The sequence below is a fragment of the Streptomyces sp. NPDC008092 genome (assembly GCF_042957285.1).
GTDB lineage: Bacteria > Actinomycetota > Actinomycetes > Streptomycetales > Streptomycetaceae > Streptomyces.
The window spans coordinates 56,400-113,173 of record NZ_JBIBHY010000011.1 but is presented as its reverse complement, the minus strand read 5'-3'; the positions used below and the strand labels follow the sequence as shown (position 1 = coordinate 113,173).

At 69.4% G+C, this 56,774-nt stretch carries 53 protein-coding genes, 1 tRNA gene and 3 pseudogenes (2 of these 57 cut by a window edge); 41 read left to right on the top strand and 16 right to left on the bottom strand.

Going from position 1 to position 56,774, the window contains the following annotated elements; genetic code table 11:
* On the top strand, positions 1–1,284 hold the 3' portion of the coding sequence (locus tag ACFZB3_RS32510; RefSeq protein ID WP_391381691.1) for an MFS transporter. Its footprint begins 210 nt before the window's first position; only the last 1,284 of its 1,494 coding nucleotides appear in the window; its start codon lies beyond the left edge, outside the window; the stop codon is at positions 1,282–1,284.
* Between the two features lie 27 nt (positions 1,285–1,311).
* On the opposite strand, the gene ACFZB3_RS32505 is transcribed toward ACFZB3_RS32510, so the two are convergent.
* Positions 1,312–1,551, bottom strand: coding sequence for a hypothetical protein (locus ACFZB3_RS32505; protein WP_391381689.1), 240 nt, complete (start codon positions 1,549–1,551; stop codon positions 1,312–1,314).
* A gap of 177 nt (positions 1,552–1,728) precedes the next feature.
* Here ACFZB3_RS32505 and ACFZB3_RS32500 point away from each other — a divergent pair, with 177 nt between their 5' ends.
* Entirely contained in the window at positions 1,729–2,274 is a 546-nt protein-coding gene (locus tag ACFZB3_RS32500) for a hypothetical protein (RefSeq protein ID WP_391381687.1), read from the top strand.
* Positions 2,275–2,381: 107 nt separating this feature from the next.
* Here the strand turns inward: ACFZB3_RS32500 and ACFZB3_RS32495 are convergent.
* A pseudogene (locus tag ACFZB3_RS32495) lies at positions 2,382–2,915 on the bottom strand (carbohydrate binding domain-containing protein); the annotation flags it as partial.
* A 596-nt stretch (positions 2,916–3,511) separates the two neighbouring features.
* Between ACFZB3_RS32495 and ACFZB3_RS32490 the strand changes: the two are divergent.
* Both ACFZB3_RS32490 and ACFZB3_RS32485 read left to right on the top strand, forming a co-directional pair.
* The gene (locus ACFZB3_RS32490) at positions 3,512–4,540 is read left to right on the top strand and encodes an NAD-dependent epimerase/dehydratase family protein (RefSeq protein ID WP_391381685.1); all 1,029 of its coding nucleotides are present in this window, start codon (positions 3,512–3,514) and stop codon (positions 4,538–4,540) included.
* Positions 4,541–4,550: 10 nt separating this feature from the next.
* Positions 4,551–5,366, top strand: coding sequence for a helix-turn-helix domain-containing protein (locus ACFZB3_RS32485; RefSeq protein ID WP_391381683.1), 816 nt, complete (start codon positions 4,551–4,553; stop codon positions 5,364–5,366).
* Between the two features lie 117 nt (positions 5,367–5,483).
* Here ACFZB3_RS32485 and ACFZB3_RS32480 read toward each other — a convergent pair whose 3' ends face one another.
* Both ACFZB3_RS32480 and ACFZB3_RS32475 read right to left on the bottom strand, forming a co-directional pair.
* Entirely contained in the window at positions 5,484–6,071 is a 588-nt protein-coding gene (locus ACFZB3_RS32480) for a hypothetical protein (protein ID WP_391381681.1), read from the bottom strand.
* Between the two features lie 3 nt (positions 6,072–6,074).
* Positions 6,075–6,302, bottom strand: a complete 228-nt coding sequence (locus ACFZB3_RS32475; protein WP_391382155.1) for a DUF6308 family protein — start codon at positions 6,300–6,302, stop codon at positions 6,075–6,077.
* 498 nt (positions 6,303–6,800) lie between these two features.
* Here ACFZB3_RS32475 and ACFZB3_RS32470 point away from each other — a divergent pair, with 498 nt between their 5' ends.
* Positions 6,801–7,544: a transposase family protein gene (locus tag ACFZB3_RS32470; RefSeq protein ID WP_391381679.1), complete on the top strand. Its 744-nt coding sequence runs from the start codon at positions 6,801–6,803 to the stop codon at positions 7,542–7,544.
* A 67-nt stretch (positions 7,545–7,611) separates the two neighbouring features.
* Here the strand turns inward: ACFZB3_RS32470 and ACFZB3_RS32465 are convergent, their stop codons facing one another.
* A complete protein-coding gene (locus tag ACFZB3_RS32465) occupies positions 7,612–8,748 on the bottom strand; it encodes a pentapeptide repeat-containing protein (RefSeq protein ID WP_391381677.1) in 1,137 nt (378 codons plus the stop codon).
* 441 nt (positions 8,749–9,189) lie between these two features.
* Entirely contained in the window at positions 9,190–9,702 is a 513-nt protein-coding gene (locus tag ACFZB3_RS32460) for a hypothetical protein (protein WP_391381675.1), read from the bottom strand.
* Between the two features lie 387 nt (positions 9,703–10,089).
* Between ACFZB3_RS32460 and ACFZB3_RS32455 the strand changes: the two genes are divergently transcribed.
* Entirely contained in the window at positions 10,090–10,404 is a 315-nt protein-coding gene (locus tag ACFZB3_RS32455; protein WP_391381673.1) for a hypothetical protein, read from the top strand.
* Between the two features lie 492 nt (positions 10,405–10,896).
* On the opposite strand, the gene ACFZB3_RS32450 is transcribed toward ACFZB3_RS32455, so the two are convergent.
* Positions 10,897–11,844: an IS481 family transposase gene (locus tag ACFZB3_RS32450; RefSeq protein WP_391381671.1), complete on the bottom strand. Its 948-nt coding sequence runs from the start codon at positions 11,842–11,844 to the stop codon at positions 10,897–10,899.
* A 58-nt stretch (positions 11,845–11,902) separates the two neighbouring features.
* Here ACFZB3_RS32450 and ACFZB3_RS32445 point away from each other — a divergent pair.
* From ACFZB3_RS32445 to ACFZB3_RS32435, 3 genes and pseudogenes are all read left to right on the top strand, one after another.
* Positions 11,903–12,937: pseudogene (locus ACFZB3_RS32445) on the top strand (replication initiator); the annotation flags it as partial.
* Positions 12,927–13,139 carry a helix-turn-helix domain-containing protein gene (locus tag ACFZB3_RS32440; protein WP_391381669.1) on the top strand — a complete coding sequence of 71 codons (213 nt, stop codon included), beginning with the start codon at positions 12,927–12,929 and terminating at the stop codon, positions 13,137–13,139. The pseudogene ACFZB3_RS32445 and the gene ACFZB3_RS32440, both read left to right, overlap by 11 nt.
* Entirely contained in the window at positions 13,136–14,515 is a 1,380-nt protein-coding gene (locus ACFZB3_RS32435; protein WP_391381667.1) for a tyrosine-type recombinase/integrase, read from the top strand. The genes ACFZB3_RS32440 and ACFZB3_RS32435 overlap by 4 nt, the downstream gene beginning before the upstream one ends.
* A gap of 67 nt (positions 14,516–14,582) precedes the next feature.
* On the opposite strand, the gene ACFZB3_RS32430 is transcribed toward ACFZB3_RS32435, so the two are convergent.
* Positions 14,583–15,050 (bottom strand): hypothetical protein, encoded by a 468-nt coding sequence (locus ACFZB3_RS32430; protein WP_391381665.1) that lies wholly within the window; start codon positions 15,048–15,050, stop codon positions 14,583–14,585.
* A 228-nt stretch (positions 15,051–15,278) separates the two neighbouring features.
* A tRNA-Arg gene (locus ACFZB3_RS32425) sits at positions 15,279–15,350 on the bottom strand.
* Between the two features lie 98 nt (positions 15,351–15,448).
* Here ACFZB3_RS32425 and ACFZB3_RS32420 point away from each other — a divergent pair.
* The 7 genes from ACFZB3_RS32420 to rho all read left to right on the top strand — a co-directional run bounded on the left by ACFZB3_RS32420 (position 15,449) and on the right by rho (position 24,814).
* Positions 15,449–15,964 (top strand): response regulator, encoded by a 516-nt coding sequence (locus tag ACFZB3_RS32420; protein ID WP_391381663.1) that lies wholly within the window; start codon positions 15,449–15,451, stop codon positions 15,962–15,964.
* A gap of 277 nt (positions 15,965–16,241) precedes the next feature.
* Positions 16,242–17,219 (top strand): ArgS-related anticodon-binding protein NrtL, encoded by a 978-nt coding sequence (gene nrtL / locus ACFZB3_RS32415; RefSeq protein WP_391381661.1) that lies wholly within the window; start codon positions 16,242–16,244, stop codon positions 17,217–17,219.
* A 16-nt stretch (positions 17,220–17,235) separates the two neighbouring features.
* Positions 17,236–18,627 carry a diaminopimelate decarboxylase gene (lysA, locus tag ACFZB3_RS32410; RefSeq protein ID WP_391381659.1) on the top strand — a complete coding sequence of 464 codons (1,392 nt, stop codon included), beginning with the start codon at positions 17,236–17,238 and terminating at the stop codon, positions 18,625–18,627.
* A gap of 205 nt (positions 18,628–18,832) precedes the next feature.
* Positions 18,833–20,125 (top strand): homoserine dehydrogenase, encoded by a 1,293-nt coding sequence (locus ACFZB3_RS32405; RefSeq protein WP_391381656.1) that lies wholly within the window; start codon positions 18,833–18,835, stop codon positions 20,123–20,125.
* A gap of 6 nt (positions 20,126–20,131) precedes the next feature.
* A complete protein-coding gene (gene thrC / locus ACFZB3_RS32400) occupies positions 20,132–21,190 on the top strand; it encodes a threonine synthase (RefSeq protein ID WP_391381654.1) in 1,059 nt (352 codons plus the stop codon).
* A gap of 253 nt (positions 21,191–21,443) precedes the next feature.
* Positions 21,444–22,373, top strand: a complete 930-nt coding sequence (gene thrB, locus ACFZB3_RS32395; RefSeq protein WP_391381652.1) for a homoserine kinase — start codon at positions 21,444–21,446, stop codon at positions 22,371–22,373.
* 407 nt (positions 22,374–22,780) lie between these two features.
* A complete protein-coding gene (rho, locus tag ACFZB3_RS32390) occupies positions 22,781–24,814 on the top strand; it encodes a transcription termination factor Rho (RefSeq protein ID WP_391381650.1) in 2,034 nt (677 codons plus the stop codon).
* Between the two features lie 230 nt (positions 24,815–25,044).
* On the opposite strand, the gene ACFZB3_RS32385 is transcribed toward rho, so the two are convergent.
* Entirely contained in the window at positions 25,045–25,683 is a 639-nt protein-coding gene (locus ACFZB3_RS32385; protein ID WP_391381648.1) for a hypothetical protein, read from the bottom strand.
* Positions 25,684–25,999: 316 nt separating this feature from the next.
* On the opposite strand from ACFZB3_RS32385, the gene ACFZB3_RS32380 reads away from it, so the two are divergent.
* The 20 genes from ACFZB3_RS32380 (at position 26,000) to ACFZB3_RS32285 (ending at position 45,671) form a co-directional block, all read left to right on the top strand.
* Complete coding sequence (locus ACFZB3_RS32380; protein WP_391381646.1) at positions 26,000–26,533, top strand: hypothetical protein; 534 nt, start codon at positions 26,000–26,002, stop codon at positions 26,531–26,533.
* Positions 26,534–26,673: 140 nt separating this feature from the next.
* Entirely contained in the window at positions 26,674–28,512 is a 1,839-nt protein-coding gene (locus ACFZB3_RS32375) for a trypsin-like serine protease (protein WP_391381644.1), read from the top strand.
* 229 nt (positions 28,513–28,741) lie between these two features.
* Complete coding sequence (locus ACFZB3_RS32370) at positions 28,742–29,860, top strand: LCP family protein (RefSeq protein WP_391381642.1); 1,119 nt, start codon at positions 28,742–28,744, stop codon at positions 29,858–29,860.
* 334 nt (positions 29,861–30,194) lie between these two features.
* Positions 30,195–30,419 (top strand): 50S ribosomal protein L31, encoded by a 225-nt coding sequence (rpmE, locus tag ACFZB3_RS32365; RefSeq protein WP_030049623.1) that lies wholly within the window; start codon positions 30,195–30,197, stop codon positions 30,417–30,419.
* 113 nt (positions 30,420–30,532) lie between these two features.
* Entirely contained in the window at positions 30,533–31,609 is a 1,077-nt protein-coding gene (prfA, locus tag ACFZB3_RS32360) for a peptide chain release factor 1 (RefSeq protein WP_391381639.1), read from the top strand.
* Between the two features lie 51 nt (positions 31,610–31,660).
* Positions 31,661–32,506 carry a peptide chain release factor N(5)-glutamine methyltransferase gene (prmC, locus tag ACFZB3_RS32355; protein ID WP_093499067.1) on the top strand — a complete coding sequence of 282 codons (846 nt, stop codon included), beginning with the start codon at positions 31,661–31,663 and terminating at the stop codon, positions 32,504–32,506.
* A gap of 76 nt (positions 32,507–32,582) precedes the next feature.
* Complete coding sequence (locus tag ACFZB3_RS32350) at positions 32,583–33,230, top strand: L-threonylcarbamoyladenylate synthase (RefSeq protein WP_189268510.1); 648 nt, start codon at positions 32,583–32,585, stop codon at positions 33,228–33,230.
* Entirely contained in the window at positions 33,227–33,910 is a 684-nt protein-coding gene (locus ACFZB3_RS32345; RefSeq protein ID WP_093499065.1) for a protein-tyrosine-phosphatase, read from the top strand. Before ACFZB3_RS32350 ends, ACFZB3_RS32345 begins: the two co-directional genes overlap by 4 nt.
* Positions 33,911–34,111: 201 nt before the next feature.
* Entirely contained in the window at positions 34,112–35,356 is a 1,245-nt protein-coding gene (gene glyA / locus ACFZB3_RS32340) for a serine hydroxymethyltransferase (protein ID WP_391381635.1), read from the top strand.
* A gap of 150 nt (positions 35,357–35,506) precedes the next feature.
* Complete coding sequence (locus ACFZB3_RS32335) at positions 35,507–36,982, top strand: MraY family glycosyltransferase (RefSeq protein WP_391381632.1); 1,476 nt, start codon at positions 35,507–35,509, stop codon at positions 36,980–36,982.
* Between the two features lie 302 nt (positions 36,983–37,284).
* Positions 37,285–37,716: a TspO/MBR family protein gene (locus ACFZB3_RS32330; protein WP_391381630.1), complete on the top strand. Its 432-nt coding sequence runs from the start codon at positions 37,285–37,287 to the stop codon at positions 37,714–37,716.
* A gap of 210 nt (positions 37,717–37,926) precedes the next feature.
* Positions 37,927–38,763 carry a F0F1 ATP synthase subunit A gene (atpB, locus tag ACFZB3_RS32325; RefSeq protein WP_391381628.1) on the top strand — a complete coding sequence of 279 codons (837 nt, stop codon included), beginning with the start codon at positions 37,927–37,929 and terminating at the stop codon, positions 38,761–38,763.
* A 76-nt stretch (positions 38,764–38,839) separates the two neighbouring features.
* Positions 38,840–39,088, top strand: coding sequence for a F0F1 ATP synthase subunit C (locus ACFZB3_RS32320; protein ID WP_067003022.1), 249 nt, complete (start codon positions 38,840–38,842; stop codon positions 39,086–39,088).
* Between the two features lie 37 nt (positions 39,089–39,125).
* Positions 39,126–39,671 carry a F0F1 ATP synthase subunit B gene (locus ACFZB3_RS32315; RefSeq protein WP_133025280.1) on the top strand — a complete coding sequence of 182 codons (546 nt, stop codon included), beginning with the start codon at positions 39,126–39,128 and terminating at the stop codon, positions 39,669–39,671.
* Positions 39,668–40,483, top strand: coding sequence for a F0F1 ATP synthase subunit delta (locus ACFZB3_RS32310; protein ID WP_391381625.1), 816 nt, complete (start codon positions 39,668–39,670; stop codon positions 40,481–40,483). The genes ACFZB3_RS32315 and ACFZB3_RS32310 overlap by 4 nt, the downstream gene beginning before the upstream one ends.
* Positions 40,484–40,617: 134 nt before the next feature.
* Entirely contained in the window at positions 40,618–42,207 is a 1,590-nt protein-coding gene (gene atpA, locus ACFZB3_RS32305) for a F0F1 ATP synthase subunit alpha (RefSeq protein ID WP_189268502.1), read from the top strand.
* Positions 42,208–42,228: 21 nt separating this feature from the next.
* Positions 42,229–43,149, top strand: coding sequence for a F0F1 ATP synthase subunit gamma (locus tag ACFZB3_RS32300; protein WP_391381622.1), 921 nt, complete (start codon positions 42,229–42,231; stop codon positions 43,147–43,149).
* Complete coding sequence (atpD, locus tag ACFZB3_RS32295) at positions 43,149–44,585, top strand: F0F1 ATP synthase subunit beta (protein ID WP_189268500.1); 1,437 nt, start codon at positions 43,149–43,151, stop codon at positions 44,583–44,585. Before ACFZB3_RS32300 ends, atpD begins: the two co-directional genes overlap by 1 nt.
* 134 nt (positions 44,586–44,719) lie before the next feature.
* Positions 44,720–45,094 carry a F0F1 ATP synthase subunit epsilon gene (locus ACFZB3_RS32290; protein ID WP_181805896.1) on the top strand — a complete coding sequence of 125 codons (375 nt, stop codon included), beginning with the start codon at positions 44,720–44,722 and terminating at the stop codon, positions 45,092–45,094.
* 130 nt (positions 45,095–45,224) lie between these two features.
* Entirely contained in the window at positions 45,225–45,671 is a 447-nt protein-coding gene (locus ACFZB3_RS32285) for a DUF2550 domain-containing protein (protein ID WP_388926919.1), read from the top strand.
* 146 nt (positions 45,672–45,817) lie between these two features.
* Here the strand turns inward: ACFZB3_RS32285 and ACFZB3_RS32280 are convergent, their stop codons facing one another.
* From ACFZB3_RS32280 to ACFZB3_RS32270, 3 genes and pseudogenes are all read right to left on the bottom strand, one after another.
* Complete coding sequence (locus ACFZB3_RS32280; protein ID WP_391381618.1) at positions 45,818–47,644, bottom strand: glycosyl hydrolase family 18 protein; 1,827 nt, start codon at positions 47,642–47,644, stop codon at positions 45,818–45,820.
* A 91-nt stretch (positions 47,645–47,735) separates the two neighbouring features.
* Positions 47,736–47,951: pseudogene (locus ACFZB3_RS32275) on the bottom strand (response regulator transcription factor); the annotation flags it as partial.
* Between the two features lie 82 nt (positions 47,952–48,033).
* The gene (locus ACFZB3_RS32270; protein ID WP_391381615.1) at positions 48,034–48,606 is read right to left on the bottom strand and encodes a cob(I)yrinic acid a,c-diamide adenosyltransferase; all 573 of its coding nucleotides are present in this window, start codon (positions 48,604–48,606) and stop codon (positions 48,034–48,036) included.
* A 209-nt stretch (positions 48,607–48,815) separates the two neighbouring features.
* Here ACFZB3_RS32270 and ACFZB3_RS32265 point away from each other — a divergent pair, with 209 nt between their 5' ends.
* From ACFZB3_RS32265 to ACFZB3_RS32255, 3 genes are all read left to right on the top strand, one after another.
* Positions 48,816–49,664, top strand: a complete 849-nt coding sequence (locus ACFZB3_RS32265; RefSeq protein WP_391381613.1) for a 3-hydroxybutyryl-CoA dehydrogenase — start codon at positions 48,816–48,818, stop codon at positions 49,662–49,664.
* 185 nt (positions 49,665–49,849) lie between these two features.
* A complete protein-coding gene (locus ACFZB3_RS32260) occupies positions 49,850–50,173 on the top strand; it encodes an STAS domain-containing protein (protein ID WP_030672301.1) in 324 nt (107 codons plus the stop codon).
* 462 nt (positions 50,174–50,635) lie between these two features.
* Positions 50,636–53,188 (top strand): ATP-binding protein, encoded by a 2,553-nt coding sequence (locus ACFZB3_RS32255; protein ID WP_391381610.1) that lies wholly within the window; start codon positions 50,636–50,638, stop codon positions 53,186–53,188.
* Between the two features lie 312 nt (positions 53,189–53,500).
* Here ACFZB3_RS32255 and nucS read toward each other — a convergent pair whose 3' ends face one another.
* Positions 53,501–54,172, bottom strand: a complete 672-nt coding sequence (nucS, locus tag ACFZB3_RS32250) for an endonuclease NucS (RefSeq protein ID WP_391381608.1) — start codon at positions 54,170–54,172, stop codon at positions 53,501–53,503.
* Between the two features lie 293 nt (positions 54,173–54,465).
* On the opposite strand from nucS, the gene ACFZB3_RS32245 reads away from it, so the two are divergent.
* Complete coding sequence (locus ACFZB3_RS32245; protein ID WP_093499046.1) at positions 54,466–54,858, top strand: SCO5389 family protein; 393 nt, start codon at positions 54,466–54,468, stop codon at positions 54,856–54,858.
* A gap of 103 nt (positions 54,859–54,961) precedes the next feature.
* On the opposite strand, the gene ACFZB3_RS32240 is transcribed toward ACFZB3_RS32245, so the two are convergent.
* Positions 54,962–55,990 (bottom strand): LLM class flavin-dependent oxidoreductase, encoded by a 1,029-nt coding sequence (locus ACFZB3_RS32240; protein ID WP_391381606.1) that lies wholly within the window; start codon positions 55,988–55,990, stop codon positions 54,962–54,964.
* Positions 55,991–56,213: 223 nt separating this feature from the next.
* Here ACFZB3_RS32240 and ACFZB3_RS32235 point away from each other — a divergent pair, with 223 nt between their 5' ends.
* Positions 56,214–56,555 (top strand): ATP/GTP-binding protein, encoded by a 342-nt coding sequence (locus ACFZB3_RS32235; protein ID WP_391381604.1) that lies wholly within the window; start codon positions 56,214–56,216, stop codon positions 56,553–56,555.
* A gap of 21 nt (positions 56,556–56,576) precedes the next feature.
* On the opposite strand, the gene ACFZB3_RS32230 is transcribed toward ACFZB3_RS32235, so the two are convergent.
* Positions 56,577–56,774 carry the end of an ABC transporter permease gene (locus ACFZB3_RS32230; protein WP_391381602.1) on the bottom strand. Its footprint extends 687 nt past the window's final position, so 198 of the gene's 885 nt are visible here — the last part of the coding sequence; its start codon lies off the right edge, out of view; the stop codon is at positions 56,577–56,579.

Sequence of the window (56,774 nt, the reverse complement as noted above, 5' to 3'; positions counted from 1 at the left end):
TCGGCCGCCTCGGTGCAGTGGGTCGTCACGGCCTACGCGATCACCTTCGGCGGGCTGCTGATCCTCGGCGGGCGGGCCGGGGACCTCTACGGGCGGCGGCGCCTGTTCATGGTCGGGATCGGCGTCTTCACCGCCGCCTCGCTGTCCGGCGGTCTCGCGCACGACCCGCTGCTGCTGATCGCGTCGCGCATGGTGCAGGGCTGCGGCGCCGCGCTGGTCGCGCCCGCCGCGCTCTCCCTGATCACCACGGGCTTCCCCGAGGGCCCGCGGCGGACCCGCGCGCTGGGTCTGTACGGGGCGACGGCGTCGGTCGGCTTCGTCGCCGGGCAGGTGCTCGGCGGGGTCCTGGTGGAGTTCTTCAGCTGGCGCTCGGTGTTCCTGGTGAACATCCCGGTCGGGCTCGCCGCCCTGCTGCTGTCCCCTCGGCTGCTGCGGGAGTCGAGGCTGAGCCGGGCCGGGCGGCACCTGGACACCGTCGGCGCGACGCTGATCACCGGGTCCGTCGCCGCGCTGGTCTACGCCGTCTCCCAGGCCGGGATCACCGGGATGGGATCAGCCGGCGTGCTGATTCCGCTCGGGCTGTCGGTCCTGGGGTTCGTGGCGTTCCTCGCCGTCGAGCAACGGCGTGCCGATCCGCTCGTCCGGCCCGCGATGCTGCGCGCCCGCGGGCTGCGCAGCGCAGGCACCCTGATGCTGCTGCTCGGCCTGTGGAACGGCGGCGAGATGCTGGTGCTCTCCGTCTACCTCCAGGAAGTCCTGCACCTGTCCCCGCTCTCGGCCGGCCTGGTGATCGCCCCGCAGGGGATCGTCGGCCTGGCGACCGGTCTGCTCGGCGCCCGGCTGGCACGGCGCCTGGGCATCCAGCGCGTGCTGGTCCTGACCGCCCTCGCGGCGGCCGCCGGATTCGCGGTCCTGACCCAGCTCCCGTCGGGCGGGGGCTACCGTCCGACGCTGGCGGCCGTGGTCCTGGTCGGGTTCGGCACCGCCGGTACGGCGTTCGGAAGCATGGTGACCGCCAGCTCCGGCGTCGCCGACCGCGACCAGGGCCTGGTGGGCGGCGTCATCAACATGAGCCGCCAGCTGGGCGCGGCCCTCGGGGCGGCCCTGCTCCTGGCCATCGCCGACGCCGTGGACCGGACCGGCCACAGCAGCATGGCGGTCGGCGACCGCGCCGCCATGCTCGCCGGAGCGGCGGCGGCCGGCCTCGCCACGCTGGTCGCCCTGCGCGCCCGGCAGCAGTCCCCGCACAAGCCCCCCACCGCAGAGGCCCCGACCCCGGCGTGAGGCTGGACTACGGCGACCGGCCGCACCTCACCGATCCTGCCGGCGCCGGCGCCGGCGCTCGCGACGACGCAACCCCCCGGCGCCGGCGGCGGCGGCGAAGAAGGTGCCACCGACCGTCACCGGGAGCTGGGAGGCGAAGGGTTCGAGAGGGGGGTGCTCAAGGAAGGCTCGGGCGAACGCCGTTCCGAGCAGGACGGCGGTCAGCGTGATCGCCCACAGGAGCAGTACGAGCAACCAGGTGCTCCGGGCGCTCAGCCAGGAATTCATTGCGTCATCATGCCCTCGTCCCCGCGGCGTCCGCAGCTCCCGGGCCCTCACGTTTCCGCACCGCTTGCCCGCCGCCCGGGAGCAGGCACGAGCATGGACAGCATTCCCCCTGGTCCGCCATGCTGTCCTGGCGCTGGTGGACCGGCGCAGGCTGCACTGTGCGAGGGGCGGGGACTGGTGGAGCAATCGCAGGTCGCGGCTACGCCGCCGGAACGCATCCGTTACCGGTTGACGAGCCTTCAGCGGCTGCTGCCCGTGCTGCCCGGATTCGTCGTCGTCGTGCCTTCCCAGACCCTGTTGTGGCTGGATGGGGAATCGTCCGACTCCGTGATCGTCCCGGGACTGCTCATATGGGGTGTCCTGCTGCCCCTGGTGCTGATCACCTCCCGGCGGTTCGGGGTCACGCTCACACCGTCGGCGGCCATCGCGCACAACTTCCGCCGCCGGACCATCCCGTGGTCGAACGTCCAGGCCATCCAGATCGAGTCGCTCCTCGGCAGCCGGACCGTCGTGATCTACGAGGCGGGCGGCCGCCGCACCCGTCTCCGGGCGCCGATGTCCGGGTTCCTCAGCTGGGACCACAGCTTCGAGGAGAAGTTCCACACCATCGGCAGGTGGTGGCTGGACCACCGCGGCCCGGACTGGGTCCCCGTCCCGCCACCGGGTGTCTGGTGGGGCGGCCCGCCGGCGTCCCACGGGAACCCGTACGCCCCGACCGTGTGATCAGCGGCTGATCGACGCACCCTCGGGCATCGGCACGGCGAAGGCGTCGCCCCCGACTCGCCCCTGACCCACCATGCAGCATCCCTTCGCCACAGGCTCTAGGCGTGACCGCCGCCACCCGGCCCGTTCAGGGTGATGTCGTCGGCGTAATAGTCACCCTGTGCGTACCAGCCGTGCACGTAGACCGTCGCGGTGGTCTGGGCGGCGCCGGTGGTGAAGGAGACGGTCAGCAGGCTGAATCCGGAGGGGGAGGTGGTCCAGGTGGAGGCGCCGCCGTTCACGCCCAGGTAGACGTTGGAGCCGCGGACCCAGCCGCTGAGGGAGTAGGCGGTGCTCGGCCGAACCGTGACGGTCTGCTCGCACTGCGCGGTGTCGCTCGAACTCACCGTCCCCTGAAGGGCCTTGGAACCCGCGTGCACAGGGGAGGAGACGATCGAGCCCGGGTTCCCGGCGCAACTCCACGGCGAGAGGCCACCCGACTCGAAGCCGGCGTTGGCCAGGGCGCCGGCACCCTGGGCCGCGCCCGGGGCCACCGAAGCGGGTGTGGTCGGCGCGGCGGACGCGCCCGCCGAGGGAGTGGCCGGGGTGACCGGGGCGGCCTCGGTAGACCTGGGGACCAGGAGAGAGCAGCCGAACCCCACGACGGCCGCCGCGGCGACCGCGATCACCACGGCCGCCCGACGCTGCCCGGTCCCCAGCCGCGGCCGCTCCCCGGGACGCGCCGGACGGACATCACCGTCGAACACGGGGAGTTCCGCCGTCCTCGTCCTCCCACCGGGGACAGGCGGGAGCTCCTCAGTCTCACCCGTCTCGCCGGAGGCCGGAGCGTTCGGGACGGTCGCGGCCACGGTTGGGTGGCCGCGGTAGTCCTTGTCCTGGCGTATGTCGTCGAGCAGCTGGGCCAGCGCGTCGGTGTTGCGCATGCGCAGCACACGGATGGGCTCCAGCGCGGTGCGGTCGTCCGGTACGCCGGACGCGGGCGGTACGGACACCCTGCTCTCCTTCCGTCCCGAGGCCGAGGCCGAGACCGGAACTGTCCCTGCGGAATTCATACGCAACGACCACTCCGGAGGTTCAGCCGACGCCGCACCCGGTGACGGTCCGGGGCCCCGCTCGCCACTCGTGAGCTTGAGCATGCGCATCGAAACTCGCGGGGCAGCGGCGCTGACCCTGTCCCTGGGAGTACTGGTATCGGCGAGATCTGGAACGGTTCGGTCCGGCTGCCGACCATGAAGCCATGGCACATGTACTCGTCACGGGCGGAACCGGGTTTCTGGGTTCCCACACGATCGCGCAGCTCCTGACCGCCGGGCACACCGTCACGACCACGGTGCGCTCCCTGGCACGGCGGTCCGACGTCGAGCGGATGCTCAAGGTGGCCGGATCCCCGAACGCGGACGGCGTCTCCTATGTCGAGGCGGATCTGACCTCCGACCAGGGCTGGGACCGGGCCGTGGCGGGAGCCGACTACGTCCTGCACGTGGCATCGCCGTTTCCCGCGGCGCGGCCGAAGAACGAGGACGAGGTGATCCTCCCGGCCCGTGACGGGACCCTGCGGGTCCTGCGCGCCGCCCGGGACGCGGGTATCCGTCGCACGGTGCTGACCTCCTCCTTCGCGGCGGTCGGCTACGGGCACGGCCATACCGGACAGATGTTCAGCGAGGACGACTGGACGGATACCGACGGGCCGGGGGTGTCCGCCTACGTCAAGTCCAAGACGGTTGCCGAACGGGCCGCCTGGGACTTCGTCGAGAGCGAGGGCGACGGCCTGGAGCTGACGGTCGTCAACCCGGTGGGAATCTTCGGGCCGGTCCTCGGACCGGACTACTCCGCGTCGATCCGGATCATCCACGCGATGCTGACCGGCGGGATGCGGGCCGCGCCGCCGATCTGGACCAACACGGTGGACGTCCGAGACGCGGCCGACCTCCATCTGCGTGCCATGACCGCGCCCCAGGCGGCCGGGCAGCGGTATCTGGCGCTCGCGGGCGAGCCGATCTCCTTCCACCACATCGCCCTGGCGCTGCGCGAACGGCTGGGCGGGGCAGCCGCCAAGGCCCCCACCGGCTCGGCCCCCGCCTGGCTGCTGCGCCTGCTGGCCACGATCAACCCGGCGCTGCGTGAGACGGTGCCGCAACTGGGCGTGGTGCGCCGCGCCTCCCACGCGAAGGCCCGCAAGGAGCTGGACTGGTCCCCTCATTCCAACGAGGACGCCGTCGTGGCCACCGCGGAGAGCCTGGTCCGCCTCGGACTGCTGAACGGTTAGCGTCAGGAGCATGGCGCACGAGACGGCCGACACCCTGGGCGAGTTCCTGCGGGCCCGGCGCGGGCAGATCAGCCCCGGACAGGTCGGGCTGCCCGCCGGCGAGCGGCGCCGGGTCCCCGGACTGCGGCGCGAAGAGGTCGCCCAGCTTGCCGGCATCAGCCCCGAGTACTACCTGCGCCTGGAACAGGGCCGCAACCTCAACCCCTCCGACCAGATCCTGGCTGCCCTGGCCGGCGCCCTCCAGCTCGACGAGGACGCCGTGGCCTACCTGCACCGCCTCGCCCACCCCGCCCCGCCCACCCGCAGGCCGCGCAGCCGCGCCCGTACGAACCAGGGCGATCTGCAACCACTGCTGGACAGCTGGCCGCAGACCCCTGCCTACGCCCAGGGGCCCAGCGGACGAGTCGTCGCCGCGAACCGGCTGGCCGTACTCCTGTGCCCCTTCTTCGGCGTCGGCCACAACCTGCTGCGGGCTGCCTTCCTCGAACCGGAGATGCGCAGCCTCTACCCGCAGTGGGACGACATGACCGCGAAGGCCGTCTCCGGACTGCGCGCCATGATCGACGTCGACGCAGCCGACCCGGAGCTACTGGAGACCATCGGCGAACTCACCGTCGCCAGCGAGCGGTTCCGCACCCTGTGGACCCGCCGCGAGGTCCGCCGCCGCGACACCGGCCTCACCCGGCTCCATCACCCGCTCGTCGGCGAACTCGACCTGCACTACGAGAAGATGCTGCGCCCACAGGCCCACCAGCTGATCGTCGTCTACTACGCCGACCAGAGCTCGACCAGCGCCGACCGCCTGGCACTCCTCAGCAGCCTCTGACAACGCGCGAGCCGGACGAACCTCGCGGCCCGGCGAACCTCGTGGCCCGGCGGGGCCCGTGGCCCGGCGGGGCCCGTGGCGCAGCAGACTCGTTGCGTCAGCCGTGATCAGCCGTGATCAGCCGGCATCGCCCGGCCCGCCGACCTCGACGCCGGCGGCGTGAACCTGGCCGTCTCGCAGCTGGAACCATTGCAGCCGGGGCGGTCCGCCACGGCCGTCGAACTCCAGGTAAGCGGCCTGACGATAATGCAGCTGACGCAGGTAGGCGCGGAGCTTGGCGAGGTCGTATTCGCGGTCACGAGAGCGGGGGCGGCCGCGCTTGGCCTCCAGAGCAAGCAGGTTGCGCTCCTGGAAGCGACCATGCGGGTCATGAAGGATCAAATCGGGGTACACGAGCCTGCGGTCCGCCGCGTGGAAGCGGTCGTCGAAGCCGTCAATGCGCAGGGCTTTTCTGATCACCCCGAAGTCGGGATGATGCCACCGGTCGTATTCGACGTCCACGCGCCACTGCCCGCCCCAGGACGTGATCGCCCCCTGCAGTGCAAGTGCAACACGGGCGACGACGGCGCGTTCGTTCACACCCTCGCTCACCAGGTCCGACTCCTGGGTCCACACCGTGAGCAGTGCCTCCCGGAGGGCATCGCGGATCTGCTGGTCGGTGACCGGGGCGGGCGGTTCCGTCGTCCGGGCAGGGTCGTCGGCCACGTCTCACTTCTCCGGGTTGTCGCTCAAGTCGGCGGGCTCAGAGGTATGTTCCCCGGTCCTGCCGCCCCGGTTCCATGCGACGACGTCCAAAACGCGCAGCACGCTCACGTCGTCCGGGACACATCCCATCAGTGTCTTCCACGTATCCGGCTGCTCGTCCAAGTCGCGCGCCATGGCTTCGCCGAGAAGCCGGAGGAACTCCGCCCAGGTCCGCCGGGGCGACTTCTTGATCGGATACTGAGCACCGGGCCCGCAGTAGCAGGCGTAGACCCGGGTGTCGTAGAGCGGCAGGACAAACAGAAACAGGGTCTGAAGTCACGCGAGCCTGGCACAGGCCGGCCACTACCAATTCCGCCCGTACTCGCGGCGATTCTCCGAGCGCACCTGAAGGGGTTCGGTACCGCCAAAAACGGGTGCATCTTCCCAAATGAACAGGGGGCCTCGCCGGGCAAGGGGACCTCGCCCTTGGCTCCGAAGCCCTATCACCTCCGGGCGACGTGCATCACGAACTGGCTCCGTGCGGGCCTCCCCGTAGCCGAGGTGGCCGCTGCGCCGACAACTCGCCGGAGGTCATTCACCGCCGCGGGGGTGAATGACGAAACTGAGGCCGAGAACAGCAAGAAGATCGAAAAAACCACGGGGTGGACAGCCGGCGCCGGCTAAAGGGTGTTGCACAAGGCTCTGAGCTGGTCATCTTCCTTGTATGGCTGGGGTGTTAAGGGCTGAGCGGTGTGGGTGGAGACGTTCACGGGGCTGCGGTTGGCGCAGTTCTCGGGTCTGTTGAAGGTGGCGCGTGAGCGGGGCGGCAACGGCACGTCGCGGGGCTGGCCGTGGTCGCTACCGCTGGCCGAACGGGTGCTGATGGTCGCGGTGTACTACCGCACGAACCTGACCATGCGGCAGTTCGGCCCACTGTTCGGGGTCTCCTCCTCCACCGTGTGCCGGGTCGTCCAGAGGCTGGGACCCCTGCTCGCGCTTGAGCCCGTCTCCCGCCCTGCGGATGTGGCGGACCGGTTGTGGATCGTGGACGGCACGCTGATCCTGCTGCGGGACCGGAGCGTGGCGGCCTCCTCGCGTAACTACCGGTTTTCGGCGAACGTGCAGGTCGTCGTGGATGCCGACACCCGGCTGGTGATCGCGGCGGCGCGGCCGGTGCCGGGGACGACCGCGGACGCCCATGCCTGGCGTGCCTCCGGGCTGAGCCGGCACTGCCAGGGTGCGACCGTGCTGGGTGACGGTGCTTATCTCAACTGCGGGATGGCGGTGCCGCACCGCAAACGCCCGGGACGGGCGCTGCTGCAGGCTGAGGAGGACGACAACGCCGAGCACCGCAAGGTCCGTGCCTGGGTGGAACACGTCATCGGCCGGCTGAAGAACTACAAGATCCTTCGCGACTGCCGGCAGCGCGGCGACGGTCTCCATCACGCGGTCCAGGCCGTCGCCCACATGCACAACCTCGCCCTCGCGTCATGAGCAGACGGGCCCGTCACCCGCTCCGAACTGCCCGCGCTCAGCCTTGTGCAACACCCTTTAGCACCTTTCAATGTGGCAGCGGCAGTCCAAGGGCACCCTTCAGCCTGGCTCCCTCGAACTTTGCACCGGATACCTTCGCCCCGGTTAGGTTAGCGTTCGTAAGGTTGGCATTTGTGAGATCGGCGTGAGTAAGGTCGGCGTGGGTGAGGTCAGCACCTTCGAGGTCTGCCCCTGATAGGTATGAGCCTTCGAGGTTCGAGTTGTTGAGTACCGCACCATTCAAGTTTGAGCAGCTACCTCCGAAGGAATTCCGACCCGGGCAGAGAATCGTGCTTGCTAGATTCATGCCGGATAGGATTGTGCCGCTTAGGTCTGCGTCGGTGAAATCTGCGTTGCGCAGGTCCGCGCATTGACCTGCGGGGGATCTGCTGTATCGCTTGGACTCGTTCATCGGCGGACTAAGGCCGGAAGGCGCCGCTACAGCTCCGTTGCTTCCCTGGGCGGGCTCTACGAACAGCTCGCCACAGAAATGTGCACCTGATAGGTGCGCTCCATATAGCCTCGCTCCGTCGAAATGTGAGCCCGACAGATCTGCGTAAGAGAGGTTCGCTCCATCCATAAAAGCCTCGTCGAGCCGGGACCCTCTCACTTCGGCTCCTGACAGGTTTACTTGCCACAGTGTTGCTCCCTGAAGGTCCAGGTTGGAGAGGGAAGAGTCGCTGAGATCTGCATCTGATAGATCCGCCTCGCGGAAGGGGATCATGTTTTGGTGCCCGTCTAATTGCACGTCATGTAGATTAGTGCGTCTAAGATCAATGGGTCCTTTGTCGAGATCGGCGCCGCGATTGGCTAGTACAGTCATTACTGCCTGAACGTCCGCTTTGGGCGGGGATGATTTACCTGATTCGGGAGCCGACTTCTTGACTCCAACCTGAACGGCGGCGTGCGTACGCAGATAAGCGGAGAGGACGGACACAACGGTGGAGTGATCGCGAACGGAATCATGCATGATCCGCTCCAATGCGTAGATTCCCCCGAGTCGTACGTCCAAGGATGCTGACCCCAGGTTGTTAATGGCGGCGTTGAACCGGTTGGTGATCTGCCCCTGCTCGCTGATCGCCAGTTCCTTGCTGGCCTGATTGACCTGCATCCAGGTGAAGAGCAACGCGACCAAGGCAGCAAGCCCCGGGAGGCTTGCCACCATCAGGCCGGCCCAATGAGCGCGGCTGGGACCTGGCGGGCCGGGGGCTGGCACTCGACGGTTGCGGTGACGCTGAAGCCACCGCGCGGTGCGCCGACGTGCGGGCCGGCGGAGCCTTGCAGAGTCCGTGGTCCGCGCCATGTCTTCCATAGCACCTTGCGTTTGGGCACCCCGCCACTTGGCGGGGCTGAATGGCATGCACCCTCTGCTTAAGGAAGCTGAGGTGATCCAGTGCTCGTGGGCCGCCTCTTGGTTCCCCACTGTTCCTAGTTCTGCGTACGATCTGGCACGCCTGTGGCATGTTTTCTTCGCATTGCGTTCCAGGATGCTTAGCACAGGCCCTCAAGGCCTATGTCGGCCGGGTTGCCATGGTTGTTGTACTCCGCCGTCGTGTAGCAGACAGCGTGACTTACCAGGATAATGCGCACTTAAGTGAGGGGACCCCTATAACCCGTCCGTGCAGGCCCGAGATTCGCGAATAGCTCTAACAAATTTCTTTTCATACGTCGATTCGTCACCCTTGAGGACTTCACACAACGTCTTATCGTACCGGAAGTTCCCGTAAATCGTCTGACTCCAGGCCACCCACTGATCGCACGTGTGTCGCTCTTCCGGAGAACCGGGCAACACGAGACGGCCGTCCTTGGGGACGCAATTAAGCAGCCCAGGGAGGGTCGTGTACACGTAGTCGAAGTAATCGAGAGCCCACCGTTCGACGGCGAGAAACTCCTGGCGTTCCGCCGGATCTTTGATGTCTTGAAGTCTCCTGGGGGGATTTGCGATGAGCCAGTTCACGCGCTTGTTCTCTGGTGAACTGACAAATTTGTCGTAGTCGAGAAGTTGTTGATATATGCCGTCCAGGCGCGCCTCAGAAACTTGATCGGCGGCTTCTTGAGCTTGTTTCTCGGTTGCTTTGGTTTGGTAAATTAGGTAAATGAGAGTGATGATCCCGAGCATTGCTACCGTGATTTCTACGATGAACCTGCAATGTTCGATTTGGATTCCGTGAATCCGATTTCTTAGTCCTCGTGTCGAGGTATCTGTGTCGCCTGACATGGTTACCGCCACTTGCATGCCATAACGGCAGAAACGCTTTAGTCCAACCATACAGAGTCTTTTTAGCTTCGCAACTGGGTGGGGTTGGTCGCCAGTGGCGTTGAACTTCGTTGCTAACAACGACGACCACCGAATTAGGAGTTCGATCGCTACGTGGCACTGCCGGGGAGCCGCCTGGTCACGCTGGCCGTGCCAGACCGCCTAGGAGTGCTGGCGTGCGGCGCCGTTGATGTCACTCGTGGATGTCAGAACGGTGCAACGGCGCGTGCTCGCTGGCACGATGGTCCCGTGGTTGACCTGGAGCGCATCAAAGCAGAGACCGTGGCGTACTTCCGAGCACTCGATGAGAACGCCACTCTGCGGCACCACTTCCACCACGCTGACGAGGAAGGCGGCCTCTGGTACATCGAGGCCGTACCCAACCGCGGCGAGCTGATCGTCATCAAGCAAGCCGAGCTGACGTCGGCCGGCCAACTTCACCGCTACAGCTGGGAGCACCTCCAGGACGAGCACGGCTTCCTGACCGACCAAGCGATCGACCCTGAAAAGGACCCGTTGGAGGTCATCCCGGCCCAAGCGTTCCAGAGGGTGTGGAACCGGTGAGCGGGCTGGACAACCACTTTAGGAGAGAGGCTGGGTGTTCTCCAGCCTGAGCTGCGGCTTTGCCGACCGAGGAAGCGAGCGGCTACTCGACCACAGAGCACCGGCGTTGGCCGTGGCTGACCCCTGAATCTGGCACGGTTGTGGCACGAACCTCAGCCGACGACAGTCAGCCACGGCGGCGGGTACGTCGACCGACCAGGCGCGCGTGTGCTTCGCTGTACCCCCACCGGCCTCAGCCACGCTATCGGCTTGGGTCGTCGACGAGCCACGGCGGGTTGATCGGCATTGATCGGCTGATCTGCGGCGGGATGCCGACTCCGGGGTCACGTCCCTCTGAGTGGTGTGGTCACGGCAGCCGTTTCGGTTCCGGTTGTGGCGTGATCTGCGATTCGGGCGGGATTGGCTGAGTGGTGAAGAGCTCGGCCATTGAGGCCTCGGAAAGGTAGCGGCGGTCGAAGACCTGCCACTCGTTGTGCAACCGACGATGATCGTTTACGCCTGGGGTGCGGTCTTCTGCTTGAGGCGTTCGTAAGGAGTCTGGCCGCCGAGGCCGCCGTGTGGGCGATGGTAGTTGTAGTAGTCCTCCCACTCGCGCAGCTTGTCGTTGAAGACCTCGGCATCATCGATGATGACGCCCTCCAGGAGCCGGTAGAACTCCTCGCCGTCGATCCGGTGAGAGCGTTCGACCTTCCCGTTCAGCCGCGGTGTGCGGGGCTTTATGTAGGCGTGGCCGATGCCTTTGTCGAGCACGTGGAAGTGGAAAGCGGACTGGAACTCAGCTCCGTTGTCCGTCTGGATCACCTCCACCTGGAACGGCAGCCTCTGCAGAACGTAGTCGACGAACTGGATGGCGGTGGCCTGGTTGAGCGTCGGATAGATCTTCAGGACCCGCAGCCGGGTGCAGTCGTCGATCGCCGTGAACTGGTAGTACTTGTTACGGCCGCCGCGCCGGCCCTGAAGCATGGAGGCGAGCGGCTCGATGAACTTCACGTCGATCTGCACCCGGTGGCCGGGCAGCTGCTTCTCGTACCGCTTCCATCGGCGGTCGTGCCGCTTGTAGCGCTGGGAGGCCGGCAGGCGGCCCATGTCCAGGCGCTTGAGGATCCGCCACACGCCCGACTTGCTGATCGTGACGTCGTGGTACCGCTTGAGGTACATCGCGATCTTCTCGGGCCCGAAGTGGTAATTCTGCCGGAGATAGATGATCTTCCCTACGACCTCGACGTGCGTGGCGTTCGGGCTGTGCTTGGGCGCCTTGGAGCGCGTGCGCAGCCCCTCGATGCCCTCGGCCTGGTAGCGGCGATACCAGATGTAGTACGCCTGCCGACTGATGCCGAAATACCGGCAACTCATGGCGACGTTGCCGGTGACCTCTTCGACATGACGTATGACGGCCAGGCGCCGCTTGGCCTCACGATCGAGCGGGGGTGTCTTCGACATGTGGATCTCCGTAGTGATCAGAGACCCAGGTGTCAACGATGATCGGCAGTTTTAGACGCGCGTGTTCGCCACGCTCACCGCTCCCGGCTTCGGTCCGGTGCACACCCGGCGGGAACGCGATGGGCTCGTACGGGCCTGTCGTCCCCGCCGGCCGGGGGACTGCTGCCCGCACGGGTGGCCGGTCGGATGCCGTATGCGCCACGCGGCCGACGATCCTCGCCTCGGCGAACCGCTCTGCCCGCGCTGCTACGACTATGCGGGCGCCGTTCTCTGGCACGCGTTCGCCGGTCGGCTCTGGCGTCGGTTCGGGCTGGAGCTGCGGCGGGAGGTGGCTCGGCGGGCCGGTCTGTCGCGTACGGAGTTCGGGGAAGTCGCCCGACTCTCGTACGCGAAAGTCGCCGAGTACCAGCGGCGGGGCCTGGTCCACTTCCATGGCGTGATCCGCCTCGACGGACCGGAAGGGCCCGACTCACCTGCGCCGGGCTGGGCGACTGCGGCACTGCTGGGGGAGGCCATTCCGGTGGTGGCTGGTCGGGTGCGGCTTACGGCACCGGGCGCGGGCATCGTCGGTCCGCGGGAGCTCCGGTTCGGCGGGCAGGTCGACGTACGGCCCGTCACCTCGTACCGCCGGGATGTGGGGGAGCGGCCAGCCTCCGCGGGAGCCGTCGCGGGCTACATCGCCAAGTACGCGACGAAGGGAGCGGAGTCCGCCGGCGCGGTGGACGGACGGGTCTACGACGCGCGGGGCATGGTCATGCTGCCCGTCCGGGCGCACGTGCTGCGCATGATCGGCACGTGTTGGTGGTTGGGCGGCCTGCCGGAGTTCGAGCCGCTCGGGCTTCGTCGCTGGGCGCACATGCTCGGGTACGGCGGCCACTTCTCCAGCAAGTCTCGTCGCTACTCGACCACGTTGACCGCTCTTAGGCAGGCTCGTGCCGACCACCGTGCGGAGCAGCAGCGGGCCTCCCTCGGCCTGGCTGACGTCTCGACCGTCACGGTTGGCCAGTGGCGTTATGCGGGGCGCGGCTACTCGCCGGCGGGGGAACTCCTGGCCGCTTCGGTGCGGGAGGGCGGTGGTCGTCGTGGCGCGTGACGGTCGTGCGAAGACGGCCGAACTGCTCACCGTTCGGCAGGTGCTCGACGAACTGGGCGGCATATCCCGGCGCACCTTCTACCGCTGGCGGGAACTGCGCATCGCCCCTGCCTGTATCCGGCTGCCGAACGGGGAGCTCCGGGTTCGGCGGGACGTGCTCAACGACTGGTTGGAGGAGCGAGCGGAGGGGGCTGCGTCGTGAAGTCGTACAAGGTCGTCATCTGGAAACTGAGCATCAATCGCTCTGCGAAGAAACCGACGTACCTCGTTCGCTGGTCCGTGGACGGCGAGCCGTTCCACGAGTCGCACAACACCAAGGCTCTCGCCGATCGCTTCCGGGCCAAGCTGCTTCGGGCGGCGGACAAGGGCGAGCCCTTCGACACGGTGACTGGTCTGCCCGACTCCCTGCGCGGGGGCAAGGCTGCTCTGTCCCTGCTCGAACTGGCGATCAAGTACATCAATGCTCGGTGGCCCGAGGCGTCGGCAAAGCAGAGGGACAGCATGACCGACGCCCTGGCAACGGTCATGCCCGCGCTGGTCAAGTCGGTCCGTGGGCGTCCTACTCCGGCCGATCTGCGGCGGGCGCTTCGCTCGTACGTCCTGCCTCCGCCTCGCAGGGAGCGTGAGCGGCCCGAGGAGATCGCGGCGGCAGTGAAATGGATTGAGAAAGCGTCGCTGCCGGTGGCGGAGCTCCAGGAGATCACCCGCGTGCACGACCTGATCGATGTGCTCACGCGGAAGCTCGACGGCAAGCCTGCGGCGACGCAGACGTACCGTCGGCGGCGTGCGGTGATCTTCAACGTCCTCGAATACGGGGTTGAGCTGGAGGCGCTGCCCTCGAACCCGCTGAGCCGAGTGCGGCGTAAGAGGGGGAAGCGAGCGCTGCAGGAGGTTGACCGGCGGGTCGTGGTCAACCCTCGGCAGGCGCGGGAGCTGCTGGCGGCCGTCACGTACGTCGGTGGCTACGACCGGGCGAGCGGCCGGCGGTTACGGGCGTTCTTCGGCTGCCTGTACTACGCGGCCATGCGCCCCGGTGAGGCGCTCGGGCTGCGTCTCTCGGACTGCACGCTGCCGGAAAAGGGCTGGGGCCGAATCGACCTGGCCGAGACCCGGCCCACCGCCGGTAAGGCGTGGACCGACTCCGGCGAGGCGCACGACCGGCGCGGCCTGAAGCAGCGGGCGGACGGTGAGGTGCGCATCGTGCCGATACCGCCCCCGCTCGTGCGGCTGCTCCAGGACCACATCAAGGAGTTCGGTACGGCGGATGACGGCCGTCTGTTCTCCAGCGAGCGGGGCAATGTGATCGCCGCATCGTCGTACTCGCGAGCATGGAAGCAAGCACGTGCCCTGGCCTTCCCGCCTGATCAGGTCACCTCCGTCCTGGCCGCTCGCCCATACGACCTCCGGCACGCGGGTGTCTCCCAGTGGCTCAACTCGGGCGTTCCCGCACCGGAGGTGGCGGCTCGCGCTGGCCACTCGGTGGACGTCCTCCTGAAGATCTACGCCAAGTGCATCGACGGCCAGGAGCAGGAGATGAACGACCGGATCCTGAAGGGGCTGGGGGAGGGGGACATCTAGACGCCAGGACCATTAATTGGCCTGGTCAGGCTGCCGAGGGCCCCGGAGAGATCCGGGGCCCTCGGCGTTACTGCACGTCCGATGAGGCAAGCTTGACGAACTGCTCCAGAACCTCTCGCGCCTGCGAGCCGAGGGCACTCAGCTCCGTCTTGTCGGCTGCCTTGTGCAGGGCAGATGTCAGGGCGTAAGCGTCCTGCGCTATATCGACCAGTGCCCTCGCGCTTGCTATGAGCTGCACCCGGAACAACGCGTGGAGGGCAATGCCGCGGAGTCGGTAAGCCTCCGTGCGGGCTTCGGTGAAAGCGGAGCCGTCTGGATCCTCGTTCCTGCGGTGCCAGCGATCTTGTTGCCCGCGCCGGAACTCTGTCAGTGCTCCGGCGAAATCGCTGTAGACGGTCATCCGGTCCGAGCGGAGCTGTTGCTGAGACGCAAACAGTTGGTCCCGGGCGGACGCGTTGCGCTGAAACGCGTAGGTGAGAGCTGAGCCCAACAGTGTGCCTGCAATGGCGATTAAGGCCGAGATGACACCATCCACGCCAGTATGAGATCACAAGATCGTTTGCGTGCCTAGATCCATAATGAGCCTTGCCCGGGTCCTTCGAAAGAGTGCTTGGCCTGCAAAGAGACCCTTCAAGATCATTACGTCGTCATTACGTGATCACTGGCAAACGGCTGCTTCGGGCGGCATCCGCCTGCACAAACAACAAGACCCCGCATCCAGCAAACACGCTGGCGGCGGGGTCTTTAGGCACCTAATCCAAGGTGCCCCCGGCAGGATTCGAACCTGCGCACACGGCTCCGGAGGCCGTTGCTCTATCCCCTGAGCTACGGGGGCGTCTGGCGTTGAGCTGTTGCTCGCGGCGACGGGTAGAACACTACCAGCTCGGTCGGGGTGATCAGGAACGGGTTTCCCGGGGTGCTCGCCCGCGTGGGGTGGAAGTCGGGAAAACCCGGACGCGGTGGCCGGTCCGGACCTACTCTCAAGTTGTGCCAGGGGCGTCGGGCCGGGTGCTTGTTGTGGACGACAACAAGGTCATCCGGCAGCTGATCAGGGTCAATCTCGAACTGGAGGGTATCGAGGTCGTGACCGCGGCCGACGGTGCCGAGTGTCTGGATGTCGTTCATCGGGTGCGCCCCGACGTGATCACTTTGGATGTCGTGATGCCTCGGCTCGACGGGCTGCGGACCGCCGCTCAGCTGCGTGCCGATCCCCGGACCCGCGATCTTCCGCTCGCCATCGTCAGCGCCTGTACGCAGTACGAGGTCGAGACCGGTCTCGACGTCGGCGTCGACGCGTTTCTCGCCAAGCCCTTCGAACCCGCCGAACTCGTCCAGCTGGTGCGGGAGTTGATCGACCGGCGGCGAGGCGGGGGCGAGGGAGAGAGGGAGGGGGAGGACGGGGACGTCGGCGACGAGGTCCAGTTCTCGGGGGAACGGGCCCGGGGGTGACCCCGCCTGTCCGTGACACCCCCCAGGCGTATCCGTGACACCCCCCGGGGCCTGTCCGTGACGGCCCCCGCCCCCAGTGAGTCCCCTTGGCCCCTCCCGTGACCCCCGCGGGCCCGCAAGGGCCCAGGGGGAGCAGAGGGAGCAGGGGCCCAGGAGTCCCTGGGGCCCAGGGGCGGCCAGCCCGCCCGCGGCCCGCTCGCAGCCCGCCCGTCCACATGCCGGACCCCTGCCCGAACCGGCTCGCGTACCCACCCCCTTCCTCCCCTACGCTTGTCCCGTGACCCCCGTCGAGCTCTCTCGTACCGTGCTGCGTGCGGTGCGCCGTGCCGTGGACGCGGGGGAGCTCAGTGTGGCCGTGCCGGAGCGGGTCGTGGTGACGTCGCCCGGGCCCGGTGGGTGCGGGGACTACGCCACCAACGTCGCGCTGCAGCTCGCCGGGCCCGCCGGGCAGCCGCCGGTGCGGGTCGCCGAGATCCTGGTGCCGCTGCTCGCGGAGTGCGCCGGCGTCGAGGACGTCGTCGTCACCGGGCCCGGGTTCCTCAACATCTCGCTCAGTTCCGCCGCGTCCCCGACCGCCACCCTGGTCGGCGAGATCCGCCGCCTCGGGGCCGGCTACGGCCACGGCGACGCCCTCGCCGGGCAGGTCGTCGCGCTCCGGGTGCCGTACGACGCCCGGGCCGAGGTCGTCGCCGACGCGGTGGTCAGGATCGTCGCGACGCAGGGCGGGCGGGGTGAGGTCGATCACGGGGAGCCCGCCAGTCTCCGGCCCGTGCCCGCGCCCGAGGACCCGGCGCCGCTCGGGCCCGACGCCGCCCAGTGGGCGCTGCTGCATCCGGCCGCCCACGACCGGCCCCGGATCACCGCCGATCATCTGGTGCAGCGGGAGAGCAATCCGCTGTTCCGGGTGCGGTACGCGCACGCCCGGGTACGGGCCGTCGGGCGGGGAGCGGGGCGGCTCGGGTTCGGTGCCGTGCCCGGCGACGTTCCCGACGCTCCGGGCGGTCTCGTCACCGCCCTCGCCGACTACCCCCGCATCCTCACCGGCGCGGCCACCCATCGCGCCCCCGACCGGCTCGCCCGGCACCTCGTCACCGTCGCCGACGCCGCGCTGCCGTTCCTGCCGACCGTGCTGCCCCGTGGCGACGAGAAACCCTCGGCCGCCCACCGTGCCCGGCTCGCCCTCGCCGAAGCCGCCGGGACGGTGCTGGCCGGCGGCCTGTCCCTGCTCGGCATCGACGCACCCGATCACCTCTGAGAGAGTCCGAAGAGCAATGAGCCGTTCCGCGCACCCCGCCGGGCCCCGGCACGCCGACGTCCTGCCCGAGGGGCACTACGCCGCCCCGCCCACCGACCTCAACGTCCTCGACTCCAAGGTGTGGGCCCAGACCGTCACCCGGAACGCCGACGGGGCCGTCACCGTCGGCGGTGTCGACGTGAAGAGCCTCGCCGAGGAGTTCGGCACCCCCGCCTATGTCCTCGACGAGGACGACTTCCGGGCCCGGGCGCGCGCCTGGCGCACCGCGTTCGGGCCGGACGCCGACGTGTTCTACGCCGGGAAGGCGTTCCTGTCGCGGGCCGTCGTGCGCTGGCTGCACGAGGAAGGGCTCAACCTGGACGTGTGTTCCGGTGGGGAGCTGGCCACCGCGCTGTCCGCGGGCATGCCCGCCGACCGGATCGCCTTCCACGGCAACAACAAGTCCGAGGCGGAGATCCGGCGGGCCGTCGGGGCCGGTGTCGGGCGGATCGTGCTCGACTCGTTCCAGGAGATCGTGCGGGTCGCCCACATCGCGCAGGAGCTCGGCACGCGGCAGCGGGTGCAGATCCGTATCACCGTGGGTGTCGAGGCGCACACGCACGAGTTCATCGCCACCGCCCACGAGGACCAGAAGTTCGGGATTCCGCTGGCCGGCGGGCAGGCCGCGGAGGCCGTGCGGCGGGCGCTGCAGCTCGACGGGCTCGAACTCATCGGGATCCACTCGCACATCGGGTCGCAGATCTTCGACATGTCCGGGTTCGAGGTCGCCGCGCATCGCGTGGTCGGGCTGCTCAAGGACATCCGCGACGAGCACGGGGTCGAGCTGCCCGAGATCGACCTCGGCGGCGGGCTCGGGATCGCCTACACGAGCGACGACGACCCGCGCGAGCCGCACGAGATCGCCAAGGCGCTCACCGAGATCGTGACGCGGGAGTGCGAGGCCGCCAGGCTGCGGACGCCCCGGATCTCCGTGGAGCCCGGGCGGGCCATCGTCGGGCCGACCGCCTTCACCCTCTACGAGGTCGGCACCATCAAGCCCCTCGACGGGCTGCGGACCTATGTGTCGGTCGACGGGGGTATGTCCGACAACATTCGCACCGCGCTGTACGACGCCGAGTACAGCGTCGCCCTGGTGTCCCGGACCAGCGACGCCGACCCGATGCTCGCGCGCGTCGTCGGCAAGCACTGCGAGAGCGGGGACATCGTGGTCAAGGACGCGTTCCTGCCGGGCGACCTGGCACCCGGTGACCTCATCGCCGTACCGGCCACCGGCGCCTACTGCCGTTCCATGGCCAGCAACTACAACCACGTGCTCCGGCCGCCCGTCGTCGCGGTGCGGGACGGCGCGGCCCGGGTGATCGTCCGGCGGGAGACGGAGGAGGATCTGCTCCGGCTCGACGTCGGATGAAGGCCGGCTGACAGGCCGGACGACAGGCCGGGTGACCGGAGGGTCGTGCGGGGGATCGCACGGGCGGATGGCGCAGGCGGAAGATCTCCTGTCCGCCATCCCCGCAAAATGAAATAGATGTCTCACGATCCGGACGAAGGGTAGAAACTCCCGTCCGGTGAGTGAGACTGGTCCAACCGTAGACGGTATGAGGAAACGAGGTCGGATGATGCGTACGCGTCCGCTGAAGGTGGCGCTGCTGGGCTGTGGGGTCGTCGGCTCAGAGGTGGCACGCATCATGACGACGCACGCCGACGACCTCGCCCAGCGGATCGGCGCCCCGATCGAGCTCGCCGGTGTGGCCGTACGGCGGCCCTCCAAAGTCCGTGCGGGCATCGACCCGGACCTGGTCACCACCGACGCCACCGCGCTCGTCAAGCGCGGCGACATCGACGTCGTGGTGGAGGTCATCGGCGGCATCGAGCCCGCCCGCACCCTCATCACCACCGCCTTCGAGCACGGTGCCTCGGTTGTCTCCGCCAACAAGGCGCTGCTCGCCCAGGACGGCGCCGCCCTGCACGCGGCCGCCGAGCAGCACGGCAAGGACCTCTACTACGAGGCCGCCGTCGCCGGTGCCATCCCGCTGATCCGGCCGCTGCGCGAGTCGCTGGCCGGCGACAAGGTCAACCGGGTGCTCGGGATCGTCAACGGGACGACCAACTTCATCCTCGACAAGATGGACTCCACGGGGGCCGGGTACCAGGAGGCCCTCGACGAGGCCACCGCGCTCGGGTACGCGGAGGCCGACCCGACCGCCGACGTCGAGGGCTTCGACGCCGCTGCCAAGGCCGCCATCCTCGCCGGCATCGCCTTCCACTCCCGGGTCCGGCTCGACGACGTCTACCGCGAGGGCATGACCGAGGTCACCGCCGCCGACTTCGCCTCCGCCAAGAACATGGGCTGCACCATCAAGCTCCTCGCCATCTGCGAGCGCGCCGACGACGGCGGCTCCGTGACGGCCCGCGTGCACCCCGCGATGATTCCGCTGACCCACCCGCTCGCCTCCGTGCGCGGTGCGTACAACGCCGTCTTCGTGGAGTCCGACGCGAGCGGGCAGCTCATGTTCTACGGTCCCGGCGCCGGCGGCGCCCCGACCGCCTCCGCGGTCCTCGGCGACCTCGTCGCCGTCTGCCGCAACCGGCTCAGCGGGGCGACGGGGCCCGGCGAGTCGGCGTACGCCGGTCTGCCCGTCTCGCCCATGGGCGAGGTCGTCACGCGCTACCACATCAGCCTCGACGTCGCCGACAAACCGGGTGTTCTCGCCCAGGTCGCCACCGTCTTCGCCGAGCACGGGGTTTCCATCGATACGGTTCGGCAGACCGGCAAGGACGGCGAGGCCTCCCTCGTCGTCGTCACCCACCGGGCCTCCGACGCCTCCCTGTCCGGGACCGTCGAGGCGCTGCGCAAGCTCGACACCGTGCGGGGTGTCGCCAGCATCATGCGGGTTGAAGGAGAGTAACCAGCAATGACCCACCAGTGGCGCGGAATCATCGAGGAGTACCGGGACCGGCTGCCCGTCTCCGACACCACGCCGGTCGTGACGCTCCGCGAGGGCGGCACGCCCCTCGTGCCCGCGCAGGTGCTCTCCGAGCGCACGGGCTGCGAGGTCCACCTGAAGGTGGAGGGCGCGAACCCGACCGGGTCCTTCAAGGACCGCGGGATGACCATGGCCATCAGCAAGGCCAAGGAGGAGGGCGCGCAGGCGGTCATCTGCGCCTCCACGGGCAACACCTCCGCCTCCGCCGCCGCGTACGCCGTGCGCGCCGGCATGGTGTCGGCCGTGCTGGTGCCGCGCGGCAAGATCGCGCTCGGCAAGATGGGCCAGGCCCTCGTGCACGGCGCGAAGATCCTCCAGGTCGACGGCAACTTCGACGACTGCCTCACCCTCGCCCGCGAGTTGAGCGAGAACTACCCGGTGGCGCTGGTCAATTCGGTCAACCCGGTGCGCATCGAGGGCCAGAAGACGGCCTCCTTCGAGATCGTGGACATGCTCGGCGACGCGCCCGACATCCACGTCCTGCCGGTCGGCAACGCGGGCAACATCACCGCGTACTGGAAGGGGTACAAGGAGTACGCCGCCGACGGCATCTCCTCGAAGACCCCCCGGATGTGGGGCTTCCAGGCCTCCGGCAGCGCCCCGATCGTGCGCGGCGAGATCGTCAAGGACCCCTCGACGATCGCCACCGCGATCCGGATCGGCAACCCCGCCTCCTGGCAGTTCGCGCTCGCGGCCCGGGACGAGTCCGGCGGCTTCATCGACGAGGTGACGGACCGTGAGATCCTGCGCGCCTACCGGCTGTTGGCCGCCCAGGAGGGTGTCTTCGTCGAGCCCGCCTCCGCCGCGTCGGTGGCCGGTCTGCTGAAGGCCGCCGAGCAGGGCAAGGTCGACCCCGGCCAGCGCATCGTCTGCACGGTCACCGGAAACGGCCTGAAGGACCCCGACTGGGCCGTCGCCGGCGCTCCGCAGCCGGTCACCGTGCCGGTCGACGCGGCCGCCGCGGCCGATCGGCTGGGCCTCGCCTAGAGAACCACCGAGGGCGGCCCGGACGGGGAACTCCCTACGGAGGGGGCACAGGGGGCTTACGACACGCATCGTGCGCCTCCTGTGCGCCCTATGTCGCCACAGAACCTTCCTTCGATAGGCTGTACCGAACCCGCCCGCTGCATATGCCTCCGCATATGGCGCGGTGCCGCGCCGTCTCCACGGCCCGAGGGTCCCCCACGTACCTATCGAATGTCATTCGACCATCACGCAGCTCAAGGAGAGTCATCGAGCGATGGCCGGTCCAGCGTTCCGCGCCGCCGCCGTCCGGGTGCGCGTCCCCGCCACCAGCGCCAACATCGGCCCGGGCTTCGACGCCCTGGGCCTCGCGCTGGGGCTCTACGACGACGTCGTCGTCCGGGTGGCCGACTCCGGCCTGCACATCGACATCGCGGGGGAGGGCAGCGAGACGCTGCCGCGCGACGAGAGTCACCTCCTCGTACGCTCCCTGCGCACCGCCTTCGACCTGCTGGGCGGACAGCCCCGCGGCCTGGAGATCGTGTGCGCCAACCGCATCCCGCACGGCCGTGGCCTCGGCTCCTCCTCCGCCGCGATCTGCGCCGGCATCGTCGCGGCGCGTGCCGTGACGATAGGCGGCGAGGCCCGGCTCGACGACGCGGCCCTGCTTGAGCTCGCGACCGAGATCGAGGGCCACCCCGACAACGTCGCGGCCTGCCTGCTCGGCGGCTTCACGCTCTCCTGGATGGAGTCCGGCGCCGCCCGGGCGATCAGGATGGAGCCCAGCGATTCCATCGTTCCGGTGGTTTTCGTGCCCGGGAAGCCGGTCCTGACGGAGACCGCGCGCGGACTGCTCCCGCGCACCGTGCCGCACGTCGACGCCGCCACCAACGCGGGCCGCGCGGCCCTGCTCGTCGAGGCCCTCACCCGGCGCCCCGAGCTGCTGCTGCCCGCCACCGAGGACCGTCTGCACCAGGAGTACCGGGCCCCCGCGATGCCGGAGAGCGCGGCCCTGGTGGAGCGGCTGCGCGCCGACGGCATCCCGGCCGTGATCTCCGGCGCCGGACCCACCGTGATGGCGCTCGCCGACGCCGGCAGTGCCGAAAAGGTGCAGGCCCTGGCGGGTGCGGGCTGGGCCGCCAACCGCCTCGACCTCGACCTTCAGGGAGCGAGCGTGCTGCCGCTCGCGCCCTCCAGTGACATGTGACGCGCACGATTGCCGGATTTGGAGAGGGGGAATGTTTGTTGGATCCGGTAGTGTTAACCTCAAGTCTGCACCCGACCCCACCATGGCGAGGTGCTTCGTGTCCCCGTCCGGGACAGACATTCTTCCGGGAGTCTCCCAAGCCATTCAGCGTTCTGTATGACGTACCTGGGCAGTACGCCGTACCCGGGCACTGAGAGGGCCGCTGGGCACGCTCCGGAACAGGTGCTACCACGCCACGTGACACCGGGTGCCACGGCTCGTCGGAAGCGCCGTCACCAGATATTTCTTCCGCCGCACAGGCGGACCACCGCCCCGGCACGGTCCACACAAGCAAGGACCGAAAGCCGGACAGCACAACCGGTCGCCGAGCCAGACAGGCCGACGTCCGCTCCAGGGAAGGACCCTTCGTGAGCGACACCACCGATCTGATGGGCGCACGTGTCGAGGAGACCGCTGCCGCGCCCGCCACGGACGCCTCCGCGCCTGCCTCCGGTGCCGGCTCCCGGCGGCGCCGCGGTACCGGCCTTGAGGGCATGGTGCTGGCCGAGCTTCAGCAGGTCGCATCCGGCCTCGGCATCAGGGGCACCGCGCGGATGCGCAAGAGCCAGCTGATCGAGGTCATCAAGGAGGCGCAGGCCGGGGGCGGAGCTCCCGCCAAGGCCGAGACCGCCACCGAGACCAAGCCGAAGCGCCGCGCGACCTCCAAGGCCCGCACGGGTGACGAGGCCGCCGAGAAGAAGGCGGAGCACGCCGCCGAGGCCCCCGCCGAGAAGGCCGTGGCCCAGCAGCAGATCGAGATCCCCGGCCAGCCGGCCGGGCGCGCGGGCGAGGCCGAGCGCGACGGGGACGACGCCCCGGCCGAGCGCCGCCGTCGCCGGGCCACCGCCGAGGCCGGCAGCCCCACCGCCACCGGCGCCGAGACCGTCGCCGCCGAGGCGCGGACCGAGCCGAAGGCCGAGACGCCTGCGCAGCCCCAGCAGCAGGGCGACGCCGGTGACGACGGCCGTGGCCGCCGTGACCGCCGTGACCGCGGCCGTGACCGCGACCGCCGCAACAAGGGCGACGAGCAGCAGGGCGGCGGCCAGGGCGGCCGTCAGGACCGCCAGGACCGCCAGCAGGACCGGCAGGACCGTCAGCAGCAGCCGCAGCAGGGCGGCGGCCGTCAGGACCGCAACGCCGGCCCGCAGGACGACGACGAGTTCGGCGACGGCCGCCGTGGCCGGCGCGGCCGCTACCGCGACCGTCGTGGCCGTCGTGGCCGTGACGAGATCGGCGGCTCCGAGCCGCAGCTCGCCGAGGACGACGTCCTGATCCCCGTCGCGGGCATCCTCGACATCCTCGACAACTACGCGTTCATCCGGACCTCCGGCTACCTGCCCGGTCCGAACGACGTGTACGTCTCCCTCGCCCAGGTCCGCAAGAACGGCCTGCGCAAGGGCGACCACGTCACCGGCGCGGTCCGCCAGCCGAAGGAGGGCGAGCGCCGCGAGAAGTTCAACGCGCTGGTCCGCCTCGACTCCGTCAACGGCATGGCGCCCGAACACGGCCGCGGCCGCCCGGAGTTCAACAAGCTGACCCCGCTCTACCCGCAGGACCGCCTCCGCCTGGAGACGGACCCCGGCGTGCTGACGACCCGCATCATCGACCTCGTGTCGCCGATCGGCAAGGGCCAGCGCGGTCTGATCGTGGCCCCGCCGAAGACCGGCAAGACCATGATCATGCAGGCGATCGCCAACGCGATCACGCACAACAACCCCGAGTGCCACCTGATGGTCGTCCTGGTCGACGAGCGTCCGGAAGAGGTCACCGACATGCAGCGGTCGGTCAAGGGCGAGGTCATCTCCTCGACCTTCGACCGTCCGGCCGAGGACCACACCACGGTCGCCGAGCTGGCGATCGAGCGCGCCAAGCGTCTGGTGGAGCTGGGCCACGACGTCGTCGTGCTGCTCGACTCGATCACGCGTCTGGGCCGTGCGTACAACCTGGCGGCGCCGGCCTCCGGCCGCATCCTGTCCGGTGGTGTCGACTCGACCGCCCTGTACCCGCCGAAGCGCTTCTTCGGTGCGGCCCGCAACATCGAGGACGGCGGCTCGCTGACCATCCTCGCCACCGCCCTGGTGGACACCGGGTCCCGCATGGACGAGGTGATCTTCGAGGAGTTCAAGGGCACCGGCAACATGGAGCTCAAGCTCGACCGGAAGCTCGCCGACAAGCGCATCTTCCCGGCGGTGGACGTCGACGCGTCCGGCACCCGCAAGGAAGAGATCCTGCTCGGCAACGAGGAGCTGGCGGTCGTCTGGAAGCTGCGGCGCGTGCTGCACGCGCTGGACCAGCAGCAGGCGATCGAGCTGCTCCTCGACAAGATGAAGCAGACGAAGTCGAACATCGAGTTCCTGATGCAGATCCAGAAGACGACGCCGACGCCCGGCAACGGCGACTGAGCGCTGTCGTAGAGCAAGGAAAAAAGGCCGCCCCCCGCAAGCCGCGGGGGGCGGCCTTTTACGCTGTGATGCCCGAAACGGCACGGGCCTGCCTCGGGTATTGATTCCAGTCACATGAATCCGGCCTCCTTTACCTCTGTTTTGCTGAGGTAAAGGAGGCCGGTCGCGGTAGTGGCGGTCTCCGGTCCACCGGGACCGGCCGAAAACCGGTCCCGGCGGCAGGCCGGTGATCACGTCCCGTCGGACAACAGCTTCTTGACTGCGAACGATCCGGTCGCGGGAGCCACGCACGGGGTGACATCCGTCTGCTCGCCCGCCGCCGCACCCGCCTCGCAGAGTCGGCCGCCCTTCTCACGCAGGTCGAGGTGGAAGCGCGTGACCTTGCCTTCCTGCCTGAGCCCGTGGATGCGCTCGTCGATGTAGCCGAGGCCGTTCAGGCTCTTGCGAACCTTGGCGGGGGTGGGTTCCGAGACGGCCTGCAGCGCCCGGATGATGCGCTGTTCGTGCTGGACGCTTGCGCACCAGTCCCGGTCGCTCAACTGCGCCTCCGTGGGGGCGCCGGGCTCGATCGGTTCGTCCGGAGGGGTCCCGCCGGGGGCGAGGCTCTGCTCCCCTTCCGGGCCGGTCGGTTCCTCGCCGGCAGGTCCGGAAGCGGACCTGGTGGCCGAAGTGCACGGCTGCGCGACCTTGTCGAGCATCACCGCGAACGCCGCCTGCTCGGAGGCCGACCGTGTGGCACTCCCGCCGCCGCTCGATCCGCTCGACCCGGTGTTTCCGCAGCCGGTGAGTGCCAGCGCGGTGAGGGCGACGGCCGCGAGGGGGCGCCGGGGGTGGGCGAATGCGGCGATGGGGGCAGCGATGGGTGTCATGCGCGCAGTCTCCGGCCGCCACCCCGCGCCGCGCATGAGTGCGCGTACTCATTCACCCGGGCCTTTCTCACTTCAATAGCCGAAACTTTGCCTGCCCTAAACAAACGGGACTTTGTATTCCGTTTCTGGTGCTCGCGAAAGTGATCGGAGTTGATCTGGTGTCCGCAGCCACACGAGGGGGGAACTCGTGCGCAGAATTGCCGTACCCGCATTTGCCGCGCTGTCCTGTCCCTGCTGCTCCCACAGGAGATTGCGGGGCGGCGGCCGCGGTCGTCGACCCGCCGCTGGCGGACGGCGAAACCGCGTGGGTGCCCAGGTGACCGTTGTCAACCGGGACCCGGGGGCGACCGTGACCGACGCGAGCCTGGTGATGGCCGTCGGCGTGCCGGGCGAGGACATCGGCACCGTTGCCGACGCGGGTGCCGTGCAGGTCTTCGGTCCGTGCAGCGCGCCGGGTGTCGCCGACCGGTGGGTCGAGGCCGGCAACGGCGCCGGCATGCCGGGAACCCCGACTGCCGCGCAGAACAGGGGCACCAGCCTGTACGGCACGCGGGCCAACCTCTCCATCGGTATGCCCTGCGGACCTGGTGCCCACGGCTCCCTCCGCACGATGCCGTGGGCGAACGCGACCGGGGGCACCGTGCGGCCCCACCTGTGCACCGGGCACGGGAGGCCTCCCGGCTGCGGGGCTGCGCTTCGGCATGTCCGCTCGATGAGCGGCGGCTCCACGGGAGGAGCAGCCGCAAGACCACCCTCCTGCACGGGGACCGGGCGACGACGGTCCGGCGACCGAGCCGAATTCCTGATGCGGATTCCGAACACGGCCCCGACGCTCGGCAACGGCCACTGAGGCTTGTCGTGAAGCAAAGAACAGGGCCGCCCTCCGCAAAGCGCGAAGGGCGGACCTTTGCGTTTCCTTCCCCGGTGTACGATCTCGCCCTTCGGTCAGTTGGCCGAATTACGAACTCCTGATCCCGAGGGGGGACTTAGGTGGGTACACCCACGTCCGGGAGCGGTCGCCACAGACGTCGTATACGGTTCGCGCTGCCCGTCGCGGCGGCCGGGGTCGCCGCTGCCGTCGCGGCCGCACTGATCTCGACCTCCGCCAACGCGGCCACCCAGCCGGCGCCCACGGTCAAGCCGTCCGTCGACGCGACCTCGCAGGCCACGCTGAACGCCCGCATCGCCGGCGCCCTGGCCACCGGCGCCACGGCCGGCACGACCAGCACCACGAAGTCGTCCGGCTCCGCCGTCTCGCCGAAGATCATCGGTGGTGGCACGGCCACCATCTCCTCGGCGCCCTGGATGGCGCAGCTCTGGTACTACGACGACAAGGGCACCACCGACGAGAGCGACGACATCGGCTTCTTCTGCGGCGGCTCGGTCGTCTCGCCGACGAAGATCCTCACCGCCGCGCACTGCGTCAAGGACGAGAACGGCAAGGCGTACGACTGGAAGGACTACGGCGCCGTCGTCACCGGCACCGCCTCCCTGCCCACCAGCAACAGCGACGGCAGCGCCAACCTGCACGGGGGTACCGCCACCGCCGTCCTGCGCCAGTGGAACAACCCGTCGTACAGCCCGTCGACCATCAACAACGACGTCGCCGTGCTGACCCTGGCCGCCCCGGTCAAGGCCACGCCGATCAGGCTGACGACCAACACCGACACGACGTCCTACAAGGCCGGCACCAGCGCCAAGGTCTACGGCTGGGGCCGCACCAGCTCCACCTCGGACGACATCTCCGAGACCCTGAAGACGGCCACCCTGCCGATCCAGTCCGACAGCACCTGCTCGGCCTACTTCGGCAGCCTGTTCATCAAGGGCCACATGGTCTGCGCGGGCAATCCCGCCACCGGCTCCGACACCGGCTCCACCGCCACCTGCAACGGTGACTCCGGCGGCCCGCTGGTCGTCGGCGGCCGGATCGTCGGCGTGGTGTCCTGGGGTGTCACGGACAACGGCGTCGAGTGCGTCGTACAGGGCTCCTACAGCGTCTTCACGAAGGTCAGCACCTACGTCGGTGCCGTCTACGCGCAGATCGCCGACGCCAACCTGAGCTACACCGACGGCAAGGCCGACCTGTTCGCCCGCAAGTCGTCGACCAAGGTCGGCTACGAGCTGGACTCCAAGGGCACCTCGCTCGCCTCCCGCATCTCCACGGGCGACTGGAGCGGCGTCAACGTCGTCCTGCAGGCCGACCTCGACCGGGACGGCTTCCAGGACCTCGTCTACCGGAACGCCTCCTCCGGTGACGTCTACTGGTACCACTTCGTGCTGAACAGCGCGGGCACCGGCGGCTCCTGGAAGTCGACGAAGATCTTCACCAACTGGAAGACCCGCAAGGCCATCGTGATCCCCGGTGACCTCACCGGCGACTACCTGCCCGACGTGCTCTCCGAGGACTCCGGCGGCGTGCTGTGGCTGTACCCGGGCAAGGGCAACGGCACCTTCGGCGCCCGTGTCAAGATCGGCGGCGGCTGGAGCCAGTACAACCAGCTGCGCGGCGTCGGCGACTTCAACGGCGACGGCAAGGCCGACCTGCTGGCCCGCAAGAGCAGCGGCGGCGACCTGTACCTGTACAAGGGCACCGGCAAGTCCGGCACCGGCCTCTTCTCGGCCCGCGTGAAGGTCCGCTCCGGCTGGACCGGGTTCAACACCCTCGCCGCGGTCGGCGACCTCACCGGCGACGGCAAGGCCGACTTCCTGGCCCGGACGACCGGCGGCACGCTGTACCTGTACCCGGGTACCGGCAAGGCGACCAGTGAGATCTTCGGCACAAGGAAGTCGCTCGGTACCGGTTTCCAGCAGTACGACATCTTCGGCTGACATGGCTGGTGAGCGGGGTTTCGCCCCACTTGCCCGGTGAGTGTCGATCACTCGGTGTGCCCATCGCTCCACGCGGTGGGCACACTGCGTTGTGCAACCCTTTCCCGAGTTTCGCCGTCTGACCAGGCGGAGCGACGATGGTCCGGATAGGTGCCGATGATCCCGGTACGCCGGGCCTGACCCTGAAAGCAGGGGGTAACCGAGCAGTCGTACGAGAACAGAGGAGCCCATGTCCGCCGAGAGCACGCCCGGTCCGGGCATACCCGGGCCCGGTACGAAGGCCGCCGGCCACCGCAGGCCCCGAGGGGCGGGCCGCCGGGCGCTCGCCGTCACGGCCTGGACGGCGGCGGGCATCCTCGTGCTCGGCGGCGCGGGCGTCGGCTACCTGTACTTCAAGCTCAACGGCAACCTCAAGACCGTCGACATCAACCAGATGCTCGGCACCGACCGGCCCACCAAGGTCGACAACGGCTCCGAGAACATCCTGGTCCTCGGCTCGGACACGCGTTCCGGAGCCAACCGGAAGCTCGGCGGCGGCGCGGACGACGGCAGCGCCCGCTCCGACACGGCGATGATCGTCCACGTCTACAAGGGCCACAAGAAGGCCGCCGTGGTCTCCGTCCCCCGGGACACCCTGATCGACCGCCCCTCCTGCACCGACGCGCACGGCACCACCCACTCCGCCGCGACCGGCGTGATGTTCAACTCCGCGTACTCCACGGGCGGCGCGGCCTGCGCGGTCAAGACCGTCGAGGCGATGACCGGCATCCGGATGGACCACTACCTGGAGGTCGACTTCTCCGGCTTCCAGAAGCTCATCGACGAGCTCGGCGGCGTCCAGGTCACCACGACGAAGGCCATCGACGACCGGGAGAGCCACCTCGACCTCACGGCCGGCACCCACACGCTCGACGGCAAGCAGGCCCTCGGCCTCGTCCGCACCCGGCACGGCGTCGGCGACGGCTCCGACCTGGGGCGCATCCAGCTCCAGCAGGCCTTCGTCAAGGCCCTCGTCGACCAGATCAAGCAGGTGGGCGTCTTCACCAGCCCCAAGAAGCTGTACGACCTGGCGGACACCGCGACGAAGGCGGTCACCACCGACTCCGACCTCGGCTCGGTGAACTCCCTGGTCGACTTCGCGAACGGCCTGAAGTCCGTCGACTCCAAGAACATGCACATGGTCACGATGCCTGTGGAGTACGACCCGGCGAACCCGAACCGGGTGATCGTGGCGAAGGCGAAGGCGAAGCTGGTCTGGAAGGCACTGAAGAACGACCGCCCGATCCCGGCGTCCGCGACGAAGGGCACGGCGACGGGGCAGGCCAAGGGCGTCGTGACGTCGTCCTGAGGGTGCAGCCCGGTGGGGGCTTGTCGCGCAGTTCCTCCCCCAGCCTTCGGCCGGGGGCACCCCCAGCGCCCCTGAAAGACAGGTGGGGCCGGCCGACCTGCTTTCAAGGGGCGCGGGGAACTGCGCGACCAGCCACGACGAACCCGCACTCGCGCACGGCGAGACCGTGGCACCGCCCTGGGCGCGACCGTCCCCCCCACTCCCGGAATAAAGATCAAAGCCCCCCGGTTTTGGGAGATACGGCCAGCCCTGGCAGACTGGTACGTCGGCCCCGGTTCACGCCCCGCAAGCCCGCGGTGGCGACCCGGTGCCCTCCCGAAATCTAGGAGACACCTTGAAGCGCGAGATCCACCCCGAGTACGTCGAGACGCAGGTCAGCTGCACCTGTGGCGCGTCGTTCACCACCCGTAGCACGATCACCAGCGGCACCATCCGTGCCGAGGTCTGCTCCGAGTGCCACCCGTTCTACACGGGCAAGCAGAAGATCCTCGACACCGGTGGCCGTGTGGCCCGCTTCGAGGCCCGCTTCGGCAAGGCTGCCGCCGGCTCCAAGAAGTAGCGAGCCCCATTTCGCCGGTCCACGGCCACGTCCCTGCGGGGGCGTGCCCGGGACCGGCGTTTTTGGTCGCCCGCCTTTCCTTCCCCACGCCGTAGCAGTATCAGGAGCCAAAAATGTTCGAGGCCGTCGAGGAACTCGTCGTCGAGCACGCAGACCTGGAGAAGAAGCTCGCCGATCCGTCGGTCCACGCCGACCAGGCCAACGCGCGCAAGCTGAACAAGCGCTACGCCGAACTCACCCCGATCGTCGCCACGTTCCGTTCCTGGAAGCAGACCGGCGACGACATCGAGACCGCGCGTGAACTGGCCGCCGACGACCCCGACTTCGCCGCCGAGGTCAAGGAGCTGGACAAGCAGCGCGACGAACTCACCGAGAAGCTGCGCCTTCTGCTCGTCCCCCGGGACCCGTCCGACGACAAGGACGTCATCCTGGAGATCAAGGCTGGCGCCGGCGGCGACGAGTCCGCCCTCTTCGCCGGTGATCTGCTGCGCATGTACCTGCGGTACGCCGAGCGCGTCGGCTGGAAGGCCGAGATCATCGACTCCACCGAGTCCGAGCTCGGCGGCTACAAGGACGTCCAGGTCGCCGTGAAGACCAAGGGCGGCAACGGCGCGACCGAGCCCGGTCAGGGCGTCTGGGCGCGGCTCAAGTACGAGGGGGGCGTGCACCGCGTGCAGCGCGTGCCGGCCACCGAGTCGCAGGGCCGTATTCACACTTCTGCCGCCGGTGTCCTGGTCACGCCGGAGGCGGAGGAGGTCGACGTCGAGATCAACCCGAACGACCTCCGGATCGACGTCTACCGGTCCTCCGGGCCCGGCGGACAGTCCGTCAACACCACCGACTCCGCCGTGCGCATCACGCACATCCCCACCGGAGTCGTCGCCTCCTGCCAGAACGAGAAGAGCCAGCTGCAGAACAAGGAGCAGGCCTTGCGTATCCTGCGCTCCAGGCTGCTCGCCGCGGCGCAGGAGGAGGCGGAGAAGGAGGCCGCCGACGCCCGCCGCAGCCAGGTCCGCACCGTCGACCGCTCCGAGAAGATCCGCACGTACAACTTCCCGGAGAATCGCATCTCGGACCACCGCGTGGGCTTCAAGGCGTACAACCTGGACCAGGTCCTGGACGGCGACCTCGACGCGGTGATCCAGGCCTGCGTCGACGCGGACTCGGCCGCCAAGCTCGCGGCCGCGTAAGGCACGTACGCAGCACGTACGCACGTACGAGTTACAACACGGAGGACCAGCGTGAACCTGCTGCTCGCGGAGGTGGCCCAGGCCACCCAGCGGCTGGCCGACGCCGGCGTGCCCTCGCCGCGCAACGACGCGGAGGAGCTCGCCGCGTTCGTGCACGGCGTGAAGCGGGGCGCGCTGCACTCCGTCAAGGACTCGGACTTCGACGCCCGCTACTGGGAGGTCATCGCCCGCCGGGAGCAGCGCGAGCCGCTCCAGCACATCACCGGGCGGGCGTATTTCCGGTACCTCGAACTCCAGGTGGGGCCCGGCGTGTTCGTGCCGCGGCCGGAGACCGAGTCGGTGGTCGGCTGGGCCATAGACGCGGTGCGCGCCATGGACGTGGTCGAGCCCCGGATCGTCGACCTGTGCACCGGTTCCGGCGCGATCGCGCTCGCCCTCGCCCAGGAGGTGCCGCGCTCGCGCGTGCACGCCGTGGAGCTGTCCGAGGAGGCGCTCCAGTGGACCCGCAAGAACATGGCGGGCTCCCGGGTCGACCTGCGCCAGGGCGACGCCCTGGACGCCTTCCACGACCTCGACGGCCATGTCGACCTGGTCATCTCGAACCCTCCGTACATCCCGCTCACGGAGTGGGAGTACGTCGCCCCCGAAGCCCGTGACTACGACCCGGAGCTGGCCCTGTTCTCCGGCGAGGACGGCCTGGACCTGATCCGGGGCATCGAACGCACCGCGCACCGGCTGCTGCGCCCCGGCGGTGTCGTCGTCATCGAGCACGCCGACACCCAGGGCGGCCAGGTGCCGTGGATCTTCACCGAGGAGCGGGGCTGGGCCGACGCGGCCGACCACCCGGACCTCAACAGGCGCCCCCGCTTCGCGACCGCCCGCAAGGCGCTGCCGTGAGCACCCCGCAGGCAGTGTTTCCCGAAGTCCAGATGTACCTGGTCCAGATGTACCTGTACGAGGAGGCCCGCTAGACATGGCACGGCGATACGACACCAACGACGCGACCGACCGCGTGACGGGTCTGCGCGAGGCCGCGTCCGCCGTCCGCCGGGGCGAACTGGTGGTGCTGCCGACCGACACGGTGTACGGCATCGGCGCCGACGCGTTCACCTCGGAGGCGGTCGCCGACCTCCTCGACGCCAAGGGCCGGGGCCGCAACATGCCCACCCCCGTGCTGATCGGGTCCCCGAACACGCTCCACGGCCTCGTCACGGACTTCTCCGAGCTGGCCTGGGAGCTGGTCGACGCGTTCTGGCCGGGCGCGCTCACCCTGGTCGCCAGGCACCAGCCGTCCCTGCAGTGGGACCTGGGCGACACCCGTGGCACGGTCGCCGTCCGCATGCCCCTGCACCCGGTCGCCATCGAGCTGCTGACCGAGGTCGGCCCGATGGCGGTCTCCTCCGCCAACCTCACCGGACACCCCTCCCCGGAGACCTGTGACGCCGCGCAGGAGATGCTCGGCGACTCCGTCTCCGTGTACCTCGACGGCGGTCCGACCCCCGGCAACGTCCCCTCGTCGATCGTCGACGTCACCCGCGAAGTTCCGTTGCTGCTGCGCGCGGGCGCGATCTCGGCGGAGGAGCTGCGGAAGGTCGTACCCGACCTTGAGGTGGCGAATTGACAGCCCCTGACGCGGGGCGTGGCATAGGCAACGGGGAAAGCGCGGCGGAGATCACGACGACGTTCGTGGGGCTGCCGCGCGACAGCTTCCGCATCCTCCACGTCAGCACCGGCAACGTGTGCCGCTCGCCGATCACCGAGCGGCTGACCCGTCATCTCGTGACGGACCGGCTCGGCGCCTTCCTCGGCGGCGGGCTGGTCGTGGAGAGCGCGGGTACCTGGGGCCATGAGGGCGCGCCCATGGAGGCCAACGCGGAGGCCGTCCTCGCCGACTTCGGCGCGGACGCCTCCGGCTTCGTGGGCCGCGAGCTGCTCGACGAGCACGTGATCCGGGCCGACCTGGTCCTGACCGCCACCCGTGACCACCGCGCCCAGGTCATCTCCATGGGCCACTCGGCGGGCCTGCGCACCTTCACGCTGAAGGAGTTCACCCGGCTGGTCCGCGCGATAGACCCGGCGACGCTGCCGCCGACGTCGGAAGGCGTGGTCGTCCGGGCGCGTGCGCTGGTCCGTGCGGCGGCGGCCCTCCGCGGCTGGCTCCTGGCCCCCACGGCCGAGGCGGACGAGGTCTACGACCCCTACGGCGCCCCGCTGCCGTTCTTCCAGTCCATCGGCGACGAGATACACGAGGCACTGGACCCGGTGGTCACGGCGCTGACCGGGGTCCCGGCGCGGATGTAGGTCCGCGCACGGCGAAGCGCCCCGTGAGGGGCGCGGGGAACTGCGCGAGGAACCCGTACGCACCCGCGGCCGCGCGACCGGCCGCATCCACCCCTCCGGTAGCGAGAACCCCGGAACCACGGTCGTATGCGTAAACCGCGCGACCACCCCATACCGGGCCTACATTGGACATACGTCACCGTCGACCGCCCGGAGCCCGTCATGTCGGTCACCCCTGCCCTCCTCGAGGGCGATCTGCTACGGCGGCAGGACCCGGAACTGGCGGAGATCCTGCTCGGAGAGCTTGCCCGGCAGTCGACGTCGTTGCAGCTGATCGCCGCCGAGAACTTCACCTCGCCGGCCGTGCTGGCCGCCCTGGGGTCGCCGCTCGCCAACAAGTACGCCGAGGGGTATCCGGGCGCCCGGCACCACGGCGGCTGCGAGATCGTGGACGTCGCCGAGCGGCTCGCCGTCGACCGGGCCAAGGCGCTGTTCGGCGCCGCGCACGCCAATGTGCAGTCCCACTCGGGGTCGTCCGCCGTGCTGGCCGCGTATGCCGCGCTGCTGCGGCCCGGGGACACCGTGCTGGCCCTGGGGCTGCCCTACGGCGGTCATCTCACGCACGGCTCGCCGGCCAACTTCTCCGGGCGCTGGTTCGACTTCGTCGGGTACGGGGTGGATGCCGAGAGCGGGTTCATCGACTACGACCAGGTGCGGGCGCTGGCCCGCAGCCATCGGCCCAAGGCGATCGTGTGCGGGTCCATCGCCTACCCCCGGCACATCGACTACGCCTTCTTCCGCGAGGTCGCCGACGAGGTGGGCGCGTATCTGATCGCCGACGCCGCCCATCCCATCGGGCTCGTCGCCGGGGGAGCGGCGCCGAACCCGGTGCCGTACGCCGACGTCGTCTGCGCGACCACGCACAAGGTGCTGCGCGGGCCGCGCGGCGGGATGCTGCTGTGCGGTGCGCCGGAGCTGGCCGAGCGCCTCGACCGGGCCGTGTTCCCGTTCACCCAGGGTGGCGCGCAGATGAACTCCATCGCGGCGAAGGCGGTCGCGTTCGGCGAGGCGGCAACACCGGCGTTCACCGCGTACGCCCATCAGGTGGTCGCCAATGCGAGGGTTCTCGCGGCCGGGCTGGCGCAGGCGGGGCTGGCCGTCACGACCGGGGGCACGGACACGCATCTGATCACCCTCGACACCGCGCCGCTCGGCGTCGAGGGGAAGGCCGCCCGGGGGCGGCTCGCGGCCGCCGGGATCGTGCTGGACTGCTGTGCCCTGCCGCACGGCGACGCGCGGGGGCTGCGGCTGGGCACCGCCGCCGTCACCACGCAGGGCATGGGGGAGGCCGAGATGTCCCGGATCGCGGCGTTGCTGGCGGGCGTGGTGAGCGGAGTCACGGAGGCGGGGAGGGTGCGTGACGAGGTGCGTGAGCTCACCGGTAGATTTCCGCCGTATCCCGGGTGAGACGGGGTAGGCGCAGCGTCGGTGCACCCGTCGTACGCCCGGCTCACAGCCTTGCGTGCAACCATCGTCGCTACCCGGAAGTCCCCATACATATGCGTCCCTCGCTAGGGTGTGGGGCTGTGATGGCCAGCGAGACATGTGGGGAAGCCTGTGCGTGAATACCTGCTGACGCTCTGCATCACGGCCGCGGTGACGTACCTGCTGACAGGGCCGGTACGGAAGTTCGCGATCGTGGCGGGGGCCATGCCGGAGATCCGGGCACGTGACGTGCACCGGGAGCCCACTCCGCGGCTCGGCGGGATCGCGATGTTCTTCGGCCTGTGCGCGGGGCTGCTGGTCGCCGACCACATGTCCAACCTCAACGAGGTCTTCGAGAAGTCGAACGAGCCGCGGGCGCTGCTCTCCGGCGCGGCCCTGATCTGGCTGATCGGCGTGCTCGACGACAAGTTCGAGATCGACGCGCTGATCAAGCTGGGCGGTCAGATGATCGCCGCGGGCGTCATGGTCATGCAGGGTCTGACGATCCTGTGGCTGCCCATCCCGGGCGTCGGCACGGTGGCCCTGACCCCGTGGCAGGGCACCCTGCTGACGGTGGCGCTGGTGGTCATCACGATCAACGCGGTGAACTTCGTCGACGGCCTGGACGGCCTGGCCTCCGGCATGGTGTGCATCGCGGCCGCGGCGTTCTTCATGTACGCCTACCGGATCTGGTACTCGTACGGCATCGAGGCCGCCGCCCCGGCCACCCTGTTCTCGGCGATCCTCATGGGCATGTGCCTGGGCTTCCTGCCGCACAACATGCACCCGGCGCGGATCTTCATGGGCGACTCCGGGTCGATGCTGATCGGCCTGGTGCTGGCGGCCGGCGCGATCTCGGTCACCGGCCAGGTGGACCCGGACGCGATGAAGCTGTTCGCCGGGTCCGAGCGCAACACCGTCCACCAGATGGTGCCGGTCTACATCCCGCTGCTGCTGCCGCTGACCATCATCGCGGTGCCGGCCGCCGACCTGGTGCTGGCGATCGTGCGGCGCACCTGGCGCGGCCAGTCGCCGTTCGCGGCGGACCGGGGGCACCTGCACCACCGGCTCCTGGAGATCGGCCACTCGCACAGCCGGGCCGTGCTGATCATGTACTTCTGGTCGGCGCTGATCGGCTTCGGCGCGCTCGCCTACTCGGTGAACTCGGCGTCCATGTGGATCGTGCTCGGCGTGGTCTTCCTCAGCGCGGTCGGCCTGGGGCTGCTCCTGCTGCCGCGGTTCACCCCGCGTGCCCCGCTGTGGGCGCAGGGCTTCGTGCCGCCCCGCTACCGGCGCCGCGGAGCGCTCCAGCCGGCGGAGGAGCCGGCGGTGGCGGGTCTCCAGGTCGCGGTGTCCGTCGCCCCGGGGGAGCCGGGGGAGCCGGAGGAACCGGAGGAGCAGGAGAAGCCGAGCGACGAGCACCGCTCCCCGGTGACCGCGGGAGCGGCCTCGGTGAAGGGCTCGGCGACGGCCTCGTTGAACGGCTCGGCGACGGCCAACGGTTCGGCCCCGGTCAACGGCTCGGCCGCGGCCTCGGTCAACGGTGCGACCGCCATCGGACCCCGTTCCCGCTTCCTGGACCGGCGGGCCTCCGAGACCTCCCGCTGACCCTGCCAAGGTAAGAATCTGACTAGAGCATTGCCAAGTCGTGGGGGACCAAAGACCCCCAATACCAGACACAACGGCCTGGTATTCGCTCAGACGCGCAGGTTCACTCTCATGTGTGACAGCGAGCACACCTACCAGGTAAAGACCTCATCAAATAGTTTGTGATACGGTTCACGAGAACCCCGGACAGAGTCGAAGGACCCGACTGCGACGGTCCGTCAGCGTGAGGTCTTCGACCCTCCGACCGGGACTACGCTCGTCCATGACGACACCTGCCCCCCTGTGAAAGCGGAGTTGCCGCCATGCCGTCCAATGACGCCCGGATCCTGGCCCAGGCCGCCGTACCCACGGCCGCCGTCGGCGTGCTCGCAGCCGTCGTCAGCGGCGTGATCGCGGGCGGCAAGGGGGCGATCGGGGCGGTCGTCGGCACGGTGATCGTGATCCTCTTCATGGGGATCGGTCTCTACGTCCTGCAGCGCACGGCCAAATCCATGCCGCAGCTCTTCCAGATGATGGGCCTGATGCTCTACGCGGCCCAGCTTCTGCTGCTGTTCATCTTCATGGCCATGTTCAAGAACACGACGCTGTTCAACCCCCGGGCCTTCGCCATCGCGCTCGTGGTCGCCACCCTCACGTGGATCGCGGCACAGACCCGCGCCCACATGAAGGCCAAGATCCTCTACGTCGAACCCGACAAGGCCGACAAGGCCGAGAAGACCGGGCATTCCTCGTGAGAGGTAGGGCCGGGATAAAGGCGCACGAGAGATGCTGCTATCGTCCGGTGCCAACTGCGGCATCGCGGGCGCGGGCATCTGAGCTGACGCCTGCTCAATCGCGAGGCGAGATGCCCCCCAGCCGCCCCCACATCCGTAACACCAGTCCCGTGCCGAACCGCGGCCCTGCGCCGCGCCGACACAACGAGGTTGCCGTATCCATGCGCCACGATGAAGGAGCCCGCGGTGAGTGCTGACCCGACGCAGACGCTCGCTTTCGACACGAGCTGTCACCTGTTCGACGGGTGTGGCTTCCCGGCTCCGGGCCTGCACTCGTTCCTGTTCAAGCCGCTCTTCGGCGACGCGGACAGCAACCTGTACTTCAACAAGACGATGCTGCTGGCGCTGCTCGGGTCGATCATCATCGTGGGCTTCTTCTGGGCCGCCTTCGCCCGCCCGAAGGTCGTCCCGGGCAAGCTCCAGATGATCGCCGAGTCCGGCTACGACTTCGTCCGGCGCGGTGTCGTCTACGAGACCATCGGCAAGAAGGAAGGCGAGAAGTACGTTCCGTTCGTCGTCTCGCTCTTCTTCTTCGTCTGGATGATGAACCTCTGGTCGATCATCCCGCTCGCCCAGTTCCCGGTCACCGCGATCATCTCGTACCCCGCGGTCCTGGCCGCCCTGGTCTACATCACCTGGGTCTCGCTGACCTTCAAGCGGCACGGCTTCGTCGGCGCCTTCAAGAACTTCACCGGCTACGACAAGTCGCTCGGTGCGGTCCTTCCGCTGTCGATGACGATCGAACTCTTCTCGAACCTGCTCGTACGGCCCTTCACCCACGCCGTCCGACTCTTCGCGAACATGTTCGCCGGCCACACCCTGCTGCTGCTCTTCACGATCGCCAGCTGGTACATGCTGAACGGCATCGGTATCGCCTACTCCGCCGTGTCGTTCGTGATGGTCATCGTGATGACCGCCTTCGAACTCTTCATCCAGGCTGTTCAGGCCTACGTCTTCGTACTGCTGACCTGCAGCTTCATCCAGGGCGCGCTCGCCGAGTCCCACTGAGCGCCAACCCGCCCCACCACCCATGGCATCCGGTGGCCAACCCCCACCGGTCATTGAAAGAGAAGGAAGAACCGGCATGTCCGTTCTGCACGAGACCCTGGCCGCTGTCCAGATCAAGGGCAACCTCGGCTCCATCGGTTACGGCCTCGCCGCGATCGGCCCGGGCGTCGGCGTCGGCATCATCTTCGGTAACGGCACGCAGGCCCTCGCCCGTCAGCCCGAGGCGGCCGGCCTGATCCGCGCCAACCAGATCCTCGGCTTCGCCTTCTGTGAGGCGCTCGCCCTGATCGGTCTGGTCATGCCGTTCGTCTACCCGGCCTCCTGACCCGACCGTCGCGCACCAATAGACGAAAGGCACTGATATGAGCCCCCTGGTTCAGCTCGCGGCTGAGGAGGCCGAAAACCCCCTCATCCCGCCGATCCCAGAGCTCGTCATCGGCCTCATCGCCTTCGTCATCGTCTTCGGCTTCCTTGCCAAGAAGCTCCTTCCGAACATCAACAAGGTTCTGGAGCAGCGCCGCGAGGCGATCGAGGGCGGTATCGAGAAGGCCGAGGCCGCGCAGACCGAGGCCCAGAGCGTCCTTGAGCAGTACAAGGCGCAGCTGGCCGAGGCCCGGCACGAGGCCGCGCGCCTGCGCCAGGAGGCTCAGGAGCAGGGCGCCGCGCTCATCGCCGAGATGCGCGCCGAGGGCCAGCGGCAGCGTGAGGAGATCGTCGCCGCCGGTCACGCCCAGATCGAGGCCGACCGCAAGTCCGCCGCGCAGGCGCTGCGTCAGGACGTCGGCCACCTGGCCACCGACCTGGCCGGCAAGCTCGTCGGCGAGTCCCTTGAGGACCACGCCCGGCAGAGCCGTGTGATCGACCGCTTCCTCGACGAGCTTGAGGAGAAGGCCGAGGCGGCCCGATGAACGGAGCGAGCCGCGAGGCCCTGGCAGCCGCACGCGAGCGTCTCGACGCGCTGACGGACTCCACGTCCGTGGACGCGACGCGGCTCGCCGACGAGCTGGCGGCCGTCACCGCGCTGCTCGACCGCGAGGGCGGCCTGCGCCGGGTCCTCACCGACCCGGCACAGGCCGGCGAGGCCAAGGCCGAGCTGGTCCGGCGCCTCATCGGCGGCCAGGTCTCCGAGACCACCGCCGACCTGGTGTCAGGCCTGGTCCGGTCCCGCTGGTCGCAGCCCCGCGACCTGGTGGACGCGCTGGAGGAGCTGGCGAACACCGCCGACCTCACGGCCGCGGAGAAGTCCGGCACGCTGGACGACGCCGAGGACGAGCTGTTCCGCTTCGGCCGGATCGTCTCCTCCAGCACCGGGCTGCGCGCCGCGCTGACCGACCGCAAGGCCACCGTCGCCGCGAAGACCGAGCTGCTGCACCGCCTGCTCGGCGGCCGCGCCAAGCCGGTCACCGAGCGTCTGGTCACGCGCCTTGTGACCGTGCCGCGGGGACGTAGCCTGGAAGCGGGCCTGGAGGCCCTGTCCAAGCTGGCCGCGGAGCGTCGCAGCCGGGTCGTCGCCGTCGTCACCTCGGCGGTGCCGCTGAGCGAGCCGCAGAAGCAGCGCCTGGGCGCCGCCCTCGCGAAGCTCTACGGCCGCACGATGCACCTCAACCTCGACGTCGACCCGCAGGTCGTCGGCGGGATCCGGGTGCAGGTCGGTGACGAGCTCATCAACGGCTCGATCGCGGACCGGCTGGAGGACGCGGCCCGCCGCATGGCGAGCTAGCACCCCGGTAGTCGAGAACAAGCAGTACGTACTCACGACGGCCCTGGTTGGGCCGTACAAGAAGAATCCCTGGGGGTCGCCCCCAGACCCCCCAAGTGAAACTTCGGGCCCAACAAGGAGAGCAGGGAACCCAGATGGCGGAGCTCACGATCCGGCCGGAGGAGATCCGGGACGCGCTGGAGAACTTCGTCCAGTCGTACAAGCCGGACGCGGCCTCGCGCGAGGAGGTCGGTACGGTCACCCTTGCCGGCGACGGCATCGCGAAGGTCGAGGGCCTCCCCTCGGCCATGGCCAACGAACTGCTGAAGTTCGAGGACGGCACCCTCGGCCTCGCGCTGAACCTGGAAGAGCGCGAGATCGGCGCCATCGTCCTCGGCGAGTTCAGCGGCATCGAGGAGGGGCAGCCGGTGCAGCGCACCGGTGAGGTCCTCTCCGTCGCGGTCGGCGAGGGCTACCTCGGCCGCGTCGTCGACCCGCTCGGCAACCCGATCGACGGCCTCGGCGAGATCGAGACGTCCGGCCGCCGCGCCCTGGAGCTGCAGGCTCCCGGCGTCATGGCCCGTAAGTCGGTGCACGAGCCGATGGAGACCGGTTACAAGGCCGTCGACGCCATGACCCCGGTCGGCCGCGGCCAGCGCCAGCTGATCATCGGTGACCGCCAGACCGGCAAGACCGCCCTGGCCGTCGACACGATCATCAACCAGCGCGACAACTGGCGCTCGGGCGACCCGAAGAAGCAGGTCCGCTGCGTCTACGTCGCCATCGGCCAGAAGGGCTCGACCATCGCCTCCGTGCGTGGCGCCCTGGAAGAGGCCGGCGCGCTTGAGTACACGACCATCGTCGCCGCCCCGGCGTCCGACCCGGCCGGCTTCAAGTACCTGGCGCCGTACACCGGCTCGGCCATCGGCCAGCACTGGATGTACGACGGCAAGCACGTCCTCATCATCTTCGACGACCTCTCGAAGCAGGCCGACGCCTACCGCGCCGTCTCCCTGCTGCTGCGCCGCCCGCCGGGCCGTGAGGCCTACCCGGGTGACGTCTTCTACCTGCACTCCCGTCTGCTGGAGCGCTGCGCGAAGCTCTCCGACGAGATGGGTGCCGGCTCGATGACCGGTCTGCCGATCGTCGAGACCAAGGCCAACGACGTCTCGGCGTTCATCCCGACCAACGTCATCTCCATCACCGACGGCCAGTGCTTCCTGGAGTCGGACCTGTTCAACGCCGGTCAGCGCCCCGCGCTGAACGTCGGTATCTCCGTCTCCCGAGTCGGCGGTTCCGCGCAGCACAAGGCGATGAAGCAGGTCTCCGGCCGTCTGCGTCTGGACCTGGCCCAGTACCGCGAGCTGGAGGCGTTCGCCGCCTTCGGTTCCGACCTGGACGCCGCGTCGAAGTCGCAGCTGGAACGTGGTCAGCGTCTGGTCGAGCTGCTCAAGCAGGCTCAGTACCAGCCGATGTCGACCGAGGACCAGGTCGTCTCCGTGTGGGCCGGCACCACCGGCAAGATGGACGACGTCCCGGTCACCGACATCCGCCGCTTCGAGAAGGAGCTCCTGGAGTACCTGCACCGCAAGGAGCAGGGCCTCATGACCTCCATCAAGGAGGGCGGCAAGATGTCGGACGACACCCTCACCGCTGTTGCCGACGCCATCGCCGACTTCAAGAAGCAGTTCGAGACCTCGGACGGCAAGCTTCTCGGCGAGGACGTCCCGGCCGCGGCCAAGTGACGTAAGGAAGGGACCTGACTCATGGGAGCCCAGCTCCGGGTCTACAAGCGTCGCATCCGATCCGTCACCGCGACCAAGAAGATCACCAAGGCGATGGAGATGATCGCCGCCTCGCGTGTCGTCAAGGCGCAGCGCAAGGTGCGGGCCTCCGCGCCGTACGCGACCGAGCTCACCCGCGCGGTCACGGCGGTCGGTACCGGGTCGAACACCAAGCACCCCCTGACCACCGAGGCGGAGACCCCGACCCGTTCCGCGGTGCTGCTCCTCACGAGCGACCGCGGTCTGGCCGGTGCCTTCAACTCCAACGCCATCAAGGCCGCCGAGCAGCTGACGGCGCGCCTTGAGGCGGAGGGCAAGGAGGTCGACACGTACATCGTCGGCCGCCGCGGTCTGGCCCACTACAACTTCCGCGAGCGCAAGGTCGTGGAGTCGTGGGCGGGCTTCACCGACGAGCCCTCGTACGCGGACGCCAAGAAGGTCGCGGCACCGCTGATCGAGGCCATCGAGACGGACACGGCGGACGGCGGGGTGGACGAACTCCACATCGTCTACACGGAGTTCGTGTCGATGATGACGCAGACGGCGCTCGACGACCGGCTGCTGCCGCTCAGCCTCGACGAGGTCGCGGAGGAGGGCGCCGCCAAGGGCGACGAGATCCTTCCGCTCTACGACTTCGAGCCCTCGGCGGAGGACGTCCTCGACGCCCTGCTGCCGCGCTACGTGGAGAGCCGTATCTACAACGCGCTGCTCCAGTCGGCGGCTTCGAAGCACGCTGCCACGCGGCGCGCGATGAAGTCGGCCACCGACAACGCGGGCGAGCTGATCAACACGCTCTCCCGTCTTGCCAACGCGGCCCGCCAGGCCGAAATCACCCAGGAAATCAGCGAGATCGTCGGTGGCGCCAGCGCCCTGGCCGACGCGACCGCGGGGAGTGACCGCTAATGACCACCACTGTTGAGACCGCGACGGCCACGGGCCGCGTCGCCCGGGTCATCGGCCCGGTCGTCGACGTGGAGTTCCCCGTCGACGCGATGCCGGACATCTACAACGCCCTTCACGTCGAGGTGGCCGACCCGGCCAACGCCGGCGAGAAGAAGACGCTGACCCTGGAGGTCGCCCAGCACCTGGGTGACGGCCTGGTCCGCACCATCTCCATGCAGCCCACCGACGGTCTGGTCCGCCAGGCCCCGGTCACCGACACCGGCGACGGCATCACCGTCCCGGTCGGCGACTTCACCAAGGGCAAGGTGTTCAACACCCTCGGTGAGGTGCTGAACGTCGACGAGCAGTACGAGGGCGAGCGCTGGTCCATCCACCGCAAGGCCCCGAACTTCGACGAGCTCGAGTCGAAGACCGAGATGTTCGAGACCGGCGTCAAGGTCATCGACCTGCTCACCCCGTACGTCAAGGGTGGCAAGATCGGTCTGTTCGGCGGTGCCGGCGTCGGCAAGACGGTGCTCATCCAGGAGATGATCTACCGCGTCGCCAACAACCACGACGGTGTCTCCGTGTTCGCCGGTGTCGGCGAGCGCACCCGTGAGGGCAACGACCTCATCGAGGAGATGGCCGACTCGGGCGTCATCGACAAGACCGCCCTGGTCTTCGGCCAGATGGACGAGCCCCCGGGCACCCGTCTGCGCGTCGCGCTGGCCGGCCTCACCATGGCCGAGTACTTCCGTGACGTCCAGAAGCAGGACGTGCTGTTCTTCATCGACAACATCTTCCGCTTCACGCAGGCCGGTTCCGAGGTCTCGACCCTGCTCGGCCGCATGCCCTCCGCGGTGGGCTACCAGCCGAACCTGGCCGACGAGATGGGTCTCCTCCAGGAGCGCATCACCTCGACCCGTGGTCACTCGATCACCTCGATGCAGGCGATCTACGTCCCCGCGGACGACCTGACCGACCCGGCCCCGGCCACCACCTTCGCCCACCTCGACGCGACGACGGTGCTCTCCCGTCCGATCTCGGAGAAGGGCATCTACCCGGCCGTGGACCCGCTGGACTCCACGTCCCGGATCCTGGACCCGCGCTACATCGCGGCGGACCACTACAACACCGCCATGCGCGTGAAGACGGTCCTCCAGAAGTACAAGGACCTCCAGGACATCATCGCGATCCTCGGTATCGACGAGCTGGGCGAGGAGGACAAGCTCACCGTCCACCGTGCCCGTCGCGTGGAGCGCTTCCTGTCCCAGAACACCCACGTCGCCAAGCAGTTCACCGGCGTCGACGGGTCGGACGTCCCGCTGGACGAGTCGATCGCCGCGTTCAACGCGATCATCGACGGCGAGTACGACCACTTCCCGGAGCAGGCGTTCTTCCTGTGCGGTGGCATCGAGGACCTGAAGGCCAACGCCAAGGAGCTGGGCGTCTCCTGAACCCCGTGAGTTCTCCGGAACTCATTGTGTTCTTCGTGTGAGGGGGCGGGCGCGTCCCGCCCCCTCACTCACGCCTACTAGAATTGACCCCAACACCCGGCGCCCCTGCCGGGTGGTGACCCGAGGAGCCACCCTTGGCTGCTGAGCTGCACGTCGAGCTCGTCGCCGCGGACCGCCAGGTCTGGTCCGGCGAGGCCACCCTGGTCGTCGCGCGCACCACGTCCGGCGACATCGGCGTCATGCCCGGTCACCAGCCGCTGCTCGGTGTGCTGGAGTCGGGCCCGGTGACCATCCGTACGAGTGATGGTGGAACGGTCGTCGCCGCGGTGCACGGCGGTTTCATCTCGTTCGCGGACAACAAGCTCTCGCTGCTGGCCGAGACCGCCGAGCTGTCGGACGAGATCGACGTCCAGCGCGAGGAGCGCGAGCTGGAGCGCGCGAAGGCGGAGGGCGACGCCACCGCCGAGCGGCGCGCCGACGTCCGTCTGCGGGCGGCGACCGCGCGCTGACACACTGCACGTATGCGTTGACGTAACTCAGCCGCGGCTGGGACCGGAGCCACTCCGGTCCCAGCCGCGGCTGAGGTAGATCTGGGTCTTTTTACGTTCCATTACCTAAGAGACGAGGAGGTCGGTGCCGATGGTCCTCGCTCTGACTGTGGCCGGAATCGTGGTCGCGCTGGTGGTGGTGGGACTCTTCCTGTTCGGCCTGCGCCGCAGACTGATCCAGCGCTCCGGCGGCACCTTCGACTGTTCGCTGCGCTGGGACGTCCCCGAGAAGACCGACACCAGCGGCAAGGGCTGGAGCTACGGCGTCGCCCGCTACAACGGCGACAGCGTCGAGTGGTACCGCGTCTTCTCCTACGCCTACCGCCCCCGCCGGGTCCTGGAACGCGACCGGATCGAGGTGGCCGGCCGCCGCCTCCCCGAGGGCGAGGAGGAACTGGCCCTCCTCTCCGACGCCGTCATCCTCGCCTGCACCCACCGCGGTACCCGCCTCGAACTCGCCATGAGCGAGGACGCGTTGACGGGCTTCCTCGCCTGGCTGGAGGCGGCCCCGCCCGGGCAACGGGTAAATGTCGCCTGATTCCTTGCCCGTTGAATGGGGGTGCCCCCGGACGAAGTCTGGGGGAGGGTCAACGTCGCCTGACCGCGGGGGACCCCGGGAAACACCGCCGCGGACGGCCCGGAGGCCGCCCGCGACGGGGTGGGGGGTGGGAGCGGGACGAAGGGTCAGCTGAGCCCGGAGTTGATGGCGCTCACCAGCTCGCCGTCACTGGTGTCACCGCTGAACTCCCAGAAGAACGCGCCGCCGAGGCCCTGGGTCTTGGCCCAGCTCATCTTCCCGGCGATCGTCGACGGGGTGTCGTACGACCACCAGTTGCTGCCGCAGTGGGCGTACGCCGTGCCCGCGATGGTGCCGGTGACCGGGCAGGACGTCTTGAGGACCTTGTAGTCCTCGATGCCCGCTTCGTAGGTCCCGGTCGCCGCGCCCGTGGCGGTGCCGCCCGGTGCGTCCTGGGTGACGCCGGTCCAGCCTCTGCCGTAGAACCCGATGCCGATGAGCAGCTTGCTCGCCGGCACGCCCTGCGCCTTGAACTTGGCCATCGCGTCGGCGGTGTCGAAGCCGGCGGTCGGGATGCCCGAGTACGAGGTGAGCGGGGAGTGCGGGGCCGTCGGGCCGGTGGTGGCCCAGGCGCCGAAGAAGTCGTACGACATCACGTTGTACCAGTCGACGTACTGGGAGGCGCCCGCGTAGTCGGTGGCGTCGATCTTGCCGCCGGCGGAGCCGTCGGCCGTGGTGGCCGCGGTGACCAGGTTGCTGGAACCGAACTTGGCGCGCAGCGCCGACATCAGGTTCTTGAAGGCCGCCGAGCCGCTGGTGTCGCAGCTCAGACCGCAGGCGTTCGGGTACTCCCAGTCGATGTCGATGCCGTCGAAGACGTCGGCCCAGCGCGGGTCCTCGACCAGGTTGTAGCAGGAGTTCGCGAACGCGGTCGGGTTGGCCGCCGCCTGGGCGAAGCCGCCGGACCAGGTCCAGCCGCCGAAGGACCAGAGGATCTTGATGTTCGGGTACTTGGCCTTCAGCTCGCGCAGCTGGTTGAAGTTGCCCGCCAGCGGCTGGTCCCAGGTGTCGGCGACACCGCTGACCGACTGGTCGGCGGTGAACGTCTTCTGGTAGTCGGCGTAGGCGTCGCCGATCGCGCACTGACCGTTCGTCACGTTGCCGAAGGCGTAGTTGATGTGCGTGATCTTCGCCGCGGACCCGGACGTCACCAGGTTCTTCACCTGGTAGTTGCGGCCGTAGATGCCCCACTCGGTGAAGTAGCCGAGCTTGACCTTGGAGCCGGTGGTCGGGGGAGTGGTCGTACCGCCCGTGGTGTGGACGGAGACCGCGCCGCTGACCGGTCCGGTCTGGCTCGCGGTGTCGCGGGCCTGGACCGTGTACGAGTAGTCGGTGCCGGCCGTCAGGCCCGAGTCGGTGTACGAGGTGGTGGTCACCGTGGAGACCACCTTGCCGTCGCGCAGGACGTCGTAGTTCTTGATGCCCTTGTCGTCGGTGGCGGCGGACCAGTTCAGCGTCACCCCGGTGTTGGTGATGCCGGACGCGGTCGGGGTGCCGGGCGCGGAGGGTGCCGAGTCGCCCGGGGTGGTGGTGCCGCCGTCACAACTGGCGCCGTTGAGCAGACAGTTGCTCGGCGATCCCGAACCGGCGCCGTTGAATCCGAAGGAGACGGAGGCGCCGGGGGCGATGGAGCCGTTGTAGGACTTGTTCTTGGCGGTCCAGTGGGTGCCGGAGGAGGTGACGTCCGCGTCCCACGCGGAGGTGACCGAGGTTCCGGACGGGTAGTCCCACTCGACGGTCCACGAACTGATGGTGGTGGTACCGGTGTTCTTGACGGTCCACTGGCCGCCGAAGCCGGTACCCCAGTCCGAGGTCTTGGCATAGGTCGCGGTGGCGGACGTCGCGGCCTGCGCGGGGCTCGCGATGCCGACCAGACCGGCCAGGGGGAGCACCAGCGTCGCGAGCCCTGCCGCGACTCTGTGTCTGAAGCGCATGCTGCGCCTCCCTCTCGATCGGGGGTGACGTGGGCATGACTGAGCCTTCATGCCCATGGTGCCGCGAGAATAGAAAGGTCTGGACCACCGGTCAATAGGTCTGGACCACTCTTGTATACGGCTCCCCGATCCCCAACTCCCGCGACAGCACGGCGGCTTGCACCCGGCTGCACGGCTCCGGCCGGCCCGGCAACCGGCTGACGTGGGTCTTCACCGCCGCCTCGGCCATGTCGAGGCGGCCCGCGATCTCAGCGTTGGACATCCCCTCGCCGAGACACGACAACACCTCGCGCTCGCGCCGGATCAGCCGCCGGACGGGAGGGCCGCACCCTGACCGGACGCCGAGGGGAGGGGAAGGGCGGGGAAGGCAGGTGTGGGGGTGCCGGGGGTCAGCGTTCCCCGCCCGGCACCCACAGGACGTCCCCGACGTCCTTGTTGGCCGTCCGGGCCAGGATGAACAGCAGGTCCGACAGCCGGTTGAGGTAGGTCGCGGTCAGCGGGTTCATCACCTCGCCGTGCACCTCCAGCGCGGCCCACGTCGACCGCTCGGCCCGCCGTACGACCGTGCAGGCCTGGTGGAGCAGGGCGGCGCCCGGGGTGCCGCCCGGGAGGATGAAGGAACGCAGTTTCTCCAGGCGCTCGTTGAAGCGGTCGCAGTCCGCCTCCAGCTTGTCGACGTAGAACTGCTCGACCCGCAGGGGCGGGAATTCCGGGTTCTCCGCCACGGGTGTCGACAGGTCCGCGCCGACGTCGAAGAGGTCGTTCTGCACCCGGGTGAGCACCGCGACGACCTCCTCCGCCAGGCCGCCCAGCGCGATCGCCGTCCCGATCACCGCGTTCGCCTCGTTGGCGTCGGCGTACGCCGAGATCCGCAGATCTGTCTTGGCGACCCGGCTCATGTCCCCGAGAGCGGTGGTGCCCCGGTCGCCGGTCCTGGTGTAGATGCGCGTCAGATTGACCATGCAGCCAGCGTAGAGGTGTCCCTGGTGGCGGCGGACCGCGCCGGGCGTGGCGCGAAACGGACGGTGCCGCCGGGGCCGCCTGACGGGACGTGACGGTTGTCTCACGTCCTGAGACCGTGACACGCATTACTTACCGGGTTTCCCGGCCCCCGACGGGCGCTAGGGTCCCGCCCAAGAGGCATACCTCAACAGCGTGTAAGGGGAGCGGAGTGGCACGGAAGCTTGCCGTCATCGGGGCCGGCCTGATGGGGTCCGGCATCGCCCAGGTCGCCGCACAGGCCGGCTGGGACGTGGTCCTGCGTGACGTCACCGACGAGGCACTGGAACGTGCCGTGGGCGGGATCCAGGCCTCGTACGGCAAGTTCGTGAGCAAGGGGAAGCTGGAGGCGCACGACGCCGACGCCGCCCTGGCCCGCATCACCGCGACCACCGACCTGGACGCGGCCGCCGACGCGGACATTGTCGTCGAGGCGGTCTTCGAGAAGCTGGAGGTCAAGCACGAGATCTTCCGCGCCCTCGACAAGATCGTGCGCCCGGACGCCGTGCTCGCCTCCAACACCTCCGCGATCCCGATCACCAAGATCGCGGCCGCCACCGAGCACCCGGAACGGGTCGTCGGCGTCCACTTCTTCTCGCCGGTGCCGATGATGCAGCTCGTCGAGCTGGTCCGCGGCTACAAGACCAGCGACGAAACCCTCGCCACCGCGCGGGAGTTCGCCGAGTCCACCGGCAAGACCTGCATCGTCGTCAACCGCGACGTCGCCGGCTTCGTGACGACCCGGCTGATCTCGGCGCTCGTCGTCGAGGCCACCAAACTGTACGAGTCGGGCGTCGCCACCGCCGAGGACATCGACCTGGCCTGCAAGCTGGGCTTCGGTCACGCCATGGGCCCGCTGGCCACGGCCGACCTCACCGGCGTCGACATCCTGCTGCACGCCACCAGCAACATCTACACCGAGTCGCAGGACGAGAAGTTCGCCCCGCCGGAGCTGATGCGCCGGATGGTTGACGCCGGTGACATCGGGCGCAAGAGCGGGCAGGGCTTCTACACGTACTGAAACATCAGTACGTAGACCCTCTGACCGGCTGTCAGAACGCACAAACCCCGGAGGTTTCACCCTCTGGGGTGAATTCGGTATCGGTTCGCTTACAGATGGCAACCTCTGACCGGCGAACGCAGTCAGACGTTGCAATACCGGACAACACTTTCACGGAGTAGGACACGCACTCTCGGGGAGCGCATATGTACATCAGGGGCGACCACGCCGAGCTGGTCGTCGGGGGCCGCCTCGACGTCCGCAGCGCGGCGGACGCCCGTACGGTCCTGCACTCGGCCGTCGACGACGGAGTCGGCGATCTGGTGCTGGACCTGTCCGAGCTGGACTCCTGGGACGCCACCGGACTCGGGGTGATCATGGGGGCCCACCGGCGGGCCGGCCGCTGCGGCCGGCGCCTGGTGCTGCGCGGCGTACCGCCGCAGATGCAGCGCCTGCTGGTGGCCACCAGGCTGCACCGGATCCTGGCGATCGAGGGGGGCATCGGGGTGGAGTCGCTGCCCCGGGTGTGACACCGGGACCGGCGGCCGGCGGTGCCGCGGTGACCGGTGGCAGGCCGCGCCGTGGTGACCGGCGATCGGCAGTGCCGTGGAGGCGGGCGGTCGGCAGTGCCCGTGGTGACGGGCGGTCGGCAGTGCCCGTGGTGACCGGCTGTGCGGCAGCGTCGCGGTGACCGGCTGTGCGGCGGCGAACCCTCGGGACGCGGCGATCCGGTGTGAACCGGGCGACGGGGGTGACCCGGTCGGACAAGGCGCATGTGCACGTCAGACGCAATCCTCACGAGACCGTGATGTCTCGGACGGCGCGGTACCCCGGACTGTCGTAGATACTGTGCGAAGGTTTAAGGTTCGGTCGCCCGCCGCCCTTGCCACCCTTCGAGCGCGGGCCCGGACCAGAAGCGACAGCGCGGTGTGCAACAGGCCGGGAGGGGCCGGTATTCACGGCACACGACGCTTTTGGGGGGCTAGGAACCTATGGACCCGATCAACCCGGGACCCGAGGGGTACGGCCAGGACGGCGACGGCAGCACGCCGCGCCAGCGCCCGCCCAGGGAATCCCTCACCAACGACTTCGGCCAGAGCGCCCCGGCGACGGCCCGCACCACGCGGCTGGTCGCCGGCGACTTCCTGCTGACCGTCAATCCCGTCGACGGCAGCGAGATAGAACCCTGCCCGCCGACCGAACGTCCCACCGGACCGGAGAAGCGGACCGCCGCCGAGCGCGCCGAGTACGAGCGCGCCGTCCGGCCGCCCGTGCCGCCCGGCCCCGCCGGGCCCGAGCTGCCGCTCCTGGAACGCCAGGACGACCGCGAGCGGCTCGTCCGGCTCCTCGCCCGCGGCCGCTCGGTGCGCCTCACCGGGCCCTCGGGCTCCGGCCGCACCGCGCTCCTCGACCTGGTCGCCGACGACTGCTCCGACCTCGCCCCCGACGGCGTGGTCCGCCTCAACGGCTTCCACCGCACGCCCGAGGAACTGCTCCACGAGCTCTTCCACGCCGTCTACAAGGCACCCGCGTACCGCCCGGGCCACGACGAGCTCCTCGAACTGATCCGGGAGATCGGCGCGGTCGTCGTCCTCGACGACGTCGAGTTCGGCGGCAGCGGGCTCGACGAGCTGGTCGACGCCACCCCCGAGTGCGCCTTCCTGATCGGCGCCACCCCGGAGGTGCCGGCGCCCTCCGCGGACTCCGCCGTCGAGGAGGTCTTCCTCGACGGCCTGGACCGGGCCGGCGGCGTCGACATCCTGGAGCGCGCGGTCGGCCGCGTCCTCACCGAGGAGGAGGCCAACTGGGCCGGCGACCTCTGGTTCGAGTCCGAGGGCCTGCCGCTGCGGTTCGTCCAGGCGGGCGCGCTGCTGCGCCAGCGCGACCAGGTGCGGGCCAGCGCGGGCGCCGTGGACGAGTTCGGCGTCTTCGCGTCCGACCTGCCCGAACTGTCCGACATTGCCGCGCTCTCCGACCTTCCGGTCGAGGCGTCCTTCGACGCCGAGTCGACCGACGAGGTCCCGCTCCCGTCCCTCGGCGAGGCCGCCGCGCCCGCCCCGCTGCTCGCCTCCCGGCTCAGCGCCTCCGCCCGGGCCACCCTGCGCTTCGCGGTCGCCCTCGGCGGCGAGGTGCCGCACCAGGCGCATCTGCCGGCCCTCGTCGGCGACACCCACGCGGACGCCGCCCTCGGCGAACTGGCGGCCTGCGGACTGGTCTCCCCGGTCGGCTCTCGCTACCGGCTCGCCGCGGGCGTCCTGCAGCAGCTGGAGGCCGCCGGATACGCCGACGACGCGACCGCCCAGGCCCTCACCGCCGCCCAGCACTACGGCTGGTGGGCCGGGCACCCCTCGGTCACCCCGGAGCGGGTCTGCGCCGAGTCCGACGCGGTCCTCGCCGCCCTGACGGCGGTCGTCCCCGAGACGGTGCCCCCGGCGGAGGACGAGGAGAGCACGCCGGTACGACTGGCCCGTACGGCCGCGCCCGCGTTCGCGGCGGGGCTGCACTGGAGTGCCTGGGAGCGTGCCCTGCGGGCCGGGGCCGAGGCCTCCCGCCTCGCCGGTGAGGTCGGCGAGCAGGCCTACTTCCACCACGAGCTCGGCATATTCGCGCTCTGCGCCGACTGGCTGGACCGGGCACGGGCCGAGCTGGAGGCCTCGATCGGACTGCGCGGGGCGCTCTCCGACAAGCGCGGTACGACGGCCGGCCGACGGGCCCTCGCCCTGGTGGCCGACCTCTCGGGCGAGGTCATACCGGTCGTCGCCGCGATGGCGGGCGACGAGATTCCCGACGCCCGCCACGAGGAGTCCGTATCCCCGGCCGGCGGGGTCACCACGCCCTTCCCCGCGGTCCACTCGCCGGTCTCGGACACGCTGGTGACCCACAGGGTCCCGGGGCAGCCGACGCCGTCCCAGGGCGGCGGGGGCGGCCTGGTCCGCATGGCCCGCCGGAACCTGGTGGCGGTGGGCGCGGGCGTGCTCCTGACGGCCGTCCTGGGCACCGTGGTCACCCTCGGCATGACCTCCAACAACAACGCCGACGACCCGTCCAACAACGTGAGCGTCAACCCGTCGGCGAGCGAGGACACGAGCGACGGCGGCCTCGGCGCCGACCCCGGCCAGACCTCGGGCACGGGCGACACCGGCACGGCAACCGCCAAGCCCACCGACCCGGGCCCCGACGGCACCCTGGGCACCTCGGACGACCCGACCCCACCATCGGACACGGAGACGCCTTCGGCTTCGGCCTCGGGGACGAAGGGGTCCTCCGGGGGCGGGACGTCGAGCAAGCCGACGAAGCCGACGACGAGCAAGCCGGCGACGTCCCCGTCGTCCTCGGGAACTGCGTCGAGCACGCCGACTGGGGGGTCCTCGTCGTCCGGCACTCCGACGGGGGGCACTTCGTCCTCCGGCGCGCCTTCGGACTCCGCCTCGCCGTCCGGCGCGACGAATTCGGCCAGCGGCCCGGCATCCGACTCCCCGAGCGTCACGACATCGAGCGCGTCGGAGAGCGGCGGCACAGGAACGACGACCGGCACCCTGATCTGAGCACCCGGGGCGTGTCACGCGCCACGCGTGGCACGCCCCCGCCCACCCCGAACCCGCCGCGTCGGCGCGCAACCACGACGGCGCGTACCGGCGGTGCCGGGCCCGCCTCAGGCCGGTCCGGCAGCGCCGGTCGCCGTCGTGGGGGTGAGTGCCGTTGCGGCGGTACCGGGGTGGCCGGTGGGGCTTGTCGGGGGGGCGGGAGGAAGGGGCGTGGGCGGTTGGCTCCGGGCCGTCGGTCTGCCTTGTTTCGCGTCGGCGGACTTGTTTTCCGCCGTCGGCTTTCTTCCGGGCCGGCGGCTCGGGCCGTCTTGGTCAGAACAGGCGGAGTTTGTCGTCCTCGATGCCGCGCAGGGCGTCGTAGTCGAGGATCGTGCAGCCGATGCCGCGGTCGGTGGCGAGGACCTTGGCCTGGGGCTTGATCTCCTGGGCCGCGAAGATGCCCCGGACGGGGGCGAGATGGGGGTCGCGGTTGAGGAGTTCCAGGTAGCGGGTGAGCTGTTCGACGCCGTCGATCTCGCCGCGGCGCTTGATCTCGATGGCCACGGTCTGGCCCTCGGCGTCGCGGCAGAGGATGTCCACCGGGCCGATCGCCGTCATGTACTCGCGCCGGATGAGCGTGTAGCCGTCGCCGAGCGTCTCGATCCGGTCGGCCAGCAGCTCCTGCAGGTGCGCTTCCACGCCGTCCTTGATCAGGCCCGGGTCGACACCCAGCTCGTGCGAGGAGTCGTGCAGGACCTCCTCCATGGTGATGATGAGCTTCTCGCCCGCCTTGTTGACGACGGTCCAGACGCCGTCCTCGTCACCCGTCCCCTCCTTGAGGGTGCACGGCGGCGACATCCAGTTGAGGGGCTTGTAGGCCCGGTCGTCCGCGTGGATCGAGACACTGCCGTCCGCCTTGACCAGGATCAGACGGGGAGCGGAGGGAAGGTGGGCGGTGAGCCGGCCGGCGTAGTCGACGGAGCACCGGGCGATGACGAGACGCATGGTCGGCAACGCTACTCGACGCGCCGCCCTCCACGCGATTCGCCCGGCCCGCCCTCCCCGGGAGGGGCCCCCGCGACCGGTCCTGGAGAGTCGCCTGCACACGCCTGTTCAAACCTGGCCGATTGTGTGCCTAAAGGGACCGTCGCATATACGCAATCTCCTGGTGGGGGCACCGCCCGTTGCCTACCGTAGTAAACGGGAGGTCGCGGATTGTGTACTCAGCGTGTTCGGTATCGCGAACTCCCTTACCTGTCCGCCAACCCCTGCTGTTCGGGGGTGCGAGAGGAGTACCCATGTCGCTCGACGTCTCACCGGCCCTACTCGAACAGGCCGAGCGAGGCGAGGTCGACGAAGCAGATTTCGTCGACTGCGTCCGGACCTCCCTGCCTTACGCGTGGGAGATGATCAGCTCCCTGGTGGCCCAGCTGAAGGTGGACGGCGGAGAGTTCGCCGACAACCAGACGCCCCCGCCGGACGAGCAGGCACGCGGTCAGCTGTTGCGTGCGCTCGCGAGTGACGCCATACGCGGCGCCCTGCAGCGGCACTTCGGTGTGCGGCTGGCCTTCCAGAACTGCCACCGTGTGGCGGTGTTCCCGCTGGACGCCTCGGTCGACGAGACGCTGGCCCGCTTCACCTCTGTGCGCAACCAGCTGCTGAACCAGTCCCCGGAACTGCGGGACTGCTGACGCCGTGCTCCGCCACTGCTGACGCAGTGAGCCGCTTGCTTGCCGCTCCACACGCGGGAGGTGCATCAGTCACTGGGGCGGCAAGCTCCCCGCGGCGGTGAGGTCACCGGAGGTGCGGCAGTACCTCGGCACCCAGCCGTCGTACGTTCTCCTCGGTGGCCGCCAGATCCCCCGAGCCCTCGGTCAGCAGGGCGAAACGGGAGATGCCGGTCCGCTCGGAGGTCGCGGCCAGCCGGTCGGCGCAGAGCCGCGGGGTACCCACCGGGTGGAGTCCGCAGAGCAGTTCGGTGTACGCGAGCGGATCCCGCATCGAGCGGAACCGGCCGTCCACCGTCACGTGCGCCTCCAGGCCCTGTTTCAGCCAGCCCGGCATCGCCTTGGTCAGGGTCTCCGCGGCGTCGGTGCGGCTGTCCGCGATCTGGCAGACGCCGGCCGAGACATGGGCCGCCGCGGCGATCTCGTCGCCCGGCCGCCCGGCCGCCCGCGCGTGCTGCCGCCACAACGCGACCATCTCGGCCTTCTCCTCGTCGCCGACGTGCATCCCGAGCAGCATCGGCAGCCCCCGCTCGGCGGCCAGCCGGATGCTCGCCGCGGAGGTGCAGGCGACCACCACCTCCGGCCCCGGCTCCTCCGTCAGCGCCTCCGACGGGCGTGGTACGACGGGGACTTCACGGAACGAGTAGCGCGGCCCGGAGGCCGACACGGCCGGTTCGCGCAGCCACCGCATCAGCAGATCGAGTGATTCCGGGAAGCCCTGTTCGTACGCCTCCAGGCCGGATCCGAAGACCTCCAGATCCACCCAGGGCCCGCCCCGGCCCACGCCCAGTGTGAAGCGGCCGCCGCTCGTCATGTGCAGCAGCGCGGCCTGCTCGCCGAGGGCGACCGGGTGGACGGTGGGCAGCACGCTCACCGCCGTACCGACCCGCAGCCGCCGGGTACGGCCCAGCAGCAAGGCCGCGAGCGTGACCGCCGACGGGCAGGTGCCGTACGGCACGAAGTGGTGCTCGGCCAGCCAGACCGCGTCCAGACCGGACTCCTCGGCCACCTCCGCCGTGCGCACCGCCCGGTGCAGGGCTTCCCCCTGGCCCTGGCCCGGGAACTGGGCGGCCAGCACAAAACTACCTACGCGCATCGTTTCTTCCTGCTTTCCTGGCTCCGACCCGGAGCTCCCCCACCGGGCATAACCGTCTGACACGTGCCGAGGACACGGCCTGGCGGAGAGATTTGCGGATTGTCTGGAGAATGGGTCGCCCTGGAGGGGGACTTGTGCGGGTTCGTGCCCTACGCGTACCCCCGTGCGCGCGTCGTAGGCTGGACACAGCCCATGCTTCCTGTATAGCCCCGAGAGGTGTCCCGTGTCCCCGCGTCGCAACCGACCCAAGGGCCCGAACGGAGCGGCCTCGTCCGGCCGGAGCGCCGAGGACGACCGCGCGGACCGCTACGGCGGCTGGCAGTCCACCGAGAGCTGGCAGGGCGAGGAGTGGAGCGTCCGGCACGTGGCGGGCGCCAGCGCGGTCGGCAAGACCTACCGCTGCCCGGGCTGCGACCAGGTCATCGCCTCCGGCGTCCCGCACGTGGTGGCCTGGCCGGAGCACTCGGGCGTGGACGAGCGCCGGCACTGGCACAAGGCCTGCTGGAACGCGAAGGACCGCCGCACCACGCGGGTGCAGCGGTCCCGGAACGCGCCGAAGTTCTGAGCGCCGTACGGTCTGTGCGTCCTACACGTCCCGCTTCTCCAGGAGCACGTAGGCGCCCGCGAACGCGACGGCCGTCACACCCAGGATGATCCACAGCGGGTCCCAGCCCGAAGGGCCCGAGTCGCTGAGGGAGTTGGAGTAGAAGACGCTCAGCTGGTTCGGGATCGAGTACTCGAACAGGGCGTTGCGCACCTTCTCCAGCGACGAGGAGAACATGAA

Excerpts from the sequence above, each read along its gene's own strand:
- ACFZB3_RS32505 (WP_391381689.1), bottom strand. The coding sequence starts at position 1,551 with ATGAATTCCTGGCTGAGCGCCCGGAGCACCTGGTTGCTCGTACTGCTC.
- ACFZB3_RS32490 (WP_391381685.1), top strand. The coding sequence starts at position 3,512 with ATGGCACATGTACTCGTCACGGGCGGAACCGGGTTTCTGGGTTCCCAC.
- ACFZB3_RS32485 (WP_391381683.1), top strand. The coding sequence starts at position 4,551 with ATGGCGCACGAGACGGCCGACACCCTGGGCGAGTTCCTGCGGGCCCGG.
- ACFZB3_RS32465 (WP_391381677.1), bottom strand. The coding sequence starts at position 8,748 with ATGGTGGCAAGCCTCCCGGGGCTTGCTGCCTTGGTCGCGTTGCTCTTC.
- ACFZB3_RS32460 (WP_391381675.1), bottom strand. The coding sequence starts at position 9,702 with ATGCTCGGGATCATCACTCTCATTTACCTAATTTACCAAACCAAAGCA.
- ACFZB3_RS32450 (WP_391381671.1), bottom strand. The coding sequence starts at position 11,844 with ATGTCGAAGACACCCCCGCTCGATCGTGAGGCCAAGCGGCGCCTGGCC.
- lysA (WP_391381659.1), top strand. The coding sequence starts at position 17,236 with ATGAGCCGTTCCGCGCACCCCGCCGGGCCCCGGCACGCCGACGTCCTG.
- ACFZB3_RS32405 (WP_391381656.1), top strand. The coding sequence starts at position 18,833 with ATGATGCGTACGCGTCCGCTGAAGGTGGCGCTGCTGGGCTGTGGGGTC.
- thrC (WP_391381654.1), top strand. The coding sequence starts at position 20,132 with ATGACCCACCAGTGGCGCGGAATCATCGAGGAGTACCGGGACCGGCTG.
- thrB (WP_391381652.1), top strand. The coding sequence starts at position 21,444 with ATGGCCGGTCCAGCGTTCCGCGCCGCCGCCGTCCGGGTGCGCGTCCCC.
- ACFZB3_RS32385 (WP_391381648.1), bottom strand. The coding sequence starts at position 25,683 with ATGACACCCATCGCTGCCCCCATCGCCGCATTCGCCCACCCCCGGCGC.
- ACFZB3_RS32370 (WP_391381642.1), top strand. The coding sequence starts at position 28,742 with ATGTCCGCCGAGAGCACGCCCGGTCCGGGCATACCCGGGCCCGGTACG.
- prfA (WP_391381639.1), top strand. The coding sequence starts at position 30,533 with ATGTTCGAGGCCGTCGAGGAACTCGTCGTCGAGCACGCAGACCTGGAG.
- ACFZB3_RS32350 (WP_189268510.1), top strand. The coding sequence starts at position 32,583 with ATGGCACGGCGATACGACACCAACGACGCGACCGACCGCGTGACGGGT.
- glyA (WP_391381635.1), top strand. The coding sequence starts at position 34,112 with ATGTCGGTCACCCCTGCCCTCCTCGAGGGCGATCTGCTACGGCGGCAG.
- ACFZB3_RS32330 (WP_391381630.1), top strand. The coding sequence starts at position 37,285 with ATGCCGTCCAATGACGCCCGGATCCTGGCCCAGGCCGCCGTACCCACG.
- atpB (WP_391381628.1), top strand. The coding sequence starts at position 37,927 with ATGAAGGAGCCCGCGGTGAGTGCTGACCCGACGCAGACGCTCGCTTTC.
- ACFZB3_RS32320 (WP_067003022.1), top strand. The coding sequence starts at position 38,840 with ATGTCCGTTCTGCACGAGACCCTGGCCGCTGTCCAGATCAAGGGCAAC.
- ACFZB3_RS32315 (WP_133025280.1), top strand. The coding sequence starts at position 39,126 with ATGAGCCCCCTGGTTCAGCTCGCGGCTGAGGAGGCCGAAAACCCCCTC.
- ACFZB3_RS32310 (WP_391381625.1), top strand. The coding sequence starts at position 39,668 with ATGAACGGAGCGAGCCGCGAGGCCCTGGCAGCCGCACGCGAGCGTCTC.
- atpA (WP_189268502.1), top strand. The coding sequence starts at position 40,618 with ATGGCGGAGCTCACGATCCGGCCGGAGGAGATCCGGGACGCGCTGGAG.
- ACFZB3_RS32300 (WP_391381622.1), top strand. The coding sequence starts at position 42,229 with ATGGGAGCCCAGCTCCGGGTCTACAAGCGTCGCATCCGATCCGTCACC.
- atpD (WP_189268500.1), top strand. The coding sequence starts at position 43,149 with ATGACCACCACTGTTGAGACCGCGACGGCCACGGGCCGCGTCGCCCGG.
- ACFZB3_RS32285 (WP_388926919.1), top strand. The coding sequence starts at position 45,225 with ATGGTCCTCGCTCTGACTGTGGCCGGAATCGTGGTCGCGCTGGTGGTG.
- ACFZB3_RS32280 (WP_391381618.1), bottom strand. The coding sequence starts at position 47,644 with ATGCGCTTCAGACACAGAGTCGCGGCAGGGCTCGCGACGCTGGTGCTC.
- ACFZB3_RS32270 (WP_391381615.1), bottom strand. The coding sequence starts at position 48,606 with ATGGTCAATCTGACGCGCATCTACACCAGGACCGGCGACCGGGGCACC.
- ACFZB3_RS32260 (WP_030672301.1), top strand. The coding sequence starts at position 49,850 with ATGTACATCAGGGGCGACCACGCCGAGCTGGTCGTCGGGGGCCGCCTC.
- ACFZB3_RS32255 (WP_391381610.1), top strand. The coding sequence starts at position 50,636 with ATGGACCCGATCAACCCGGGACCCGAGGGGTACGGCCAGGACGGCGAC.
- nucS (WP_391381608.1), bottom strand. The coding sequence starts at position 54,172 with ATGCGTCTCGTCATCGCCCGGTGCTCCGTCGACTACGCCGGCCGGCTC.
- ACFZB3_RS32245 (WP_093499046.1), top strand. The coding sequence starts at position 54,466 with ATGTCGCTCGACGTCTCACCGGCCCTACTCGAACAGGCCGAGCGAGGC.
- ACFZB3_RS32240 (WP_391381606.1), bottom strand. The coding sequence starts at position 55,990 with ATGCGCGTAGGTAGTTTTGTGCTGGCCGCCCAGTTCCCGGGCCAGGGC.